Origin of the sequence: Cellulosimicrobium cellulans, assembly GCF_016921195.1 — a bacterium.
In the GTDB taxonomy this organism is placed as follows: domain Bacteria; phylum Actinomycetota; class Actinomycetes; order Actinomycetales; family Cellulomonadaceae; genus Cellulosimicrobium; species Cellulosimicrobium cellulans_F.
On sequence record NZ_JAFGYF010000001.1, the window covers coordinates 572,265 to 628,615 of the forward strand.

Annotated in this window: 50 protein-coding genes (1 of these 50 only partly in view); 24 read left to right on the forward strand and 26 right to left on the reverse strand. The window is 74.1% G+C overall.

Annotated features, from left to right (window positions below):
• The 4 genes from JN535_RS02460 to JN535_RS02475 all read left to right on the forward strand — a co-directional run.
• Window positions 1-2,286, forward strand: partial view of an MMPL family transporter gene (locus tag JN535_RS02460; RefSeq protein ID WP_205201684.1) — the 3' portion only. It extends 606 nt beyond the left edge of the window; 2,286 of the gene's 2,892 nt are visible here — the last part of the coding sequence; the start codon falls outside the window, past its left edge; it ends in the stop codon at window positions 2,284-2,286.
• Window positions 2,283-4,610 (forward strand): YhgE/Pip domain-containing protein, encoded by a 2,328-nt coding sequence (locus JN535_RS02465; RefSeq protein ID WP_205201686.1) that lies wholly within the window; start codon window positions 2,283-2,285, stop codon window positions 4,608-4,610. The genes JN535_RS02460 and JN535_RS02465 overlap by 4 nt, the downstream gene beginning before the upstream one ends.
• Before the next feature lie 106 nt (window positions 4,611-4,716).
• Window positions 4,717-5,802 (forward strand): hypothetical protein, encoded by a 1,086-nt coding sequence (locus JN535_RS02470; RefSeq protein WP_205201688.1) that lies wholly within the window; start codon window positions 4,717-4,719, stop codon window positions 5,800-5,802.
• 97 nt (window positions 5,803-5,899) lie between these two features.
• Complete coding sequence (locus JN535_RS02475; RefSeq protein WP_307868116.1) at window positions 5,900-6,160, forward strand: hypothetical protein; 261 nt, start codon at window positions 5,900-5,902, stop codon at window positions 6,158-6,160.
• 73 nt (window positions 6,161-6,233) lie between these two features.
• Here the strand turns inward: JN535_RS02475 and JN535_RS02480 are convergent, their stop codons facing one another.
• From JN535_RS02480 to JN535_RS02495, 4 genes are read right to left on the reverse strand one after another with little or no spacing between them, the layout of a single operon-like run.
• Complete coding sequence (locus tag JN535_RS02480) at window positions 6,234-6,545, reverse strand: hypothetical protein (protein WP_144681541.1); 312 nt, start codon at window positions 6,543-6,545, stop codon at window positions 6,234-6,236.
• 44 nt (window positions 6,546-6,589) lie between these two features.
• Window positions 6,590-8,908, reverse strand: a complete 2,319-nt coding sequence (locus JN535_RS02485; protein WP_205201692.1) for a heavy metal translocating P-type ATPase — start codon at window positions 8,906-8,908, stop codon at window positions 6,590-6,592.
• A gap of 47 nt (window positions 8,909-8,955) precedes the next feature.
• The gene (locus JN535_RS02490) at window positions 8,956-9,915 is read right to left on the reverse strand and encodes a heavy-metal-associated domain-containing protein (RefSeq protein WP_205201694.1); all 960 of its coding nucleotides are present in this window, start codon (window positions 9,913-9,915) and stop codon (window positions 8,956-8,958) included.
• Window positions 9,912-10,124: a heavy-metal-associated domain-containing protein gene (locus JN535_RS02495; RefSeq protein ID WP_307868235.1), complete on the reverse strand. Its 213-nt coding sequence runs from the start codon at window positions 10,122-10,124 to the stop codon at window positions 9,912-9,914. Before JN535_RS02495 ends, JN535_RS02490 begins: the two co-directional genes overlap by 4 nt.
• Window positions 10,125-10,218: 94 nt before the next feature.
• Between JN535_RS02495 and JN535_RS02500 the strand changes: the two genes are divergently transcribed.
• The 4 genes from JN535_RS02500 (at window position 10,219) to JN535_RS02510 (ending at window position 15,366) form a co-directional block, all read left to right on the forward strand.
• Entirely contained in the window at window positions 10,219-11,418 is a 1,200-nt protein-coding gene (locus JN535_RS02500; RefSeq protein ID WP_205201696.1) for an FAD-dependent oxidoreductase, read from the forward strand.
• A gap of 56 nt (window positions 11,419-11,474) precedes the next feature.
• Window positions 11,475-11,606 carry a hypothetical protein gene (locus JN535_RS21115; protein WP_275892126.1) on the forward strand — a complete coding sequence of 44 codons (132 nt, stop codon included), beginning with the start codon at window positions 11,475-11,477 and terminating at the stop codon, window positions 11,604-11,606.
• A 125-nt stretch (window positions 11,607-11,731) separates the two neighbouring features.
• Window positions 11,732-13,312, forward strand: coding sequence for a GmrSD restriction endonuclease domain-containing protein (locus JN535_RS02505; RefSeq protein ID WP_205201698.1), 1,581 nt, complete (start codon window positions 11,732-11,734; stop codon window positions 13,310-13,312).
• 26 nt (window positions 13,313-13,338) lie between these two features.
• Window positions 13,339-15,366, forward strand: a complete 2,028-nt coding sequence (locus JN535_RS02510; protein WP_205201700.1) for an NHL domain-containing thioredoxin family protein — start codon at window positions 13,339-13,341, stop codon at window positions 15,364-15,366.
• Between the two features lie 114 nt (window positions 15,367-15,480).
• Here JN535_RS02510 and JN535_RS02515 read toward each other — a convergent pair whose 3' ends face one another.
• From JN535_RS02515 to JN535_RS02530, 4 genes are all read right to left on the reverse strand, one after another.
• A complete protein-coding gene (locus JN535_RS02515) occupies window positions 15,481-15,945 on the reverse strand; it encodes a PTS sugar transporter subunit IIA (protein WP_205201702.1) in 465 nt (154 codons plus the stop codon).
• Window positions 15,945-16,175, reverse strand: coding sequence for a PTS transporter subunit EIIB (locus JN535_RS02520; RefSeq protein WP_053369276.1), 231 nt, complete (start codon window positions 16,173-16,175; stop codon window positions 15,945-15,947). The genes JN535_RS02515 and JN535_RS02520 overlap by 1 nt, the downstream gene beginning before the upstream one ends.
• A 148-nt stretch (window positions 16,176-16,323) precedes the next feature.
• Window positions 16,324-16,569 (reverse strand): PTS transporter subunit EIIB, encoded by a 246-nt coding sequence (locus JN535_RS02525; protein ID WP_024839826.1) that lies wholly within the window; start codon window positions 16,567-16,569, stop codon window positions 16,324-16,326.
• The gene (locus JN535_RS02530; protein WP_240200425.1) at window positions 16,566-17,405 is read right to left on the reverse strand and encodes a GntR family transcriptional regulator; all 840 of its coding nucleotides are present in this window, start codon (window positions 17,403-17,405) and stop codon (window positions 16,566-16,568) included. Before JN535_RS02530 ends, JN535_RS02525 begins: the two co-directional genes overlap by 4 nt.
• 366 nt (window positions 17,406-17,771) lie before the next feature.
• Here JN535_RS02530 and JN535_RS02535 point away from each other — a divergent pair, with 366 nt between their 5' ends.
• Both JN535_RS02535 and ptsP read left to right on the forward strand, forming a co-directional pair.
• A complete protein-coding gene (locus JN535_RS02535) occupies window positions 17,772-19,169 on the forward strand; it encodes a PTS transporter subunit EIIC (RefSeq protein WP_205201706.1) in 1,398 nt (465 codons plus the stop codon).
• Window positions 19,166-20,899, forward strand: coding sequence for a phosphoenolpyruvate--protein phosphotransferase (gene ptsP / locus JN535_RS02540; RefSeq protein ID WP_307868119.1), 1,734 nt, complete (start codon window positions 19,166-19,168; stop codon window positions 20,897-20,899). Before JN535_RS02535 ends, ptsP begins: the two co-directional genes overlap by 4 nt.
• 150 nt (window positions 20,900-21,049) lie before the next feature.
• Here the strand turns inward: ptsP and JN535_RS02545 are convergent, their stop codons facing one another.
• The gene (locus JN535_RS02545; RefSeq protein ID WP_205201709.1) at window positions 21,050-21,319 is read right to left on the reverse strand and encodes an HPr family phosphocarrier protein; all 270 of its coding nucleotides are present in this window, start codon (window positions 21,317-21,319) and stop codon (window positions 21,050-21,052) included.
• A 271-nt stretch (window positions 21,320-21,590) separates the two neighbouring features.
• Between JN535_RS02545 and JN535_RS02550 the strand changes: the two genes are divergently transcribed.
• A complete protein-coding gene (locus tag JN535_RS02550; protein WP_205201711.1) occupies window positions 21,591-22,550 on the forward strand; it encodes a sugar phosphate isomerase/epimerase family protein in 960 nt (319 codons plus the stop codon).
• 28 nt (window positions 22,551-22,578) lie between these two features.
• Entirely contained in the window at window positions 22,579-23,898 is a 1,320-nt protein-coding gene (locus JN535_RS02555; RefSeq protein ID WP_205201713.1) for an MFS transporter, read from the forward strand.
• Between the two features lie 9 nt (window positions 23,899-23,907).
• On the opposite strand, the gene JN535_RS02560 is transcribed toward JN535_RS02555, so the two are convergent.
• Window positions 23,908-24,324: a winged helix-turn-helix transcriptional regulator gene (locus JN535_RS02560; RefSeq protein ID WP_205201715.1), complete on the reverse strand. Its 417-nt coding sequence runs from the start codon at window positions 24,322-24,324 to the stop codon at window positions 23,908-23,910.
• 84 nt (window positions 24,325-24,408) lie between these two features.
• Between JN535_RS02560 and JN535_RS02565 the strand changes: the two genes are divergently transcribed.
• The 4 genes from JN535_RS02565 to JN535_RS02580 are packed head-to-tail and all read left to right on the forward strand — an operon-like array spanning window position 24,409 to window position 27,952.
• Entirely contained in the window at window positions 24,409-25,452 is a 1,044-nt protein-coding gene (locus JN535_RS02565) for an NAD(P)-dependent oxidoreductase (protein ID WP_307868121.1), read from the forward strand.
• The gene (locus JN535_RS02570) at window positions 25,449-26,360 is read left to right on the forward strand and encodes an NAD(P)-dependent oxidoreductase (RefSeq protein WP_205201719.1); all 912 of its coding nucleotides are present in this window, start codon (window positions 25,449-25,451) and stop codon (window positions 26,358-26,360) included. Before JN535_RS02565 ends, JN535_RS02570 begins: the two co-directional genes overlap by 4 nt.
• Window positions 26,361-26,369: 9 nt before the next feature.
• Complete coding sequence (locus tag JN535_RS21415) at window positions 26,370-27,035, forward strand: pentapeptide repeat-containing protein (protein ID WP_205201721.1); 666 nt, start codon at window positions 26,370-26,372, stop codon at window positions 27,033-27,035.
• A 20-nt stretch (window positions 27,036-27,055) separates the two neighbouring features.
• Window positions 27,056-27,952: a carbohydrate kinase family protein gene (locus JN535_RS02580; protein ID WP_307868123.1), complete on the forward strand. Its 897-nt coding sequence runs from the start codon at window positions 27,056-27,058 to the stop codon at window positions 27,950-27,952.
• Between the two features lie 34 nt (window positions 27,953-27,986).
• On the opposite strand, the gene JN535_RS02585 is transcribed toward JN535_RS02580, so the two are convergent.
• Entirely contained in the window at window positions 27,987-29,054 is a 1,068-nt protein-coding gene (locus JN535_RS02585) for an ABC transporter permease (protein ID WP_205201723.1), read from the reverse strand.
• Between the two features lie 94 nt (window positions 29,055-29,148).
• Between JN535_RS02585 and JN535_RS02590 the strand changes: the two genes are divergently transcribed.
• A complete protein-coding gene (locus JN535_RS02590) occupies window positions 29,149-29,742 on the forward strand; it encodes a TetR/AcrR family transcriptional regulator (protein ID WP_205201725.1) in 594 nt (197 codons plus the stop codon).
• A 202-nt stretch (window positions 29,743-29,944) separates the two neighbouring features.
• Here the strand turns inward: JN535_RS02590 and JN535_RS02595 are convergent, their stop codons facing one another.
• The gene (locus JN535_RS02595) at window positions 29,945-30,724 is read right to left on the reverse strand and encodes a response regulator transcription factor (RefSeq protein WP_307868124.1); all 780 of its coding nucleotides are present in this window, start codon (window positions 30,722-30,724) and stop codon (window positions 29,945-29,947) included.
• Entirely contained in the window at window positions 30,721-32,088 is a 1,368-nt protein-coding gene (locus JN535_RS21420) for a sensor histidine kinase (protein ID WP_205201729.1), read from the reverse strand. Before JN535_RS21420 ends, JN535_RS02595 begins: the two co-directional genes overlap by 4 nt.
• Window positions 32,089-32,238: 150 nt before the next feature.
• Here JN535_RS21420 and JN535_RS02605 point away from each other — a divergent pair, with 150 nt between their 5' ends.
• The gene (locus JN535_RS02605) at window positions 32,239-33,117 is read left to right on the forward strand and encodes a GAP family protein (RefSeq protein ID WP_240200426.1); all 879 of its coding nucleotides are present in this window, start codon (window positions 32,239-32,241) and stop codon (window positions 33,115-33,117) included.
• A gap of 91 nt (window positions 33,118-33,208) precedes the next feature.
• On the opposite strand, the gene JN535_RS02610 is transcribed toward JN535_RS02605, so the two are convergent.
• From JN535_RS02610 to JN535_RS02640, 7 genes are all read right to left on the reverse strand, one after another.
• Window positions 33,209-34,678: a flotillin family protein gene (locus JN535_RS02610; protein WP_205201734.1), complete on the reverse strand. Its 1,470-nt coding sequence runs from the start codon at window positions 34,676-34,678 to the stop codon at window positions 33,209-33,211.
• A gap of 167 nt (window positions 34,679-34,845) precedes the next feature.
• Window positions 34,846-35,316 carry an NfeD family protein gene (locus tag JN535_RS02615; protein WP_205201735.1) on the reverse strand — a complete coding sequence of 157 codons (471 nt, stop codon included), beginning with the start codon at window positions 35,314-35,316 and terminating at the stop codon, window positions 34,846-34,848.
• A gap of 175 nt (window positions 35,317-35,491) precedes the next feature.
• Window positions 35,492-36,544 (reverse strand): phosphotransferase family protein, encoded by a 1,053-nt coding sequence (locus JN535_RS02620; protein WP_307868126.1) that lies wholly within the window; start codon window positions 36,542-36,544, stop codon window positions 35,492-35,494.
• A gap of 39 nt (window positions 36,545-36,583) precedes the next feature.
• Window positions 36,584-38,200, reverse strand: a complete 1,617-nt coding sequence (locus JN535_RS02625) for a RecQ family ATP-dependent DNA helicase (RefSeq protein WP_205201736.1) — start codon at window positions 38,198-38,200, stop codon at window positions 36,584-36,586.
• The gene (locus JN535_RS02630) at window positions 38,197-39,993 is read right to left on the reverse strand and encodes a pyruvate dehydrogenase (RefSeq protein ID WP_205201737.1); all 1,797 of its coding nucleotides are present in this window, start codon (window positions 39,991-39,993) and stop codon (window positions 38,197-38,199) included. The genes JN535_RS02625 and JN535_RS02630 overlap by 4 nt, the downstream gene beginning before the upstream one ends.
• Window positions 39,994-40,279: 286 nt before the next feature.
• Window positions 40,280-41,254 (reverse strand): NAD(P)/FAD-dependent oxidoreductase, encoded by a 975-nt coding sequence (locus JN535_RS02635; RefSeq protein ID WP_307868127.1) that lies wholly within the window; start codon window positions 41,252-41,254, stop codon window positions 40,280-40,282.
• A gap of 25 nt (window positions 41,255-41,279) precedes the next feature.
• A complete protein-coding gene (locus JN535_RS02640; RefSeq protein WP_205202999.1) occupies window positions 41,280-42,155 on the reverse strand; it encodes a class I SAM-dependent methyltransferase in 876 nt (291 codons plus the stop codon).
• A gap of 48 nt (window positions 42,156-42,203) precedes the next feature.
• On the opposite strand from JN535_RS02640, the gene JN535_RS02645 reads away from it, so the two are divergent.
• Window positions 42,204-42,779 carry a helix-turn-helix domain-containing protein gene (locus JN535_RS02645; RefSeq protein ID WP_205201738.1) on the forward strand — a complete coding sequence of 192 codons (576 nt, stop codon included), beginning with the start codon at window positions 42,204-42,206 and terminating at the stop codon, window positions 42,777-42,779.
• A gap of 74 nt (window positions 42,780-42,853) precedes the next feature.
• On the opposite strand, the gene JN535_RS02650 is transcribed toward JN535_RS02645, so the two are convergent.
• A complete protein-coding gene (locus JN535_RS02650) occupies window positions 42,854-44,185 on the reverse strand; it encodes an MFS transporter (RefSeq protein ID WP_374100407.1) in 1,332 nt (443 codons plus the stop codon).
• A gap of 140 nt (window positions 44,186-44,325) precedes the next feature.
• Between JN535_RS02650 and JN535_RS02655 the strand changes: the two genes are divergently transcribed.
• On the forward strand, window positions 44,326-44,631 hold the full coding sequence (locus tag JN535_RS02655; RefSeq protein WP_205201740.1) for a GNAT family N-acetyltransferase: 306 nt from the start codon (window positions 44,326-44,328) through the stop codon (window positions 44,629-44,631).
• A 114-nt stretch (window positions 44,632-44,745) separates the two neighbouring features.
• On the opposite strand, the gene JN535_RS02660 is transcribed toward JN535_RS02655, so the two are convergent.
• Window positions 44,746-45,474 carry a hypothetical protein gene (locus tag JN535_RS02660; protein WP_205201742.1) on the reverse strand — a complete coding sequence of 243 codons (729 nt, stop codon included), beginning with the start codon at window positions 45,472-45,474 and terminating at the stop codon, window positions 44,746-44,748.
• 238 nt (window positions 45,475-45,712) lie between these two features.
• Here JN535_RS02660 and JN535_RS02665 point away from each other — a divergent pair, with 238 nt between their 5' ends.
• Both JN535_RS02665 and JN535_RS02670 read left to right on the forward strand, forming a co-directional pair.
• Window positions 45,713-47,599 (forward strand): FAD-binding protein, encoded by a 1,887-nt coding sequence (locus tag JN535_RS02665; RefSeq protein WP_205201744.1) that lies wholly within the window; start codon window positions 45,713-45,715, stop codon window positions 47,597-47,599.
• A complete protein-coding gene (locus tag JN535_RS02670; RefSeq protein ID WP_205201746.1) occupies window positions 47,596-48,495 on the forward strand; it encodes a succinate dehydrogenase/fumarate reductase iron-sulfur subunit in 900 nt (299 codons plus the stop codon). The genes JN535_RS02665 and JN535_RS02670 overlap by 4 nt, the downstream gene beginning before the upstream one ends.
• 102 nt (window positions 48,496-48,597) lie before the next feature.
• Here JN535_RS02670 and pgm read toward each other — a convergent pair whose 3' ends face one another.
• The gene (gene pgm / locus JN535_RS02675) at window positions 48,598-50,292 is read right to left on the reverse strand and encodes a phosphoglucomutase (alpha-D-glucose-1,6-bisphosphate-dependent) (RefSeq protein ID WP_205201754.1); all 1,695 of its coding nucleotides are present in this window, start codon (window positions 50,290-50,292) and stop codon (window positions 48,598-48,600) included.
• A gap of 123 nt (window positions 50,293-50,415) precedes the next feature.
• Window positions 50,416-51,348, reverse strand: a complete 933-nt coding sequence (locus tag JN535_RS21425; RefSeq protein WP_205201756.1) for a TetR/AcrR family transcriptional regulator — start codon at window positions 51,346-51,348, stop codon at window positions 50,416-50,418.
• 132 nt (window positions 51,349-51,480) lie between these two features.
• Here JN535_RS21425 and JN535_RS02685 point away from each other — a divergent pair, with 132 nt between their 5' ends.
• Together JN535_RS02685 and JN535_RS02690 are read left to right on the forward strand one after the other, a co-directional pair.
• Complete coding sequence (locus JN535_RS02685) at window positions 51,481-52,503, forward strand: ABC transporter ATP-binding protein (RefSeq protein ID WP_307868128.1); 1,023 nt, start codon at window positions 51,481-51,483, stop codon at window positions 52,501-52,503.
• Window positions 52,500-53,360, forward strand: coding sequence for an ABC transporter permease (locus JN535_RS02690; protein WP_205201769.1), 861 nt, complete (start codon window positions 52,500-52,502; stop codon window positions 53,358-53,360). The genes JN535_RS02685 and JN535_RS02690 overlap by 4 nt, the downstream gene beginning before the upstream one ends.
• A gap of 92 nt (window positions 53,361-53,452) precedes the next feature.
• On the opposite strand, the gene nrdG is transcribed toward JN535_RS02690, so the two are convergent.
• Window positions 53,453-54,049, reverse strand: coding sequence for an anaerobic ribonucleoside-triphosphate reductase activating protein (gene nrdG, locus JN535_RS02695; protein WP_307868129.1), 597 nt, complete (start codon window positions 54,047-54,049; stop codon window positions 53,453-53,455).
• Window positions 54,046-56,244 carry an anaerobic ribonucleoside-triphosphate reductase gene (gene nrdD / locus JN535_RS02700; RefSeq protein WP_205201771.1) on the reverse strand — a complete coding sequence of 733 codons (2,199 nt, stop codon included), beginning with the start codon at window positions 56,242-56,244 and terminating at the stop codon, window positions 54,046-54,048. Before nrdD ends, nrdG begins: the two co-directional genes overlap by 4 nt.
• Window positions 56,245-56,351: the final 107 nt, after the last annotated feature.

The following is a 56,351-nucleotide window of genomic DNA, read 5'->3' on the forward strand; positions in this document are numbered from 1 at the left end:
GCGGCCGGGCTGCCGCTCCTCAACGCCGTGATCGGCGTCGGCGTGAGCATGGGCCTGCTGTTCGCCGCGACCGCCGTCGCGCAGATCAACTCCACGACGCCGATGCTCGCCGTCATGCTCGGCCTCGCGGTCGGCATCGACTACGCGCTGTTCATCGTGTCCCGGCACCGCGACGAGCTCGCGAGCGGGCTGAGCGTCGAGGAGGCCGCCGCTCGCTCCGTCGCGACGGCCGGCTCCGCCGTCATCTTCGCCGGCCTCACGGTGATGATCGCGCTCGTCGGCCTCGGCGTCGCCGGCATCCCGTTCCTCACCGTCATGGGCGTCGCCGCCGCCGTCGGCGTGGGGCTCGCCGTCCTCGTCTCGATCACGCTGCTGCCCGCCATGCTGGGGTTCGCGGGCGAGCGGCTCCGCCCGAGGTCTCCGCGTCGCCGTGAGCGTGGGCGTCGGCGTGCGGGGTCGGGGACGGCGGCGGGGGGACGCCCGAGCACCTCGGGGGCAGCCGACACGGAGCCGACCACGACCGCCCAGGCGACCGTCGAGCACCGCAACCGGTTCTTCGCGGGATGGGTGCGGGCCGTCACGCGGATCCCGCTGCTGACGATCGGGCTGGTCGTGGCGGCGATCGTGCTGCTCACGCTGCCGGCGCGGGACCTGCAGCTCGCGCTGCCGGACGCGGGGACGCTGCCGGAGGACAACCAGGCGCGCGTCACGTACGACCTGGTGTCGGAGCACTTCGGGCCCGGCTTCAACGGGCCGCTCATCGTCACCGGGACGATCGTCACGTCGACGGACCCGGTCGGGCTCATGGACGACCTCGGCGACGAGATCGCGGACCTGCCGGGCGTCGCCGACGTCCCGCTCACGACGCCCAACCTCACCGCGGACACGGGCATCGTGCAGGTCGTCCCCACGGGCGCGCCGGACTCGGAGGAGACCAAGGACCTCGTCACCGAGATCCGCGCGCAGCACGACCACTTCCTCGACGAGTACGGCGTGGACCTCGCGGTCACGGGGTTCACGGCGGTCGGGATCGACGTGTCGGCGAAGCTGGGGGCTGCGTTGCTCCCGTTCGCGTTCGTCGTCGTGGGCCTGTCGCTCGTGCTGCTGACGATGGTGTTCCGGTCGGTCGCGGTGCCGATCAAGGCGACGCTCGGCTACCTGTTCTCGGTCGGCGCGGCGTTCGGGGTCGTGACGCTCGTGTTCGAGCACGGGGTCCTCGCGGACGCGCTCCACGTCACGCGGCTCGGCCCGGTCATCTCGTTCATGCCGATCGTGCTCATGGGCGTGCTGTTCGGGCTCGCGATGGACTACGAGGTGTTCCTCGTGGCGCGCATCCGCGAGGACTACGTCCACTCGGGCAAGGCCCGGAGGTCGATCTTCACCGGGTTCCAGGCGTCGGCGAAGGTCGTCACGGCGGCCGCGGTCATCATGTTCGCCGTGTTCGTGGCGTTCGTGCCCGAGGGCGACATGAGCCTCAAGCCCATCGCGCTCGGGCTCGCGGTCGGCGTCCTCGTCGACGCGTTCGTCGTGCGCATGACCCTGGTGCCCGCCGTGCTCGCGATGCTCGGCGACAAGGCGTGGTGGATGCCACGCTGGCTCGACCGGGTGCTCCCGTCGTTCGACGTCGAGGGGGAGGGGCTGTCCAAGGAGCTCGCGCTCGCGGACTGGCCGGAACCCGGCAGCACGGACGCCGTCGTCGCGCACGACCTCGTGATCGCCGGGGCGCACGGGCCCCTCGCCGAGCCGGTCACGGTCCGCGTGCCCGAGGGTGGGTCGCTCGTCGTGCACGGGACGTCGCCCGCGGCGGTGTCGGGAGTGGTGCTGGCGCTCGCGGGGCGGCTCAAGCCGGCCACCGGTGCGCTCAAGGTGACGGGCCTCGTCCTGCCCGAGCGCGCGTCGAGCGTGCGCCGCCGGGTGGCCCTCGTGGACCTCGCGGCCGACGTCGCGGCCCTGCCCGGCGACGCGCCCGCGCCCGCCGCGCACCGCGTGCCCGCGGCGGCGAGCGTCGCGGCGCTGCTGCGCGAGGACCCGCGGCTGCTCGCCGTGGTCGGGACGGACGCCGTCACGTCGCCCGCCGAGCGCGCCGCCCTGTCCGAGGTGCTCGCCCGGGCGGCCGAGCGCGGCACGGCGATCGTGCTCGGCGCCGTCGGGCTCGCGCCGACCGACCTCGCCCCACCGGGGACGCAGGTGCTCGACCTGCACGGCCCCGACCCCGCCCCCGCGGTGCCCGCCCCCACCGACCCGGCGCCCGCCGTCGGCCCGCGCACCGAGGAGGTGCCCGCATGAGCGTCTTCCCGCCCGACACGGCGCAGACCGAGCCGTCCACCCCGGACGCGCCGCGGCCCGCCGCCTCCCGGACCCGCCGCGTCGACGCCCGGCGCGCGTGGACCGTGGCCGCCGCCGTCGCGCTGCCGCTCGCGGTGCTCGGCCTGCTGCTGTGGGCGTTGTGGAACCCGCAGGAGCGGCTCGACACGGTGAAGGCGGCGATCGTCAACCTCGACGAGCCTGTCGAGGTCGACGGCCAGACCGTCCCGCTGGGACGCCAGCTCACGGCCGGGCTGGTGAGCGGCGGCGCGGCCTCGACGGACACCGGACCGGTCGCCGTCCAGCCCGACGCCGGCACGACGAACTACGACTGGGTCATCACCGACGCCGACGACGCCGCGTCCGGGCTCGCCGACGGCACGTACGCCGCCGTCGTGACGATCCCGGAGGACTTCTCCGCGGCGGCCACGTCGTTCAGCGGCGACGCGTCCGACGCGACCCAGGCCACGCTGACCGTCGAGACGACGCCGGGCGGGCGGGTCGTGGACGAGGCGCTCGCGCGCATCGTCACCACGACCGCGAGCTCCGTGCTCGGCACGACGCTCACCGAGAACTACGTCGACGGTGTGCTCGTCGGCTTCACGACCCTGAACGAGCAGCTCGGCGAGGCCGCGGACGGTGCCGACCAGCTCGCGGACGGGGCGTCCGCGGCGAGCGACGGCGCGACGCAGCTCGCGTCCGGCGCGGGCGAGCTCGCGACCGGCGCCGGGGCGCTCGCGTCCGGCGTGGGCGAGCTCGGCTCGGGCGCGGACCAGCTCGCGTCCGGCGCGGGCGACCTCGCGACCGGGGCGCAGGGCGTCGCCACCGGGTCGCGGCAGGTCGCGGACGGCATCGCGCAGTCCGCGTCCGGTGCGGGCTCGCTCGCGACCGGCGCCCAGGGCCTGGCCGACGGCGTCGCGGGAGTCTCGGGCGGCGCGTCCGACCTCGCGAGCGGGCTCGGCACGCTCGACGCCTCGATCTCGGCCGTCCCCCTCCCCGGCGGTGGGTCCACGTCGCTCCCCGCGCTCGGGACCAGCCTCGCGTCGGGGTCGCGCGACGTCGCCGGCGGGCTCGCGCAGGTCGTCGCCGGGATCGAGCAGCAGAAGGTCCAGGCGGGGTGCGAGGCGGCCCCGACGTCGCCCGCGTGCCAGGCGCTCGACCAGCAGCTCGCCGCGCTGCGGCCGCTCGCGGTCGGTGCGGCGGAGGTCGCGGCGGGGAACGCCGCGCTGGCCGGGGCGCCGTCGGGCGCGAACGGGCCCACCGGGCTCTACGCGCTCGCCGCCGGCGTCGACCAGGCCGCGCAGGGCGCGGACCGGCTCGCGAGCGGCGCGGCGCAGGCCGCCACCGGCGCGACGGGCGTGGCCGGCGGAGCGCGCGACCTCTCGGCCGGTCTCGGGCAGCTCGCGACCGGCGCGGACCGGGTGGCCGACGGCGCCGCGCAGCTCGCGGGCGGCGCGGGCGAGCTGTCGACGGGTGCGGACGGGCTCGCGACGGGTGTCGGGGCGCTCGGGACCGGAGCCGACCAGCTCGCGACCGGGACCCAGGACCTGGCGACGGGCGCGGGCGACCTCGCGGGCGGCGTCGGGCAGCTCGCTGACGGGACGACCGAGCTGGCCCAGGGCCTCGGCGACGCGACGGAGCAGGTCCCCTCCTACACGGACGCCGAGCGCGAGAACCTCTCCGCGGTCGTCGCGGACCCGGTGGCCGCTCCCGGCGTCGAGGACCTCGGCACCGGGTCGACCGGCCCGCTGTTCGCCGTCCTCGCCCTGTGGCTCGGCGCGCTCGCGATCTTCGTCGCGTTCCCGCCCGTGCCCGCGAAGCTGCTCGGGTCGACGCGCACCGCGGGGCGCCTCGTGCTGGCCGCGCTCGCGCTGCCGGCGGGGATCGCCGCCGCGACCGGTCTCGTGGTCGGCGGCGTCCTCGCCGCGGTCGAGGGGGCGAGCGTCGGCGGCTGGATCGGTCTGCTCGCGACCGGTGCGCTCGCGTCGGTGGTCTTCGTCGCGCTCAACCAGGCGCTCGCCGCGCTCGTCGGGAACGTCGGGCGGGCGATCAGCCTGCTCGTCGCGGTGCTGCTCGTCGCGACCGGCATCGTCGCGACCGTCCCGGCCACGCTCACGGGTCTGCGCGACGTCCTGCCGGTGGGCTCGGCGCTCCGCCTGCTCACGTCGATCGTCGACCCCGGTGCGGCCGGGGGAGCGGGGGACGCCGTCGCGCTCGTGCTGTGGGGCCTCGCGTCGGTGGCGGTGACGACGCTCGTCGTCGCCCGGCGCCGGTCGGTCCGCGTGGAGCAGCTGCTCCGCGCCTGACGGGTCGTCGGCGTGGCGCGGTGCGGGTGTGGGCGGCTGCCGTCAGACTCGCTCGGCAGGACGCGGACGGCGGGAGCCGTCCGTCGGGCGAGGGGACGGTGCACCGATGGACCAGCAGAAGGCACGAGAGATCAAGTCGCAGCTCGCGGACTACGCGCGCGAGCTCGCCGAGCGGTCGGGTCTGTCGGGCCGGTCGGACACGGCGATCGAGGCGCGCGACGTGCCCGACGCGGCGGAGGTCGTGCGCGCGCCCACCCTCGCGATCGGCCTCGCCCCGCACGACGACGGCGGGTACGCGATCGCGGTCCGGTACCGGCTGGGCGTGCCCACCGCGCGCAGCATCGCGCGCAAGGTCGCCTCGGAGGCGGGGGACACGGTCGACGTGCGACGCACGGGCCGGATCCGGCCCCTCGCCGCGGCGCCGGGCTCGGGGCGTGCGGGCGACGGACCGGGCCTGCGTCCGCCCGTCGTCACCGCCTACGCGACCGGGGAGACGGGCCGGGTCCGGCCGTTGCGGCCGGGGGTGTCGATCGCCCACGTGGACGTCACCGCCGGGACGCTCGGCGCGTTCGTGCGCGTCGCCGAGCCGCCGGTGGCGGGAGCGGACGCCGCGTCGGTGTACGCGCTGTCGAACTGGCACGTGCTCGCGGGGTCGCCGTCCGCGCGGGTCGGGGACGTCGTCGTGCAGCCTGGTCCCGCCGACGGCGGCGGTGCGCCCGACGACCGCGTCGGGACCCTCGCCGCGCTCGTCCCCCTGGAGGCGGGCGTCACCCAGACCGTCGACGCCGCCGTCGCGCTCCTCGACGACCCCGCCGTGGATCCGGAGTATCCCGTCGGCCGGATCACGAAGACCGCGGTCGCGCTCGGCGGCGAGGCGGTCGGCAAGTCCGGCCGGACCACCGGCGTCACGACCGGCCGCGTCACGGCCATCGAGCTCGACGACGTCGTGGTGGGCTACGGCGACGGCCTCGGCGCGCTGCGGTTCGACGACCAGATCGAGGTCGAGTCGACGGGCGACGGTCCGTTCTCGCGCGGCGGCGACTCGGGGTCGCTCGTGTACCGGGAGGACGGCGTCGCGCTCGGCCTCCTGTTCGCGGGGTCGGAGACGGGCGGCGCGAACGGCACGGGGCTCACGTACTGCAACCCGATCGTGACCGTGCTGGAGCGGCTCGGCGCGACGCTGCTCGGCTGAACCGGCGCGACGCCGCTCGGCGACCCGGCGGGGCGGGGCGGTCGGCACTGCCCTCCGGCCGCCGTCGGGCGCACAATGGGTGCGGGAGGTGGTTGCCGTGGCGACCCTCGAAAGAGCCCGGGAGGCCAAGGCGGCGCTGCGCGACGAGCTCGCAGGCCTCGACGGCGTGACCGGCGTCGGCATCGCACGCGCCGACCTGAACGGCGTCGCGGTGCGGGGCGCCGGGTCGTCGGGCGTCGGCGACGACTGGCTGCTGCGCGTCAACGTGACGTCCGACGACGTCGCGGTCCCCGAGACGGTGGACGGTGTCGACGTGGAGGTGCGCGTCGTCGGCGACGTGACGGCGTCGCGCGCCTGAGCGCCGCACGACGCGTGCCCGGCACCGCACCGGGAGGGTGCGGCACCGGGCAGCGGAGCCGGTCAGGAGCCGGTCAGGCGGCGCGGGCGTACCGGGCCGGGTCGGCGTCGAACAGCGGGCCGCACGACGAGCAGCACAGCCAGTAGCGCACGCCCTCGTGGTCGCGCACGAGCCCGGCCGCCTCGGCGTGGGCCTTCGCGACCATGCTCCCGCGCATCACGGGGCACTCGGCGAGGTCGTCGTCCGCCGCCTCACCCGTCGCAGGCGCGACCCCCGCGGCGGTCGCGGGCGCGTGGTGGTGCGCCGTGTCGTGCGCACCGTGGTGCCCGCCGTCGTGCGGGTGGTCGTCGTGGCCGGGGTGCGTGTCGTCGTGGTGCTGGCACATGCGGGGTCCTCCTGGAGGGTCGTCAGTCGGGGTCGGGGTCGGGGTCAGACGCCGGCGAGCCGGGCCGTCGGCGCGGTCGGGGCGGGCGTGCCGGGGTGCGCGCCGGTCGCGCGGCTGGAGAACGAGCGCAGCCGCAGGCTGTTGCCCACCACGAAGACGCTCGAGAACGCCATCGCGGCACCGGCGAGCATGGGGTTGAGCAGGCCGAGCGCGGCGAGCGGGATCGCGGCGACGTTGTAGGCGAATGCCCAGAAGAGGTTCACCTTGATCGTCCCGAGCGTCCGGCGCGCGAGCCGGATCGCGTCGGCCGCGGAGCGCAGGTCGCCCCGCACGAGCGTGATGTCCGCGGCCTCGATCGCGACGTCGGTGCCCGTCCCCATGGCGAGGCCCAGGTCGGCCTGGGCGAGGGCCGCGGCGTCGTTCACGCCGTCGCCGACCATCGCGACGACCTTGCCCTCGCCCTGGAGCCGGCTGACGACGTCGACCTTGTCGCGCGGCATGACCTCGGCGATCACCTCGTCGATGCCGACCTCGGCCGCGATCCGTCGGGCGACGGTCGCGTTGTCCCCGGTCAGGAGCACCGGGGTGAGGCCGAGCGCGCGGAGCTGGCGGATCGCCTCGGCGCTCGTGGGCTTGACCGCGTCGGCCACCACGAGGACGCCGCGGGCGCGCCCGTCCCACCCGACGCCGACGGCGGTGCCGCCCTGCTCCTCGGCGCGGGCCTTGGCGTCGGCGAGCCCGCGCGGGAGGTGCTGCGCCCACTCGGCGAGGAGCGACTCGCGGCCGACGAGCACGGCGTGCCCGTCCACGACGCCCTGCACGCCCTTGCCCTCGACGTTGGTGAACTCCGCGGGCACGGGGAGCGGGCCCACCTCCTGAGCCGCACCGCGGGTGATCGCCCGGGCGACGGGGTGCTCCGAGGCGTCCTCGAGCGCGCCCGCGAGGCGCAGGAGCTCCCCGCGGTCCGTGCCCGTCCCGGTGACGACGTCGGCGAGCGTCATGACGCCTGTCGTCACGGTGCCCGTCTTGTCGAGCACGACGGTGTCCACGGCCCGCGTGGACTCGAGCACCTCCGGTCCCTTGATGAGGACGCCCATCTGCGCGCCTCGGCCCGTCCCGACGAGCAGCGCCGTCGGGGTGGCGAGGCCCAGGGCGCACGGGCACGCGATGATGAGGACCGCGACGGCCGCCGTGAACGCCGCCGAGGCCGGGGCGCCCGCCCCGAGCCACGCGCCCAGCGCGCCGACGGCGATCGCGATGGCGATGGGGACGAAGATCGCGGAGACCCGGTCGGCGAGGCGCTGGACCTGCGCCTTGCCGGACTGCGCGTCCTCGACGAGGCGCGCCATCTGCGCGAGCTGGGTGTCGCCGCCGACGCGCGTGGCACGCACGACGAGCCGCCCGCCGGCGTTGACGGTCGCCCCGGTGACGGCGTCGCCCTCGCCCACCTCGACGGGCATGGACTCGCCCGTGAGCATCGAGGCGTCGACGGCGGAGGTGCCGGCCACGACGGTGCCGTCGGTCGCGATCTTCTCGCCCGGCCGCACGACGAACTCGTCGCCCACGGCGAGCTCGGCGATCGGGATGCGGGTCTCCGCGCCGTCGCGCAGCACGGCGACGTCCTTCGCGCCGAGCTCGAGCAGGGCGCGCAGCGCGGCGCCCGCCTGCCGCTTGGACCGCTTCTCGAAGTAGCGGCCGGCGAGGATGAACGTCGTGACGCCGGCGGCGACCTCGAGGTAGATGTTCGCCGCGCCGTCGGTCCGGGCGACGGAGAGCGTGAACGGGTGCGTCATGCCGGGCTCGCCGGCCGTGCCGAGGAACAGCGCGTAGAGGGACCAGAGGAACGCGGCGCTGGTCCCGACGGAGATCAGGGTGTCCATCGTCGCCGCGCCGTGGCGCAGGTTCGTCCACGCGGCGCGGTGGAACGGCCAGGCCGCCCACACGACGACGGGCGCGGCGAGCGCGAGGCTGGCCCACTGCCAGTACGTGAACTGGAGCGCGGGGACCATGGCCATCGCGATGACCGGGATCGACAGCACGACCGCGCCGATCAGCCGGTGCCGCAGCGCGGTGAGCTCGGGGTCGTCCGCGTCCGTACCCGCGTCCTCCCCGGAGGCGGGGACCTCGGCGCGCGGGACCTGCGCCGTGTAGCCGGTCTTCTCGACCTCCGCGATGAGCGTGGCCGCGTCGACGCCGTCCGGGACGGTGACCTTCGCCTTCTCGGTCGCGTAGTTCACGGTCGCGGTGACGCCCTCGAGCCGGTTGAGCTTCTTCTCGATCCGCATGGCGCACGAGGCGCAGGTCATCCCGCCGATCTCGAGCTCGACGAACGTCCCCGGCGGCGGGGCGGCGGATGCCGTCATGAGGTTCTCCTTCCGGCCGGGCGACGTGCTGCCCGGTGCAGGGGTCATCAGTGGTCGTGCGGAGTGGTGTCGTGGTCGGCCGAGGGGGCGTCGCCCGTACGGTCGACGGCCGGGGCGGCCTCGACCGTGAAGGCGGCGGTGCGCACCTGGCCCTCGACCTGGAAGTCGAGGTAGAGGAGGTACCGGCCCGCGGTGGGCGCCTCGACGCCGAACGTCACGGTCGGGCCCGAGACCTCGCCCGGCGCGGCCTCGGCGCCCTCGGGGTGGGCGTGCAGGTAGGCGAGGTCGCCGTCACGGAGCGCGACGAGGTGACCGAACGCGCCGAGGTACGGCTCGAGCGTCGTGACCGGCTCGCCGTCCCGCGTGACCTCGAGCGTCAGCCGCGAGACCGCGCCGGCCTCGAGGCTCCCGCCGAGCGCGACGTCGTACCCGTCGACGGACGCGGTGGTCGTGGGGGCGTCCGCCCGGACGGGCACGACCTCGCCCGCGACCTCGACGGTGCGGCTCAGGGTGAGCGGGTCGCCGCCGGTGGGGACGGCGTCGGCGTACACGCGGTAGGTGCCCGCGGCGTCCCACGTCCAGGGCACCGACCAGCGGCCGGCGTCGTCCAGCTCGGGGTGGGCGTGGCGGTAGTGCGCCCCGTCGGAACGCACGACGACGAGGTGAAGGCGCTGCTCGTGCGTGACGGCGAAGTCGGTCACCGGTGCGCCCGTGGGGTCGGCCAGGGTGAAGGTGAGCTCGCCGGGCGCGCCCGGCGTCTGCGGGGCCTCGATCTCGCCCAGCGTGTAGCCGTCCTGCTCCAGGGACAGTCCGCCGACCATGTCCGCTCCTCTCCTGGTCTCCTGCGGGGGGTCGTCGCTCGTGGCGGCGTGCTGCTCCGGCGCGTGCGCGGCGGGCGGTTCCGACAGGGCGCCGTCGGGGACGACGGCGCCCGCGACCGCGGCCGAGGCCACGAACACGACCCCGAGCCCGGCGACGTAGAGCCCGATCCGGGCGGGGGCTCTCATCGCACCCGCTCCGCCGTGTAGCCGGCCTCGTCGACGGCGGCGAGGACCGCGGTGTCGTCGACGGGCTGGTCGGCCGTGACGACGAGCCGACCGGTGGTCGCGCTGACGTCGATCGCGGTGATGCCGGGCACCTGTCCGACCTCCTCGCGCACCGACATCTCGCAGTGTCCGCAGGTCATGCCGGTCACCTGGTACTCGATCTCGACGATGCTCACGACGTTCCTCCTCGATGCTGATACCCCCACGGGGTATGCCTAGGATGGCGAATATACCCAGCGGGGGTATCGAGGTCAAGGAGGAGAGATGGGCGACGTGGACAGGCCGGACGTGGTGGTGGTCGGTGGCGGAGCAGCCGGGCACGCTGCCGTGACGACGCTGCGCGGCGAGGGGTTCGACGGTCGTGTCGTCCTCGTGCACGGCGAGGAGGGCGATCCCTACCTGCGGACCCTCGTCGACAAGGCGATCCTCCAGGGCCTGCTCACCGCGGAGCAGGCCGCCCTGCCCGTGCCGGCCGACGTCGAGCTCGTGCGGTCGCGCGCGACCGGGCTGGACCCCGCGCGGCGTACCGTCGTCCTCGCGGACGGGCGCGTGCTCACCGCCGCCGCCGTGCTCCTCGCGACCGGCGCGGTGCCTCGCCCTGGTCCGGCCGTGGATCGCGCTCCCGCGCTCGCGGGCATCGACCGCGCGGAGTCCCGCGTGGTGCCCCTGCACACCGCGCGGGACGCCGAGCGGCTGCGCGCCCTGCTCGGCCCCGATCCCGCGCGGCGCACGGTCACCGTGCTCGGCGCCGGGTTCGTCGGTTCCGAGACCGCCGCCTGGCTCGCCGAGGCCGGCTCGACCGTCCACCTCGTCGCCCGTTCCCGGCTCCCGCTCGCCGGGCCGCTCGGGACCGCGGTCGCGCGCGCCGTCGCCCTGCGCCACGAGGAGCGCCTCGACGCGCACCTCGGCCGCCGGGTCGAGGCGGTGACCGAGCATCCGGGCGCCGTCGCCGTGCGCCTCGCCGAGGGGACGACGCTGGAGTCCGACCTCGTCGTCGTCGCGCACGGCACCGTCCCCGCCGCGCCCGGCGCGGGCGTGCCCGTCGTCGCCGCGAGAGGCGGCGTCGACGTCGACGACCGGCTCGCCGTCCCGGCCGCGCCCGGCCTGTTCGCCGCCGGAGCGGTCGCCGTCCACCGGGACCGGCGCGGCCAGAGATTCCGGACCGACCACTGGGACGCCGCCGCCGCGCAGGGCGCCCACGCGGCGCACGCCGTCCTGCGCCACCTCGTCGGCGGCCGGGACCCCGGTCCGTACGTACCGGACGCCGGGTTCTCGCTCGTGCTGCACGGCGCCCAGGTCGCCGGGTTCGGCGTGGCCGTGCCCGGCGCGATCCCGCAGCATCGCGCCCTCGACGGTGGCGGGCTGCTCAGCGAGTTCCGCGTCGGTGGCGACCTCGTCGCGGTGGTCGGCCTCGGTGCGACGCGCGAGCTCCACGCGCTGCGTCCCCACCTGCGCCGCCCCTGAGGCGGTGACGGACCGTGGGCGTCGGTACCGGGGGGCCGGGGCGGGAGAATGGTCGCGTGACCACCGAGCGACTTCCCCGTGTCCGTGCGTCCGAGCTCGGGCGCGGCCGGCTCAACACGGGCGGCAAGAGCCTGACCCTCGCGGACCTACGCGGGAAGATCGTCCTGGCCGACTTCTGGAGGTTCTAGACCTTATCGCCAAACTGGTCGGTATCCCACCTGCTTGTAATCAGGCCACGAGGGGGTAGCCAACTCCGACGCGCGATGGGAGAATGCTCCTCCCAGCGTAATCGGCGACCGAGAGGGCTTTCCTAGTGAGCGATCCAGTCAGCATTGAGCGCCTGATCTCCCGTGTCCGTCTTGGAGAACTGCGCATCCCGGGATTTCAGCGCGAGTTTGTGTGGGAGCCGCAGCAAGCGGCGTTGCTGATGGACAGCATCTTCAAAGGTTTCCCTTTCGGGTCTATCCTCTTGTGGCGAACTGGAAACAAGCTAAATACGGAAAAGCGGCTGGGTGGATTTGAATTGCCACTACCCGCCAAGGATTACCCAATTGACTACGTCCTTGATGGACAGCAGCGAGTGACCTCGATATTCGCGACGTTTCAGAATGAGATCGCGGGTGAGGGCGAGGACCCCGAAGTCTGGCTTCCCATCTACTACGATTTCGAAGCAAAGACCGATGCTCAGGAATCGCGATTCGTAGCACTTCAGCTGAACGAGGTGGACGATGCTCGCCACTTCCCGCTTAAGACCTTCTTCAATCCCGTTGCGTTTTCGCGCATGTCGCAGGCGCTTCCAGAGGGTAAGTTCGAAGAAATTGTAGTAGTCCAACAGCGCTTCGTTTCGACGCTGATCCCGACGCAGACGTTCGAGACCGAGGATCGGGCGAGTGTCGCAATCGTATTTGAGCGGGTTAATCGCCTGGGCATCGAGCTTGACATGTTCCAGCTTCTCACGGCGTGGACGTGGAGCGACGATTTCGACTTGCAGGAGCAGTTCGCGCAGCTTTCGGAGAGTTTTGCCGAGTTCGGGTTTGGTGAAGTCGGCTCGGACAACGATCTCATGCTGCGGTGTTGCGCCGCTATCCTCGTAGCTGACCCCTCTCCTACGGCACTCATTGACGTGAACGGTGCGGAGGTGCGCTCACAGTTCGAAACTGTGTCGCGCGCTCTCGAACTGGCCATCGACTTCCTGCGACGCAACCTCCAGGTGCGGCACCTAAAGTTCCTGCCATACCAGGCGTTGCTCATTCCTCTCGCAGCGTACTTTTCGATCGACCAGCACAAGGCTGTCACTGACGCGCATCGGCAGGTGTTGCTGCGGTGGTTCTGGCGGACATCTTTCTCCCACCGGTACAGCGGCAATCCGCTGCGCAATGTGAGAACTGACGTAACGCAAGCAATGGCGCTACGTCGTGGAGAGGCCTCAGCTCTCGATGCGATTCGCTCCGACGTTGACGAGAGTTTCTTCCTGGACCACTCCTTCCGATCGACAAACGTGGCGTCAAAGTGCTTGATCCTCTTACTGGCGCAGCGGCGGCCGAGGTCGTTTATCAGCGGTGAGCATGTCGAGTTGGACACGGTCCTCGCTGAGCCGAACCGTAAGGAATATCACCACTGCTTCCCGAAGGCGTATCTCAAGGCAAATGCGATTGAGTTGGATGACGCTCGGATCAACGCGCTGGCAAACATTGCGTTTATCAGTCGTGTTGACAATCGAACCATCCTCCACAAGGCGCCGTCCGTGTACAGGGCAGAGGATATGCCTGCTGACAGTTCAGACATTGCCGAAGCTGCGCTGATTCCCGAGTCGCTCTTTGAAGATGATTGGGAGAAGTACTTGACCGAGCGTGCTGCGCTCCTTGCCGGCGAAGCGCAAGGGCTTGTCGCCTGACCCTCGATGTGAGGGATACTCGACCCGTGTCGAAACTGCGTTCTGCTCCTCGTGTCCGTGCGTCCGAACTCTTGGGACGAGGGTGGCTGAATACCGGCGGGAGGAGCCTCACACTTGGTGATTTGCGGGGAAGTGTGCTGGTTTTGGACTTCTGGACCTTCTGCTGCGTGAACTGCCTGCACGTCCTCGACGAGCTGCGCGAGCTCGAGGAGCGGCACCGCGACGTGCTGGTCGTCGTCGGCGTGCACTCGCCGAAGTTCGAGCACGAGGCGGACCCGGCGGCGCTCGCGGCCGCGGTCGAGCGGTACGAGGTGCACCACCCCGTGCTCGACGACCCCGAGCTCGTCACCTGGTCCGCGTACGCCGCGCGCGCCTGGCCGACGCTCGTGGTCGTCGACCCCGAGGGCTACGTCGTCGCGCAGATGGCGGGGGAGGGGCACGCGTCCGCGATCGCCGCCCTCGTCGACGAGCTCGTCGCGGAGCACGACGCGAAGGGCACGCTGCACCGCGGCGACGGCCCGTACGTGCCGCCCGCGCCGTCGTCGGGCACGCTGCGCTTCCCCGCGAAGGCGATCGAGCTGTCCGGCGGCAACCTCCTCGTCGCGGACGCCGGGCACCACTCGCTCGCCGAGCTCCTGCCCGACGGCGAGACGCTCGTCCGGCGCATCGGGTCCGGCGAGCGCGGTCTCGCCGACGGCGGGCCCGACGACGCGCGGTTCGCCGAGCCCAACGGGCTGTGCCTCGTCCCGGTCGAGCTGCGGTCATGGCTCGAGTACGACGTCGTCGTCGCGGACACGGCGAACCACGTCCTGCGCGGCGTACGCCTCGCCGACGGTCACGTGACGACCGTCGCGGGCACGGGCGAGCAGTTCATGGTCGGCGGGGTCGAGAACGTCGTGCTGCGGGAGGGGCGGGGCGCCGACGTCACCGGCCACGGTCCTGCCGCGCCGGGCGGACAGTACCCGCCGCTCGACGTGCGCCTCTCCTCACCGTGGGACGTGACCTGGTCGCAGGACCTCGCGGCGTTCGTCGTGGCGATGGCCGGGAACCACACGCTGTGGGCGTTCGACGGCGAGCAGGGCTCGATGACGCACCTCGCCGGGACCATGAACGAGGGCCTGGAGGACGGCCCCGGTGAGTCGGCGTGGTTCGCGCAGCCGTCCGGACTGGCCGTCGGCGCGGACCGGGCGATCTGGGTCGCCGACGCGGAGACGTCGGCGCTGCGCCGCGTGACCCCGGTGCCCGGCAGGGGCGTCGAGGTCCGGACCGCCGTCGGACAAGGGCTGTTCGACTTCGGCCACCGCGACGGCCCGGCCGAGCAGGCGCTCATGCAGCATCCGCTCGGGGTCGCGACGCTGCCCGACGGGAGCGTCGTCGTCGCAGACACCTACGACGGCGCGCTGCGCCGGTTCGCGCCCGCGACCGGCGACGCCGGGAGCGTCGGGGACGACACCTCCGGAACCCGCCTCGCCGGTGAGGTCACGACGCTCGCGACGGGCCTCGCCGAGCCGAGCGGCGTCGTCGTGCAGGTGGGCGAGGGGCCGGACGGCGAGCCGCAGGTGCACCTGCTCGTCGTGGAGTCCGCGGCGCACCGCCTGACGCGCGTCGCGCTCCCGGCGTCGCTCGCGGGCGAGGTGCTCGACGGCGGCGCGCACCGCACGCAGCGCCCCGTCACCGACATCGGGGCCGGGCCGCTGTGGCTCGACGTCCCGTTCGTCCCGGCGCCGGGCCAGAAGCTCGACGACCGGTTCGGCCCGTCGACCGAGCTGCGCGTGAGCGCGACGCCGACCGAGCTCCTGCTGTCCGGGGAGGGCGTCGGCGTCGAGCTCGGTCGCGACCTCGTCATCAATCCCGAGGTCCGCGAGGGCGTGCTGCACGTGACGGCCCGGGCGGCGTCGTGCGACGTGGTCCCGCTCGGCCCCGACGGCGAGCCCGACCCGGACGTGTTCCCCGCGTGCCACCTCGCCCAGCAGGACTGGGGCGTCCCGGTCCGGGTCGTCGACCGAGGCGAGCCGGGCGACGTCCCGTCGCTCACGCTCCCGCTGCGCGGCTGACCGACGACCGAAGCCCGCCGACCCCGGGCTTATCGTGCCGGATCCAGCCGAACCCGGGGATGTCGCCGGGTTCGGCGCGCGAGGTGCCGATAACCCCGGGTTCGGCGCCGGGCGTCAGCCCCAGGTGAGGAGCTCCTCGCCGCGGGCGGCCCACGCGCCGACCTCGGCGAGCGAGGTCACGTCGTCGGGGACCGCCTCGAGCGCGACGACCGGGCACACCGCCGACCGACCGCCGTCGCGCACCGCCTTCGGGTCCCACGAGACGAGCACGGTGCCGCGCTGGACGTGGTCGCCCTGCGCGACGTGCGTGGTGAAGCCCGCGCCGCCGAGCTGCACGGTGTTGATGCCGAGGTGCACCAGGACGGCGCGGCCGTCGTCGTGCTGGACGACGAACGCGTGCGGGTGCAGCTTGACGACCGTGCCCGTGATGGGCGCGACGGCCTCGCCGCCCTGCGCGTCGTCGGGCTCGACGGCGAGCCCCGGCCCGACGAGCCCCGCCGAGAAGACGGGGTCGTCGACGTCGGCGACGTCGACGACCGTGCCCGTGACGGGCACGAGCACCGTGAGCGGCGCGGCCATCAGCGCAGGTCCTCGATGTCGGAGGCGATGTTGTCGGCCTCGGGGCCGACGATGACCTGGATCGCGGCGCCGGACCGCACGACGGCGATCGCCCCGGCGGCGGTCAGGGTCGCGTCGTCGACGAGCGCGGGGTCCTCGACCTCGACGCGCAGGCGCGTGATGCACGCCTCCAGGTCGACGACGTTCGCGTCGCCGCCGAGGCCTCGGAGGATCTGCTCTGCCTTGCTCACGGGTGCTCCTCGTGGTCGTGCTCCGGCCGGGGCCGGGTCAGGTGTCCCGGCCGGCTGCCGTGCCGGTCGGGGTGCGCGGGGCGCGCGGGTCGGGACGCCGTCGACGGCGGTGGTGCGACGGCGGTGGTGCTGCGGTCGTGGCGGGTCCTCACATGAGGTCGGCGAGGTCGGACGCGATCGTGTCGACCTGCGGGCCGACGACGACCTGGACGACCCGGCCGTTGACCATGACGCCGAACGCCCCGGCGCGCCGCAGGAGCGCGGCGTCGACGAGCGCGGGGTCCTTGACGAGCGATCTCAACCGGGTCGTGCACGGGTCGATCTCGTCGATGTTCGCCACCCCGCCGAGCCCGGCGAGGATCGTCGCGGCGCGCTCTGCGTCGGACTGTGTCATCGGTCGTTCCCTTCGGTCGCCCGGGCCGGCACTGGCACGGGGTCGAGGTCGTCGGTGGTCGTCGTCTCGGGGTTGCTCGTCATGGGGGTCGCGCCGGTGCGCGGCACGAGCGTCGGCCTCGCCTCGCGCAGCGGGACGAACACGCTGTACCGGTCGCCGCGGTAGCTCGACCGCGAGTACATGAGCGGTGCGTCGCCCGCGAACGTGCGGCGGACGGTGCGCATGACGGCCCGCGACGCGCGCAGCCCGAGGAGCTTCTGCTCCTGGACCGTGGCGTCCGACGCGGTGATCGTGTCCTCGCCCCACGTCGGGGCCAGGCCGCGCTCGCGCAGGGCGCCGTAGAGGCTCTCGGGGACGCCGTCGTCGAGGAGGTCGGGCGCGAGGTCGACGGGGATCCATGCCTCCTCGACGCTCATGGGCGACCCGTCGGCGGAGCGCAGGCGCACCACGTGGTGCATGGGGTCGCCCGTCGCGCGCCCGAGCGACTCGGCGACCGAGGCCGGCGCGGGCACCGTGCCGGCCTCGAGCACGTCGGTGCCCGGCTCCATCCCGCGGCGCCTCGCCTCCTCGCCGAACGTCGTGAGGCGCATCTCGAAGTCCGCGCGCGGCGGGGCGACGAACGTCCCGCGGCCCTGCGCGCGCTCGAGCACGCCCTCGGTCACGAGCGCGTCGATCGCCTGGCGCACGGTCATGCGCGAGACGCCGAACTTCTCCGTGAGGCTGCGCTCCGACGGCACCGCGTCGCCGACGGAGAGCTCGCTCGCCACGAGGTCGGCGAGGTAGGCGCGCACCGTGAGGTACTTGTGCTCGCTCGCCTTCGATCGTGACCTGCTCATCGTCGTGCCGCGTCTCTTTCCTGTCATCGGTCCCGCGTCTGCGTCGGTGCCTGGCCCGGACGGGCCGTCCTGCGTCGGTGCCTCGATCTCCACGGGTGCATTGTCCGTCGTCCGACCTGCGGCGACGCGAGTCGTGGACCTGCCCGTGTGTCCCGGGTCACCTCCGGGGGTTGACACATCATGAGGTCTAGACCACTCTTCCTGCAAGTGGTCCAGACAACCTGGACCGGGTGTTCGGGGACGACGGCCCCAGGTCTTCTCGTCGTGCCCCGGGACCGGCAACGACGCCCGTACGACGTCGCGCCACAGCCGCCGCTCGACGCACCTCGGCCTGCGCCCCAGGCCCACCCAGGAGGAGAACGACACATGACCACCGTCGCCGAACCGACGAGGACGAAGAAGGGCGTGCCCGGCTTCGCGCAGCTCCAGCGCGTCGGGCGCTCGCTCATGCTGCCCATCGCGTCCCTGCCCGCCGCCGCGCTCCTGCTGCGCCTGGGCCAGCCCGACATGCTCGGCGCCGACGGCGTGGCCGGCACCTTCGCGTGGATGCAGCCCGTCGCCGACGTGCTCGGGGCGGCCGGCAACGCGCTGTTCGCCAACCTGCCGATCATCTTCGCCCTCGGCGTCGCGGTCGGGTACGCGAAGAAGTCCGACGGGACGACGGGCCTCGCGGCCCTCATCGGCTACCTCGTCTTCAAGGGCGTCAGCGACTCCCTCTCGCCCTACGTGCTCGGCAAGGCCGCCGAGGGCGAGACGCAGGAGCTCATCAACTACGGCGTGCTCGGGGGCATCGTCATCGGCCTCACGGCGGCGCTGCTCTACCAGAAGTACTACCGGATCAAGCTGCCTCCGTACCTCGCGTTCTTCGGCGGGCGACGCTTCGTCCCGATCGTCACCGCGGGTGTGTCGGTCCTCATCGCCGTGGTCGGCGCCCTGATCTACCCCGCCTTCGACTGGCTGATCAACGACACGATCGGTGGGTTCGTCACGGGTTCGACGATCCTCGGCGCGTTCATCTTCGGCACGCTCAACCGTCTGCTCGTCCCGATCGGCCTGCACCACCTGCTCAACTCGCTGCCGTGGTTCCAGTTCGGCGAGTACACCGCGCCCGACGGCACGGTCGCCCAGGGCGACATCTTCCGGTTCCTGGCGGGTGATCCCACGGCCGGCACGTTCCTCACCGGCTTCTTCCCCATCATGATGTTCGCGCTCCCGGCCGCTGCGCTCGCGATCGTCCACACCGCCAAGCCGGCTCAGCGCAAGGTCGTCGCGGGCATCATGGGCTCCGCCGCGCTCGTCTCGTTCGTCACGGGCGTGACCGAGCCGCTCGAGTTCGCGTTCGTCTTCGTCGCCTACCCGCTGTACGTCATCCACGCGGTGCTCACGGGGACGTCGCTCGCCCTGGTCAACGCTCTCGGTATCCGCGACGGCTTCGGGTTCTCGGCCGGCGCGATCGACTACCTGCTGAACTTCCGGATCGCCGAGATGCCGCTCCTGCTCATCCCGATCGGGCTCGGCTACGCGGTGATCTACTACTTCCTCTTCCGCTTCGTCATCACGCGCTGGAACCTGCGGACCCCGGGCCGCGAGGACGACACCGACGGTGCTGTCGAGGCGACGGGGGCCGCGGGGGCGACCGGCACCCCGACGGTGGACGCTCCGGTGCTCGACGCCCCGACGGCCGCGCGAGGCGACCGAGCCACCGACGGCACCGAGGGCGACGTCCCGAGCCGGACCGGCTCGGGCAGCGGAGGCACGGCGTGACCGTCGCCGACGACGCGACGCGCGCACCTGCACGGGTCTTCGACCCGGGGCTGACCGGTGTGCCGGTCAGCCCCGGCCGGGGCGCGGGAACGGTCGTGCGGATGCCCGACCCGGTCCCCGAGCCGGACCCGACCCCGCTCGCCGCGGACGGCACGGACGCCGACGTGGACCTCGCGGTGACGCAGGTCCTCGCGGCCGTCACGACCGTCCAGGAGGACCTCACGGCGCGCGCCGCGCGGGCCGAGGGCACCGCGGCGGAGGTGCTCGGCGTGACCGCCGCGATGGCGGCGGACCCCGCGCTGGCGCGCGACGCCGTCGGGCGCGTGCGTGAGCAGCGGTCCACCCCGGCGCGCGCCGTGTGGGACGCGGCGGGCGTCGTCGTCGGGCAGCTCGAGGCGCTGGGCGGGCTCATGGCGGAGCGGGCGCGCGACGTGCGCGACGTGCGCGACCGGATCGTCGCGACGCTGCTCGGCCTGCCTGCTCCGGGCGTGCCCGACCCCGGGTTCGCGTTCGTGCTCGTCGCGGACGACCTCGCGCCCGCGGACACCGCCCAGCTCGACCCGGAGCGCGTGCTCGCCGTCGTGACGCGGGGCGGCGGGCCGACGTCGCACACCGCGATCCTCGCGCGCGCTCTCGGCATCCCGGCCGTCGTGGCGGTCGAGGACGCGCTGACCCTGCACGACGGCGACATGGTGCTCGTGGACGGCGGGCTCGGCACGGTCGAGCGCGACCCGTCCGCCCAGGACGTGGCCGCCGTCGTCGCGGCCCGGGGGGCACGCGGTGAGCGTCGCCGCTTCGACGGCGAGGGGCGGACGGCGGACGGTCGTCGCGTCGAGCTCCTCGCCAACGTCGCGAACGGGGAGGACGCGCGGGCCGCCGCGGAGGCGGGGGCGGAAGGCGTGGGGCTCTTCCGCACCGAGGTGTGCTTCCTGGGCCGCACGGTCGAGCCGACGATCGACGAGCAGGTCGCGGCCTACCGGGAGGTGCTCGCGGCCTTCGGCGGCCGCAAGGTCGTCGTCCGGACGCTCGACGCGGGAGCGGACAAGCCGCTCCCGTTCGTCACGCCCGAGGCCGAGCCCAACCCGGCGCTCGGCGTGCGCGGCCTGCGCACCGCGCGCCGGCACCCCGAGGTGCTCGACCGGCAGCTCACGGCCATCGCGCGTGCCGCGGAGGCGGAGTCGGCGGACGTGTGGGTCATGGCGCCGATGATCGCGACGCCGGACGAGGCGGAGTCGTTCGTCGCGCTGTGCGCGGAGCACGGCCTGGGCACCGCGGGCGTGATGATCGAGGTCCCCGCCGCGGCGCTCGGGGCGCGCTGGGTGCTGGCGAAGGCGTCGTTCGCGAGCATCGGTACGAACGACCTCACGCAGTACACGATGGCGGCGGACCGCGAGGTCTCCGACCTCGCGCGGCTCTCGACGGCGTGGCAGCCGACCGTCCTCGCGCTCGTCGGCGCGACCGGCTCGGGGGCGGCGCTCAACGGGCGACCGCTCGGTGTGTGCGGCGAGGCCGCGGCCGACCCGGTGCTCGCGCCGGTCCTCGTGGGCCTCGGCGTGACGTCGCTGTCCATGACGCCCCGTGCCCTCGCCGACGTGGCGACGGTGCTGGGGGCGACGACGTCGGACCAGTGCGAGGAGCTCGCGTTCCTCGCGCTCCAGCAGCCCACGCCCGACGCGGCGCGCGCGGCCGTCCGGTCGCGCCTCCCGATCCTGACCGAGCTGGGCCTCTAGCGGCCACGCCCCACCCCGCTGCCGAACCCGGGGTTGTGGTCACCCCGGCCGCCGAACCCGGCGACATCCCTGGGTTCGGCGGCTGGGGTGACCACGACCCCGGGTTCGGCGGCTGGTGGTGGGCGCAGGTGGCGGGCCGGGCCGACGGGCTCAGGCGACCTCGGTCTGCTCCAGGAAGGTCGCGAGCGCGTCGATCGACGCGCTCGCGTCGTCGCCGTCGGCGTCGGTCGAGAGGACGACCTCGTCCCCGGCCGCGACGCCGAGCGTCATGACGCTGAGGATGCTCGCCGCCTCCACGGGGTCGCCGCCCGGCTTGGCGATCCGCACGGGCGCGGGCTGGGCGGCGGCCGCCTTGACGAACAGGGCGGCGGGGCGGGCGTGAAGGCCTTCGGTGATCGCGACGACGACGGCACGGTCCATGGTGGTTCCTCCGGCAGACAAGTGGTCTGGACCAGTGCATCCTAGGGGAAAGCCCCGCACAAGGCGAGGGCCCCAGGGCCCCCGTCCCACAGGACCGCCTTGCCCGGCGCGCGCGACGCGGGTCCCGGTGTCTCCCGTCGAGCCCGCGACCACGTGGATGTCGATGACGCCCGCCGTCGCCGCCATGGCGAGGCCAGGGCGGTCCACCGCTTCTCCCCAGCCGAGCGCTCGCTGGGTGTGGGGCACAGCCGACGGGTCTAGGGTGACCGGCATGTCCGACGCGACGACGCCGCGCGCGCCCTCCCCGGCACCGGAAGAGGCGCAGCGCATCCACGTCACGCTCTCGACGGCCAGCGTCTACCCGCGCAAGGCCCCGTACGCCTTTGAGGCGGCGGCCGACCTCGGGTACGACGGCGTCGAGGTGATGGTGTGGTCCGACGAGACGACCCAGGACGCCGCGACGCTCCGGCGGCTCGCCGCCGACCACGACGTCCCCATCCGGAGCATCCACGCGCCCACGCTCCTGGTCAGCCAGCGCGTGTGGGGGCGCTCGCCCGGTCCCAAGCTGCGGCGCAGCGTCGAGCTGGCGCAGGAGGTCGGGGCGAGCACCGTCGTGGTGCACCCGCCGTTCCGGTGGCAGTACCGCTACGCGCGCGAGTTCGAGGACCTCGTCGGCGAGCTCGACGAGACCGAGGGCGTGACCATCGCGGTCGAGAACATGTACCCGTGGCGCAGCCGCAAGCGCGAGATGCAGGCGTACCTCCCGGGCTGGGACCCGTCCGAGCACGGCTACGAGCACGTGACGCTCGACCTGTCGCACGCCGCCGTCGCGCAGCAGGACGCGCTCGCGCTGCTCGACGTGTTCGACGGCCGCCTCGCGCACGTGCACCTCGCCGACGGGTCGTCGTCGATCACGGACGAGCACCTCGTCCCGGGGCGCGGCGACCAGCCGTGCGACAAGGTGCTCGCCGAGCTCGTGCGGCGCGGGTGGTCGGGCGACGTCGTCGTCGAGATCTCGACGCGCCGCGCCCGGACCGCTGCCGAGCGCCGCGAGGACCTCGCGGCCTCGCTGTTCTTCGCGCGCACCTACCTCACACCCGGACCGCACCCGGGCTACGAGCCGCCGCCCGGGCCCCCGCACCGCCACGCCGACGCCTGGGGCGAGGAGGACGCGCGCGAGGGGGCGGAGACGACGGCGGACGGCTCCCCGGAGGACGCGGGAACGGCCTGAGGCGATCGCTGACGTAGGCTCGGCGATCGTGGCTCGCGTCAACGGTCTCCTCGCCGACACGACGCCGCTGCGTACCTCCCCGCCGTTCCGCCGGCTGTGGTGGGGGCTGGGCATCTCGAACCTCGGCTCGCAGCTCACCGTCGTCGCGGTCGGCCTCCAGGTCTACGCGCTCACCGGCTCGTCGCTCGCGGTCGGCGTGCTCGGGCTCTGTGCCCTCGTGCCCCTCGTCGTGCTCGGGCTCTACGGCGGCGCCCTCGTCGACGCGTACGACCGCCGCAAGGTCGCGCTCGCGGCGTCGACCGCCCTGTGGGTCATCACGGCGCTCATCGCGGTCCAGGCGTGGCTGCACCTGAACTCGGTGGGCGTGCTCTACGCGCTCGTCGCCGCGCAGTCCGCGGCGTTCGCCATCAACAACCCGGCGCGCTCGGCGATCATCCCGCGCCTCGTCGAGCCCCGGCTCCTGCCCGCGGCCAACGCGCTCCAGACGATCGCCTGGAACGTCGCGCTCACCGTGGGCCCGCTGGGCGGCGCCTTCCTCGTCGCGCTGTGGGGCTACCAGGTCGCGTACACGATCGACGCCGTGCTCTTCACCGCCGCGCTGTGGGCCGTGTGGCGGCTGCCCGACATCCCGCCGCTCACCGGCGACGACACCCCGCAGGCCGCGCCCGCGGGGCGGCGCCGCCGGGTCGTGGGCTGGCGGTCCGTCGTCGACGGCCTGCGCTACCTCGCGACGCAGCCCAACGTCCGCACGACCTTCCTCGTCGACCTCGCCGCGATGGTGCTCGCGTCGCCGCGCGTGCTGCTGCCCGCCGCGGGCGTCCTGTTCCTCGGCGGCGGGGAGGCGACCACGGGCGTGCTCACCGCGGCGTTCGCGGTCGGCGCCGTGCTCGCGGGCGTGTTCTCCGGCGGGCTGTCCCGCGTGCGCTGGCAGGGCCGCGTCATCGTCTGGGCGGTCACCGCGTACGGGCTGTCGATCGTGCTGTTCGGCCTCGTGCTCGTCGGGGTCGGCCCGACGGCCCCGACGACGGTTCTCGTGGGCGGTGTCGTCGCGGCGAGCGTGGCGCTGGCCCTCGCGGGCGCGTCGGACGCGGTGAGCGCGGTGTTCCGCCAGACCATCCTCCAGACCGCGACGCCCGACGACATGCGCGGCCGCCTCCAGGGCGTGTTCATCGTCGTCGTCGCGGGTGGGCCGCGCCTCGGCGAGCTCGTGCTCGGGGCGCAGGCGACGTGGGTCGGCGAGGCGTGGGCCGCCGTCGCCGGGGGCGTGGCGTGCGTCGTCGTGCTGTGGCTCGTCGTGCGGTCGCAGCGCAGGTTCTGGCGCTACGACGCCCTGCACCCCGAGCCCTGAGCCGCCGGGTCAGCCGGCGCGCGGGGCGCCGATGCGCTCGATGCGGTCGCGCCCCCAGTCGCCCAGGGACGCGAGCGCCGTGTTGAGCGAGCGGCCGTGCGCGGTGAGGGAGTACTCGACGCGCGGCGGCACCTCGGGGAACACCTCGCGCACGAGGAGGTCGTCCGCCTCCATCTCGCGGAGCTGCTGCGCGAGCACCTTGTCGCTCACCCCGGGCAGGCCGCGCTTGAGCTCGGCGTACCTGCGCACGCCGTGGGCCGCGAGCTCCCAGAGGATCAGGGACTTCCACTTCCCGCTCACGACGTCCATCGCCGCGTCGAGGCCGCAGACGTAGGGCCCGCGCCGCGCGGGTCCGGTGGCGGCGCCGGTGGACGTGCCCGTGGGCGTCCCCGTGCCCGGGGAGGTGCGGACCGCCGTCGTCGTCATCGTTCGCTCCTTCGTCGCACTCGTTCCGTCGCGGGAGGCGCCCTGACCTGCACGCTCACCCAGTGGTGAGAACCCCACCTCGAAGTGCGTTCTTCCCGGGCGACCGTACGCCGGGGAGGGTGGACCGCGAGGGCACGCCGCGCCGTCGGCCGCCCGAGGACCCACCCACCGACCCGGAGGAACGATGCCCGACCGCCACCACCCGCAGCACCCGCAGCGCGCCCCGTCACCGTCCTCGGCCTGGGCGCGATGGGCAGCGCCCTCGCCGCCGCGACCGTCGCCGCCGGCCACCCGACGACCGTGTGGAACCGCACGCCGGGCCGTGCGGACGCGCTCGTCGGGGCCGGCGCCCGCGAGGCGGCATCGGTGCGCGACGCCGTCACCGCCTCGCCGCTCGTCGTCGCGGTCCTGCTCGACCACGCGTCGGTGCACCAGACCCTGGACCCGGTCGCGGACGCGCTCGGGGGCCGGACGCTCGTCAACCTCGTGACGACGACGCCCGAGGAGTCCCGCGAGCTCGCCGCCTGGGCCGGCTCCCACGGGGCGACCTACCTGGACGGCGGCATCATGGCCGTCCCCGGGATGATCGGCGGGCCGGGGGCCGAGGTCCTGTACAGCGGGTCGCGCGCCGCGTTCGACGGCGCCCGTCCCGTGCTCGACACGTGGGGCGAGAGCACGTGGTTCGGCGAGGACCCGGGCCTCGCGCCGCTCTACGACCTCGCGCTGCTTGCGGGGATGTACGCGATGTTCGCGGGCTTCTTCCACGGCGTCGCCATGGTCGGCACCGCGGGCGTGAGCGCGAGCGACTTCGCGCGCCGCGCCGCGCCGTGGCTCGTCGCGATGACGTCGGAGCTCGCGGGCTACGCGGACGTGATCGACCGCCGCGACTACGCCGGTCCCGGCCAGCAGAGCCTCGACTTCTCCGACCTCACCCACCTGGTGCGGGCGAGCGAGGAGGCCGGGCTCTCGGCCGACGTCGTCGCGGCCGTGCAGGCGCTCATCGACCGCCAGGTCGACGCCGGCCACGGTGCCGACGGGTTCGCGCGCGTCGTCGAGAGCATCCGCGACCCTGCCCGCACCACTGCCCGCATCCACGACCGCAGCGTCACCGCAGGAGGAGCACGATGAGCGCGCACGCCGCCGTCACGCTGATCGGCCTGGGTCCGATGGGCCAGGCCATGGTCCGCACGCTGCTCGGCGCGGGCCACCCCGTCACCGTGTGGAACCGCACGCCGTCGCGGGCCGACGCGCTCGTGGCCGAGGGCGCCGTCCTCGCCGCGACCCCGGCCGAGGCGGTCGCGGCGAGCGAGGTCGTCCTGCTGAGCCTGACGGACTACGCGGCGATGTACGACGTCCTCGGCGGGGCGACCGACGTCCTGCGCGGCCGGACGGCCGTGAACCTCAGCTCGGACACGCCGGACGCGACGCGCGCCGCCGCGCGCTGGGCGGACGAGCACGGCGCGACGCTCGTGACCGGCGGCGTCATGGTGCCCGCGCCCCTGGTCGGGACCCCGGACGCGTACGTGTACTACTCCGGTCCGGAGGCGGCCTTCCGCGCGCACGAGAGCACGCTCGCGCTGCTCGGCACGCCGCGCTACCTCGGCGAGGACCCGGGCCGCGCGCAGGTCCTCTACCAGGCGCAGCTCGACGTCTTCCTCACCGCGCTGTCGGGCCTCGCGCACGCGACCGCGCTCGCGCAGGCGGCCGGGGTCGCGCCCACGCAGTTCGTCCCCGAGGCGCTGCGCACGCTCGTCGAGACGCCCGCGATGATCGGGGGCGACGGTGCTCCGGGGACGGAGTTCGAGACCGGCGTCCACCCGGGCCACCTCAGCACCGCGACGATGATGGGCGCGACCGCGGCGCACGTCCTCGGAGCGAGCGAGGAGCTCGGGGTCGACGACGTGCTGCCGCGCGCGGTCCTGTCGCACTACGAGCGCGCGCTCGCCGCCGGGCACGGGCGGGACAACTGGTCGGCGATCTTCGAGGTGATCAAGGCGCGCACGCCCGTGGCGCGGGGCGTCGGTGGCGGGTCCTAGGCTCGGGGCGTGCGCCCGAAGAAGCCGACGACCGAGCCGCCCGTGATCGACCCGGTCGTCCTGGACGACCTGCAGCGCGGCGACGCGTACGACCTCGAGGCCGAGGCCGACCTCGAAGGGTTCGAGCTCGTCGACCTCCGCCTCGACCGGCTCGACCTGCACGGCGCGAGCGTGTTCTCGACGCGGCTCGACCAGGTTCGCGCCGACGAGGCGGACCTCGGGGCGGTGACGCTCACGGAGGTGGTGCTCGACCGTCTCGACGTGCCCGTGCTGCGCGGGACACGCGGCCGGTGGCGCGAGGTCGAGGTGCACGGCGCGCGGCTCGGGTCCGCCGAGCTGTACGAGTCGTCGTGGGCGGGGGTCCGGTTCGTCGGCTGCAAGCTCGGCTTCGTCAACCTGCGGGGCACGACCCTGCGCGACGTGATGTTCACCGACTGCACGATCGACGAGCTGGACCTCGTCGCCGCGGACGCGTTGCGCGTGGCGTTCGAGGGCACGCGCGTGCGCCGGCTCGACGTGCAGGGGTCCACGCTCGCGCACGTCGACCTCCGGGGCGCGGAGATCGACGAGCTGAGCGGCATCGAGTCCCTGCGGGGCGCGACGATCGACTCGACCCAGCTCGCGCGCCTCGCAGCGACGTTCGCGCACAGCCTCGGCATCACGGTCACGGACTGACCGGGGATAGGGTGCGCGACGTGACCGACGCGACGCTCCCGTCCACCGCCCTGCCCGACCCCGTCGGGACCGAGATCCTGGTCGCCGGGCCGGCGTCGTGGAACCTCCTCGTGCAGCTCGACGAGCTGCCCGCGCCCACACCGCACACCGTGTTCGCCCGGTCGCACCGCCACACGGTCGGGGGGACCTCGGCGGGCAAGGCGCTCAACCTCGCGCGGCTCGGTCGGTCGGTGCTGCTGCGCACCGTGCTCGGGGAGGACGACGACGCCGCGCGCGTCCGGTCCGTGCTCGACGGTGCGGGCGTGCGGGTGCTCGCGGAGCCCTCGCCCGACGGGCGCACCGAGAGCCACCTCAACCTCATGGACGACGACGGCGGGCGCGTCTCGGTCTATCTGCGCGCCCCCGGCGAGGTCGCGGCCCGGGGCGCGTCGTGGGACGTCGCGGTCGCGGCGCTCGACGCGGCACGCGCCGTCGTGGTCGACCTCGCGCTCCCGGCGCTCCCCGTGCTCGACCTCGCGGTGTCGCGCGGTCGCGACGTCTGGGTCGACCTGCACGACTACGACGGCGAGTCCGCGTTCCACCGGCCCTGGGTCGACGCCGGGACGCACGTGTTCCTCAGCGGGGACCGCCTCGAGGACTGGCGCGGCTTCATGTCCGCGCGGGTCGACGCGGGCGCACGGCTCGTGGTGTGCACGCACGGGTCGCGCGGTGCCGTCGCGCTCACGCCCGAGGGCGGCTTCGTCGAGGTGCCCGCACAGCACGTGCCGCACGTCGTCGACACGAACGGTGCGGGCGACGGCTTCTTCGCGGGCTTCCTCGACGCGCACCTGCGGGGCGCGGGCGTCGAGGAGGCGATGGAGGCGGGCGCGCGCCACGCCGCGCTCGTCGTGCAGAGCCCGGACCTCGTCCCGGCCTGACGGACCGGGCCCGGCGTCGGTGCCGCGTGCTCGGTCAGCGCGCGGCGCCCACGCGCTCGGGCGGGGGTGCGACGTCGTCCGCCTCGCGGAGGGCGGTGGGGGTCGCCGCGCCGCGGTCGCGGAAGTGGCCGACGAGCGAGAGCAGGAGCCCGAGCGCGGCCCATCCCGTGAGCACGAGCCAGGGGAAGGTCGTGCCTGCGCCGGGGAAGTACGACAGGTCGCGCAGGAGGGTCGCGGACGCACCCGGCGGGAACCACTGCCCGACGGCGCCCCACGGGCTGAGCAGGAACTCGACCGGCATCGCGGCCGCGGAGAGCGGGTTCGCGACGAGCAGGAACAGGACGGGGCCCACGGCGATGCCGGGGCGCCCGAGCACCGCGACGGCGCCGACGATCGTGCCCCCGATGCCGAGCAGCGTGAGCGCGACGGCGAGCGAGTCGGCGAGGTACGCGCCGTGCAGCCCGCCGAGGCCGTGCAGGACCGCCGCGATCGCGAGCCCGCCCACGACCGCGTAGACGCCCAGCGCGGCGACACGACGCCACACGCCGACGACCGCGAGCGAGATGGCGATGCCACCGACCATCCCCCCGAGCACGAGGGGGAACGACGCCGCGGCGAGCGTGGTGCCGCGCGCGTCGTCCGCCGAGAGCGGGACGACGTCGGTCACCGCCACGGTCGGGACCGCGTCGGCGGGCACGCCCTGCGCGGTCGCGGCGGCGTCGACCTGCGCCTGGAGCGCGGGCTGGAGGCCCGCGAGGAGCTGCGCGACGGCGGGGCTCGCCGCCGAGGCGGTGAGGACCTCGGGCTGCTGCCCGAGGACGAGCGCACCGTACGCGTCGCGGGACTCGACGAGGTCGACGGCCGCGTCACGGTCGGCGACGGCGACGAGCTCGATCGCGCCCGGTGCGTTCTGGTCCAGCCCGGCCTGCGCCTGGGCGACGACGGCGGGGTCGCCCGCGGCCGCGACGGGGAGGTCCTTCGGCTCGGCGGTGACGGAGGGCCAGAGGAACGCGAGGACGACGACCGCGACGAGGGCGACGAGCCCGACGGCAGTCGTCACGACGCGCGGCCAGTGCGTGTGCGGGGCGGCGGCGGAACTCATGGGGAGACCTCTCGTAAAACGAATGTTCGTTCTCTAAAGGGTCGACCTGTCGGCGCCCTCTGTCAAGAACGATCGTTCGGTTTAAAGTGGGCGCATGCCACGGGTGAGCGACGAGTACCGGGCGCAGCGGCGCGACGACATCGCCGCCGCAGCCCTGCGCGTGTTCCGCCGCAAGGGCTTCACAGCCACCTCGATGGCGGAGATCATCGCCGAGTCCGGGCTCTCCGCCGGGGCGATCTACGGCTACTACGACTCCAAGATGGCGATCGTGCACGACGTCGCGGGCCGGATCGTCGGCGGGCGCATCGCCGACGTCGAACGACTCGCCGAGCGCGACCCGCTCCCTCCGCCGTCCGACCTGGTCGCCGTCCTCATGCACGGGGTGGTGCGCGAGCTCGGCAGCACCGCGATCCTGCTCCAGGTCTGGGGCGAGGCCGTGACCGACCCTCGCATCCTCGAGTTCGCCTCGGCCGTCCTCGCCCGTCTGCGCTCGGTCTTCGCGACCTACGTCGCGGCGTGGCACGAGCGCACGCACGGGCTCGACCCCGCGCGCGCGGCGGCGGTCGGCGCCGAGCAGGCGCCGCTGTTCGTCGCCGCGTGCCAGGGCTTCATCGTCCAGAGCGCGCTCATGGACGACTTCGACGCCGATACCTACCTCGACCGCACGACCCGCCACCTCCCGCGCTGACGGCACGACCGCCGGGCCAGGGCCGGGACCGCGCCCGTGGGTGCGCGAGGTAGAACCGTGGTCAGCCGAGGTAGAACCGTGGTCCGCCGAGGTAGAACCGTGGTTGTGCGACCACGGTTCTACGTCGCGCGACCGGGGTTCTACCCCGCGGGACCGGAGTTCTACCTCGCGCGACCAGGGTTCTACCCCTTGGGGTGGGCGGTCAGGCGAGGCCGGTGTCGCGGGCCACGATGGCCGCCTGCATGCGGGTCGCGACGCCGAGCTTGGCGAGGACGCGCGAGACGTGCGTCTTGGCCGTGGCCTCGGTGATGTAGAGGTCCGCCGCGATGCCCTGGTTGGAGAGGCCGCGGCCGAGCGCCGCGAGCACGTCCACCTCGCGGGGCGTGAGGTCGGCGAGCCGTGGATCCTGGGCCGGCCCGCTCGCGTCGGTGCTCGGCCCGGCGGCGGGTGTCGGGAGGCCACCGCCGGTGTCCGAGGGCGGTCCCCCGGCCGGAGCTGCGGGCCCGCCCGGGCGGGCGGTCGGGTCTGGACGCGGGGCGCCGTCGGCCGCCGGGCCGCGCGCGAACGCGGCGAGGAGGCGGCGCGTGACCTCGGGCGCGAGCACGCCGTCGCCGTCGGCGACCCGACGGACCGCGTCGAGCAGCGCGGCGGGCTCCGCGGACTTGAGGAGGAAGCCCGCGGCGCCCGCGCGGAGCGCGCCGTCGACGTACTCGTCGAGGTCGAACGTCGTGAGCACGAGGACGTCGGCGAGCCCTTCGCCCGTGATGACGCGGGTGGCCTCGATGCCGTCGACGCCGGGCATGCGCAGGTCCATGAGCACGACGTCGGGCCGCAGCGCCCGGGCGTTGGTGATCGCCGCGGTGCCGTCGGACGCTTCGCCGACGACCTCGACGTCGTCGGCGGCGTCGAGCAGGAGGCGCAGGCCCGCGCGGATCGCCGCGTGGTCGTCGGCCAGCAGCACCCGGACCGGTCGTGACGTCACGCGTTCTCCCTCTCGATCGGACGCTCGGCGACCGGGACTGTCGCGCGCACGGCCCATCCGCCGGCCGTCGTCGGCCCCGCCTCGAACGTCCCGCCGAGGCCGTCCGCCCGCTCGCGCATGGTCAGCAGCCCGGTGCCCGCGCTCAGGGGGGCCTCGACCGCCGCCGAGCCCGGCGCGCCGTCGTCGCGCACCTCGAGCACGACGGCCGACCCGTCGCGGACGAGCCGCACCGTCACGGGCGACCCCGGCGCATGCTTGAGCGCGTTCGTCACGGCCTCCTGCACGATCCGGAACAGCGCCTGGTCCGCCGCGGCGGGCAGGTCCGACGCGGCGACGCCGTCGGGGTCGTCGAGCGTGACCGTGGTGGTGGCGCGCGCGGCGTCGAGCAGGGCGTCGAGGCCCGCGAGCCGGCCCGGCGCGGCCACGGCGTCGGGGACGTCGTCGCGCCGACCCTCCGTGCGGAGCAGCAGGATCATCGACCGCATCTCGTCGAGGGACGCGACGGCGCTCGCGCGCACCTGCTCGAGCGCGGCCCGGTCCTTCGCCGCGTCGGGCAGGAGGGCGAGCGCGGCCCCGGAGTGGATCGCGATGGTGGACAGGTGCGAGGCGATGACGTCGTGCAGGTCGCGCGCCATCGCGGCGCGCTCGGCCTGCACCGCCTCGTGCCGGTCGAGCTCCGCGATGCGCTCGAGGTCGCTCGCCCGCTGCCGCTCCAGGTCGGCCGTGCGCGCCGCGGCCTCCGCCTCGCGCGCCGCGAGGTCGGCGCGCTCGTCCGCGAGCTCGGCGAGCTCGCTCTTGGTGCGCACGTTGGTCGCCCACCACATCGGCACGAGGAGCACGGCTCCGAGCTGGAGACCCATGTACACGAACTGCCGCACGTCGCGCGCGGCCTCGCCCGCCGCCACGGAGCCCAGGACCGCGACGGTCACGGCCACCCCCCAGAGCCACGCGCGCGCCCGCGGCCCCGACCACAGTGCGGCGGCGTAGAGCAGGTCCCACAGGACGAGCGTGATCGCGAGGCTGCCGCCCCACCGGACGTCGACGGCGGTGACGGCGACGCCGCCGAGGAGCGCCAGGATCGGGTGGGCGCGCTTGACGAGGATGAGGAGGCAGCCGGCCCCGAGCAGGGCGACGCGCCACCACGGCTCCGCCGGCTCGACGACGAACGGCGCGCGCACGATCCCGACGAGGCCCACCTCGAGGAGGACCCACCCGAGGACGAACGTGGTGACGGCGGAGAAGGCGTCGTTGCGGCGGTCCTCGATGCGCCAGACCTGGGGTACCGACCGGACCGCCACCTGCCAGGTGCCGGAGCGCCCGGGCTTGCCGGGGCGCGCCTCGTCCGTCCCGCCGTCCGTGCTCACGCACCTATCCCAGCACAGTGCGCGGATCGACGGATCGGCCGAACGGTGTACGACGGCGGCGCCGCCGCCCCCGGGGTGGCGCCGCCGATGGCCCCGGGTCGGCCGTTCGCCCGACGACGGGACGGTGCCCCGGGGGCGAGGCTCGACGGCATGGACATCCCTCTCGACCTCGACGCCGTCGGCGGGCCCGGCCTCGGCCTCGCCGCGATGGCGGGCGTGCTCGTCGTACTGGCCCTCATCGACTCCACGAGCTTCGGCACGCTGCTGATCCCCGTCTGGCTGCTCCTCGCCCCGGGCCGCCTGCGGGCCGGGCGCGTGCTCGTCTACCTCGGCACGGTCGCCGCGTTCTACCTGGCCGTCGGGATCGTCGTCCTGCTGGGCGCAGGGGCCTTCCTCGACCGGTTCGGCGACGCCCTCGACACCCGCGCCGCGGCGATCGTGCAGCTCCTGCTCGGCATCGGCCTCTTCGCGCTGAGCTTCCGGTTCGACAGCAAGCGCGCGGCCCGGCGGGACGCGCGCGCGGCCGCCGTCGCACCGGCGTCGGTCGGTGCCCCGACCGACGTACCGGGCGGGCCGACCTCGCCGGCAGCAGGGACGACGTCGGCCCCCCGCCCGGGGCGGCTCACCCGCTGGCGCGAGCGCGCGCTGGGGATCGAGGCGGACGCGGACGGTGCCGGTGCGGTGCGGACCCGCCCGTCCGTGCTGCCGCTCATGGGGCTCGCGCTCGGAGCCGTCGCGCTCGAGGTCGGGACGATGCTGCCGTACCTCGCCGCGATCGGTCTGCTCACGACGTCGGACGTCGGCTGGCCCGCGACCGGCGGCATCCTGGCGGCCTACTGCGTCGTGATGATCGCGCCCGCGCTCCTGCTGCTGCTCGGGCGCGTCGTCGCTGCACGCGCGGTCGACCCGCTGCTGCGCCGGCTCGACGCGTGGCTGACGAGGAACGCGACCGACATGACCGGCTGGGTGCTGGGCATCCTCGGCGTCCTGCTCGCGCTCGACGCGTTCGGCCGACTCGGCTGGACCTGATCAGACCGGCCCGCGCCCGGTCCGTCGACCATGTGGTCGTGGCCCGTCCGGACGTCCGGACGGGCCACAACCACATGCTCGGCAGGGTGGGTCAGTGCGAGGTGCCGTTCGACGACGACTCGCCCGACGGCGTGAGCTGCGTGCCCGCGAGGTTGGCGATGAGCTGGTTGATGTCGACGCCGGTGAGCTGCTTGATGACGCCCTGGCCCTCGCCGAGGACCGACGCGACGTTCTTCGTCACCGCGGACGCGCCGTCGGTCGAGACGACGGTCATGCCCTGGATGTTGCCGATCGGCTCGGCCGCGGCGCGCACGATCTCGGGCAGGCGCTCGATGAGCTCCTGCACCAGGGCCGCCTCGCCGTACTTCTGGAGCGCGTCGGCCTTGGCGTCGGTCGCCGCCGCCTCGGCGCGACCCTCGGCCTCGATCGCGGCGGCGCGCGCCTCACCCTCGGCCTTGATACCGGCGGCGAGGGCGACCTGGCGGTCACGCTCGGCCTCACCGGCGCGGCGCACGGCCTGCGCGGACGCCTCGGCGTCCTGGATCGCGGCCGTCTTGTTCGCCTCGGCGATGACGGTGCGCTTGTACGCGTCGGCCTCGGTCGCGGCGTTCGCGGCGTCACGACGCGCGTTCGCCTCCTGGACCTCGGCGTAGGCCTTGGCCTCGGCGGGCTTGCGGATCTCGATGTCGAGGCGCTCCTGCGTCACGCGCGCCTGCTCGGCGAGCGCCTCGCGCTCCTGCTGCGCGACGAGGCGGTCCTGCTCGGCGCGCGCGAGCTGGCCCGCGGCCTCGGCCTCGGCGTTGGCGCGGTCGGTGTCGGCCTTGATCGCGGCGCGCTTGAGGTCGAGCGCCTTCTGGCGCTCGGCGATCTGCTCGGCCGCCTCGATGACGGCGAACTCGGACGCGCGCTGCGCCTCGGCCTCGGAGACCTCGGCGACCTGGCGGGCGCGGGCCGACTCGGCGCGGCCGAGGTTGGCGAGGTAGTCCGAGCCCGGCGTCGAGATGTCGGAGATGTTGAGCAGGTCGACCTGGAGGCCCTGCTCCGAGAGGTCGGCCTTGGTGGACTCGACGACGCGGTCGGACAGGCCCTTGCGGTCGGAGATGATCTGCTCGATCGTCATGTCGCCGACGATGGAGCGCAGCGAGCCCTCGAGGGACTCCTTGATGATCTCCGTCAGCGTGCCCTGCTGGGAGAGGAAGCGCTGGGCCGCGCGACGCACGCCCTCCTCGTCACCGCGGACCTTGAAGTTGATCGACGCCTTGATGGCGATCTTGATGCGGTTCTTGTCCACACCCTCGACCGTGATGCCGATCTGGCGCTGCTCGAGCGAGATGGAGAAGCCCTGCTGGAGGATCGGCCACACGAACGTGCGGCCGCCGACGACGACCTTCTGCCCGCTCCCTGCGGCCTCCTTGCGGCCCGCGCCGCGGCCGACGATGACCAGGGCCTCGTTCGGCGGGACGCGGCGGATGCGCTTGCTGATGAAGATGACCACCGCGAAGAACGCGATGACCAGGGCGACGATCGCCAGGGTCGTGATGAGGTTCGTGTCGTCGAACATGGTCCGCGCCGGGGCGCGTCTCCTTCCGTGGGTGCGGGCAGGTCAGGGCGTGCGGCAGTGCTCGGTGGACGGGCCGGGCGGTGCCCGGCCGGGCCGCCGGTGATGCGTGCGGGTGCGCGGCACCCACGGGTCGACGCTCGGGGCGTCGCGGTCGGTCCTTCAGAACCTCAGTCGTTGGGGTAGTGGCGCTGGACGCGCACGCGGCTCCCGGACTGCTCGAGCACGACGACGCGCGCGCCCTCCGGGATGGGCTCGTCGGACCACGCGAGGCGGCGCTCGAGCTCGTGCGCCGCGTCGAGCGAGACCTCGCCGCGCGCGGGGTCGATCGCGGTCGTCGCGGTGCCCTGCACGCCGACGAGCGACGTCGGGACGCCGTCCTCCGACTCGCGCAGGTGCTTGACCAGGGCCTGGACGAGCACCATGACGACCAGCGCCACGACGAGCGACCCTACGTACGCGAGCCAGGTCGGCAGGTCGTTGGACGCCACGATCACGCCGACGGCGCCGAAGACCACACCACCCACGCCGAGCGACGTCCCCGACACGGCGCCGTCACCCAGGTCGACGATCTCGCCGACGAGCAGCGAGAGGAGCAGGAGGGCGAGTCCGGCGATGCCGATGACGATGAACGCGATCATGCGAGGTCCCTTGCTGCAGCGGGCGGCCGTGCGGTGTGTCGTGCGGACGTGTCGTCCCGACGTGGCGTGTGGAGTTGTCGTGAACGTACGCACACCCTATCGTGACCCGACCGTGCCGAGAGGCCGCCCTGGGCGTCCGAGCATGGGGAGCACTCCCCAGGTGCGACGGCCCCGGTCAGGAGCCGAGCTCGTCGAGCATCCGCAGGAGGTTCGCGCGCGCGGTGCCGACGTACCCCTCGACCCAGTCGCCCTCATAGGCGCGCGGGACCACCTCGACGGTGAGGACGCACGCGAGGTACGCGCGGTACAGGCGCAGTCGCGTCCACGCGTCGGGGTCGCCCGAGCCCGGCGTGCCGTCGCCCAGGCCCAGCTCCCCGCCCGCGGCGGCGTACCCCGCGATCAGGTCGGGGTCGACCGGCCCGGCACCGAGCTGGTCCGCCCCGGCCAGCTCGAACAGCGGGTCTCCCCACAGCGACCGCTCCGCGTCGAGCACGCCGACGATCGCGAGGCCGTCCGTGCCCGCGTCGTCGGTCGCCTGGTCGTGGCCGCCGAGCAGCACGTTCCCGGGCCACAGGTCCGCGTGCACGAGCCGGGGGACCGGCACGTGGGCGAGCAGGTCGCGGTGGCGCGCGACGGCGTCGCGCGCCCGGGCCTCGGGGAGCTCCACGCCCCAGCGGCGGGCGTCGTCGAGCACGGCCTCGACCATGCGGGCGAACGCGTCGGGCCACCGTGTCGCGGCCAGGTCCGACGCCGGGGCCGGGTACCCGAACCGGTCGCCCGTGATCCGGTGCAGCCGGGCCATGAACGACCCGAGCCCGCGGCGCACCACCGCGGTGGCCGCGTCGTCGAGCTCGCGACCGCTCCACAGGGAGCCGTCGAGGAACGTGACGACGAGCGCGTCGCCGTCCACGTGCTCGCGCGTGAGGTCGGCGTGCAGCACGCGCGGGACGGGCAGCCCGGCGGCGTGCGCCGCCCGGTAGGCGGCGTCCTCCGTGGTGAGGATGCCGTGCTCGTAGCGCAGCAGGCGCGAGGTGTCCGCCCCGGTGACCTTGACGACGACACGCGCGGGGACGCCGTCGGGCAGCGGGCTCCCGGGCGGCGCGGCCAGGTCCACGGCGAAGACGCTGGCGAACATCCCGCCGCTCAGCGGCTCGACGCCGACGGCCTTGCCGAGCGGCGCCACGACGGCCGCGACCTGGTCCTGCGTGACCGACGCCTTGGTGAGCACGCGGCGATGCTACCGGCCCGCCCGGGCGCGGCCCCGGGGTCAGGACGGGGTGAGGAGGTCCTGCTCCGCCACGGCGTCGAGGCTCAGCGTCCGGTACCCGTGGGTCTCGAAGAGGACCGTCACGCGGTCGTCCCCCTCGTACCCCATGACGGTCCCCGCGCCGAACTCCGGGTGCTGCACGGTGGTGCCGGTCGACCAGGGGGCCGCGTCGTCGTCGGCCGACCGTTCGGCCGCCGTGCCGGCCCAGCACGTGTCGCAACGGCCGCACGGATCGGGCAGGTCCTCCCCGAGGTAGGCGAGCAGGAACTGGCGGCGGCACTGCGCCGTCTCGGCGTACGCGCGCATCATCTCCAGGCGCGAGTCGTCGACCCGGCGCCGGGCCTCGGCGAGGTCTCGCGCGGTGTCGGCCACCGCGGCCGGACGCGCGTCGTCCCCGGCGAGAGCGCGCGCGTCCTCGACGAGCGCGCGCAGGCGCGCGAGGCGCCGGGGCAGGCGGGCCCGACCGTCGGCCGCACGGGTGCTCGACGTCCCGGGGCCGAGGGCACGAGCGACCTCGCGCAGGTCGTCGCGGTCGGGCACGCTCACGGCGAAGAAGCGCTGGAGCCCCAGGTCCTCGGGGCGGTAGAAGAGCACCGCGACGGCGGGCTCGCCGTCGCGCCCGGCGCGTCCCACCTCCTGGTAGTAGGAGTCCGGCGAGCCGGGGACGTCGGCGTGCACGACGAACCGCACGTCCGGCTTGTCGATGCCCATGCCGAACGCGGACGTCGCGACGACGACGTCCACCTCGTCCTCGGTGAAGCGCCTCTGGGCCTCGTCACGCTCGGCCCGCCGCAGCCCGCCGTGGTAGGCCGCGGTGCGCAGGCCCGCCTCCGCGAGCGCGTCGGCGACCTCGGTCGTGCGACGCCGCGTGCCCACGTAGACGATCCCCACGCCGTGCTCGGCCTCCGCGCGGACGCGCTCGACGACCGCGCGGTCCTTGTCCGCCGCCTCGACGGTGCGCACGACCTCGAGCGCGATCCCCGGGCGGGCGAACCCGCGGACGATCACCGCGGCGTCGCGCAGGTGCAGGCGCTCCGCCACGTCCTCGCGCACGGGCGGGGACGCCGTCGCGGTGAGGGCGAGCACGGGCGGCCGCGGGTCGAGCGTGTCGAGGCGCTCGCCGACGCGCAGGTACTCGGGCCGGAAGTCGTGCCCCCAGGTCGAGACGCAGTGCGCCTCGTCGACGGCGACGAGGCTGGGCCGGGCGGCGCGCACCGCGTCGAGGACCTCCTCGTTGGCGAGCTGCTCGGGCGACAGGAAGAGGAACTCCAGCTCGCCCGCCGCGGCGGCCTCGAGCGCGGCACGCCGCTCGGCGGCGGGCACCGCGGAGCTCACGGCCGCGGCCCGCGCGTCGTCGTCGCCGAGCTCGAGCAGGGAACGCACCTGGTCCTGCTGGAGCGCGATGAGCGGCGAGACGACGAGCGTCGGCCCGGGCAGCTCGAGTCCCGGGACCTGGTAGACCGCCGACTTGCCGGCACCGGTCGGCAGGACGAGCAGGACGTCGCGCCCGTCGAGGAGCGCGGCGATCGCCTCGCGCTGCCCGGGGCGCAGGTCGCGGTAGCCGAAGACCTCCCGGGCGGTGTCGCGGACGTCCGCGAGCGTGGGCTCGTCGGTCACGGGCGGGGCACGTTGCGCAGGTTGGCGCGGGCCATCGAGACGACCTCGCCCATGCCGCCGCCGAGGACCTCCTTGCTCATCGCGACCGCGAACCCGCGGACCTGGCCCGCGGTGATGTTCGGCGGGATCGAGAGCGCGCGGGGGTCGGTGACGACGTCGACGAGCGCCGGCCCGGGCCGGTGCAGCGCCTCCTGGAGCGCGCGGCGCAGGTCCTTGGGCTTCTCCACGCGCACCGCCGGGATGCCGACGGCGTTCGCGACCGCGGCGTAGTCGACCTGCGGTGACTCGGTGCCGAACATCGGCAGCCCGTCGACGAGCATCTCGAGGCGCACCATGCCGAGGCTCGCGTTGTCGAAGAGGACGACCTTGACCGGCAGGTCGTAGTGCTTGAGCGTGACGAGCTCGCCGAGCAGCATCGAGAGCCCGCCGTCGCCGGACATCGCGACGACCTGGCGGCCGGGTTGCGAGGCGGCGACGCCGATGGCGTGGGGGAGCGCGTTGGCCATCGAGCCGTGGAGGAACGACCCGATGACGCGGCGCTTCCCGTTGGGCGTGATGTAGCGCGCCGCCCACACGTTGCACATGCCCGTATCGACGGTGAACACCGCGTCGTCGGAAGCGACCTGGTCGAGCGTGTCGGCGACGAACTCGGGGTGGATCGGCGTCGTGCGCTCGACCTTCTTCGTGTACGCCCCGACGACGCCGGTCATCGCCTTCTCGTGCTTGGTGACCATCGCGTCGAGGAACTTGCGCGACCGCGCCTTCTTCACGAGCGGCAGGAGCGCGCGCACGGTCTCGCCGACGTCGCCCACGACCGCGAGGTCCAGGCGCGTGCGGCGGCCGAGGTGGGTCGGGTCGACGTCGACCTGCGCCGTGCGGACGGACTCCGGGAGGAACTGGTCGTAGGGGAAGTCGGTGCCGAGCAGGATCAACAGGTCGCAGTCGTGCATGGCGTCGAACGCGGCACCGTAGCCGAGCAGGCCGGACATGCCGACGTCGAACGGGTTGTCGTACTGGATGAACTCCTTGCCGCGCAGCGAGTGGCCCACGGGCGCGGCGATCTTGTCGGCGAGCGCGATCACGTCGTCGTGCGCGCCGCGCACGCCCGCGCCGGCGAAGATCGTCACCTTCTTCGCCGCGTCGATCGCCGCGGCGAGCTCCTGGACCGCCGCGGCGTCGGGGACGACGCGCGGGGGAGCGGGCCGGCACGCGACGTCGGGCACGGCGGCGGGCGCGTCGAGGTCGGCGACGTCGCCCGGGAGCGTCAGGACGGAGACGCCGCGCGCGCCGTACGCGTGGTGGATCGCGGAGTTGATGACGCGCGGCGCCTGCTCGGCGCTCGAGATCATCTCCGAGTAGACGGAGCACTCCGTGAACAGGCGGTCGGGGTGCGTCTCCTGGAAGAACCCGGTGCCGATCTGCTTGCTCGGGATGTGGCTCGCGATGGCGAGCACGGGCACGCGTGACCGGTTGGCGTCGTAGAGGCCGTTGATGAGGTGGAGGTTGCCCGGCCCGCACGACCCCGCGCACACCGCGAGGCTGCCCGTGACCTCGGCCTCGGCGGCCGCGGCGAACGCGGCCGCCTCCTCGTGGCGCACGTGGATCCACTCGATCCCTTTGCCCGCGTTCTCGCCCGCGTTGGACCGGTGCACGGCGTCGACCACGGGGTTGAGGCTGTCGCCGACGATGCCGTAGATCCGCCGCACCCCCGCCTCGATGAGCTGCGCGACGAGCAGGTCCGCGACCGTGCGGTTGCGCTTGTCCTGCGGGGAGCGACCGATTCCGAACGGCATGACGTACCTCCAGCGGGTGGGCTCGGGTTCGTCTCCATCGTGCGCCGGGCCCGCGCGCGCCGCAGCATGAGGCGGCGTCTCGTGCATCACGGTCGCCGCGCCCCGCCCCGCCCCGCCCACCCCGCCCGCCTTGCCCGCCCGCCCGCCCCGCCCCACCCGGTGCCGAACCCGGGCTTGTCGCACCCCAGGGCGCCGAACCCGGGGATGTCGCCGGGTTCGGCGTACTCCTGGGCGACAAACCCGGGTTCGGCGACGGCCCGGGACGTGGACGGCGGTCGGATCGGCGTCAGGGCCGGGCCGCTGCGGACGGGGTGCGGCGGCGCGCGACGGCGGCAGCGGCGTCGGCCAGTGCGAGCTCGCCGTGGATCCCGGCGCCGGCCATGACCCCGGCCGCGGCGGACGCGCCCACCTGCGCCATGAGGTCGCTCGAGTTCCCGGCCGCCCAGACTCCCGGGACGGCTGTCGCGCCGCGCGGGTCGGCGGGCACGAACCGCCCGAAGGGGTGCTCCTCGAGCGTGCCGCCGAGCTGCTCGAACAGCTCGCCACGCGCGACGAACCGCGGCCCGACGACGACCGCGTCCACCGGGAACGACGTCCCGTCCGCGAGCACGACGGACCGTACGGCCCGCCCCTCGACGTCGAGGCGCGCGACCTCGCCCTCCACCACGCGCACGCCGAGCGCCGAGAGCTGCTCCCACGTGGCGTCGTCGAGCTCGGGCGCGGTGTGCTGGAAGAGCGTGACGTGCGGCGTGAGCTGGCGGAACAGCAGCACCTGGTGCGCCGCGGCGGGCCCGGTCGCGAGCACCGCGATCCGCTGCCCGCGCACCTCCCAGCCGTGGCAGAACGGGCAGTGCAGCACGCTCGACCCCCAGCCCTCGCGGACCCCGGGGACGTCGGGGAGCTCGTCGACCAGGCCCGTCGCGAGCAGGACGCGGCGCGCACGGACCGTCCCGCCGTCGTCGAGCGTGAGTGCGAAGCCCGTCTCGACGTCGCCGGCCCCGCGGGTCACGCGCGCGTCACGGACCTCGGCGCCGTAGCCCTCGGCCTCGGCGCGACCCGCGGCGAGCAGCTCACGCGGCGGGATCCCCTCGCGCCCCAGCAGGTTGTGCGCGCCCTCCGCGGGCGCGTTGCGCGGCTCGCCGGCGTCGAGCACGACGACGGAGCGCAGGGACCGCGCGAGTGTCACCGCGGCGCTCAGCCCGGCGGGGCCTCCGCCGACGATCGCGACGTCGTGGACGGTGTTCTCGGACATGGTGGTCATGGCTCTCCTCAGCAGGGGAAGGGGGTCAGCGGGGGCGGCGGGCGGCCCAGACGATGCGGCCGCCGCGCGCGCCGACGGTGTGCGCGGGTGCCGGGTCGGCGGGGCTCGTCGCCGCGACGACCGCGTCGAGCGCGGCGAGGTCGTCGGGGTCGAGGTGGTCGGCGAGGTGCTCGCGCTGGCGGGTCGTGGTCGCGTGCGCCCAGCGCGTCACGTCCGGCCCGGGCGGCACGACGGCGGTCGGCTCGCGCCGCTCGACGAGGTCCAGGCCCGCGTCGGTCAGGTACGGCGACCAGTCGGGGTAGCGGTTCCATCCCGCCTGGCCCAGGGCACGCTCGAGGTGGGCGGCGAGCTCGGGGTGCGCGACGCCGTCGGGCGGGACCGGAGTGGTGGCGGTCATCTCGACGACGACGAGCAGGCCACCGGGCACGAGCGCGTCGTGAGCGTCGCGCAGGACCCGCGCCGGGTCGACGACGTGGTGCAGCGACGCGGAGGCCCACACGACGTCGGCGGCACCGACGCCCGGCCAGCCGGCGTCGAGGTCGGCCTCGACCGTGCGCACCCGGCTCGCGAGGCCGGTCCCGGCGAGCCCGGAGCGCAGTCGCTCGAGCATCTTCGCGTCGGCGTCGACCGCGACGACCTCCGCGTCCGGGAACGCGCGCGCGAGTGCCCGCGTCCCCGTGCCGGTGCCCGCGCCGAGGTCGACGACGGTGCGCGTCGGGCGGGGCGCGTGCGCGACGGCGACCGACACCGCCTCGTCGAGCAGCGTCCCGAACACCGACGCGTCGAGCTCGAGCAGCTCGGCCAGCCCGTCCGCGTCATGGCCGTGCTCATGGCCGTGCACCTGCGTGGGGCCGTGCCCGTGGTCGGAGCCGTGGTGGTGGTCGTGCCCGGGGAAGTCCATACGTTCCACCGTAGGACCCTTCTGCGTCTGCGACATAGGATCTTGCTCATGACGCAAGAAGTTGACCTCGACGCCGTCGTCCGGCAGCGCATCCGCGGGCTGCGCCTCGCGCGCGGCTGGACCCTGGACGCCCTGGCGGCGCGGTGCTTCCTCAGCCCGTCGACGCTCAGCCGTCTCGAGACCGGGCACCGCCGCATCGCGCTCGACCAGCTCGTGCCGATCGCGCGGGCGCTCGGCACGACGCTCGACCAGCTCGTCGAGCCGGTCGACGACGAGGACGTCGTCATCCGGCCCGAGCCCCAGCGCCGGCCGGGGGAGACCACGTGGCTGCTCTCGCGAGACCGTCCCGGGACGATGGTGGCGAAGATGCGCCTGACGCCCGAGAGGGCTGTCGGCCCCGAGCACCAGCGCGTCCACCCGGGGCACGAGTGGTTCACGGTCCTGTCGGGGACGGCCGTCGTCTACCTCGCGGACCGCCGGATCCTCGTGCACGAGGGGCAGGCGGCGGAGTTCTCGACGATGGTGCCGCACTCGTTCGGTGCGCACGACGGACCGGTCGAGATCCTCACGATCTTCGACCAGGAGGGCGAGCGCGCCCACCTCTCGGGCGCAGACCCGTCCTGACCGCCATGCCGCCGGAGCAGGGGTTGCTCCTCAGCCACGGCCCCGCCTGCGGAGAGACCCCGGGCTGGGCGGCGTCAGTGCGCCGGCGCGACGTCCTCGCGGTCCGCGCTGCGGCGCAGCGACCGCAGGGCCACGAGCACGAGCACGACGGCGAGCGCCGCCGCCGCGACGACCACCTCGAACCCGGCGTGCGCGCCGCCGGCGTCGATGCGCGACCCGGCGACGGACGACCCGATGGACACGCCCACGCCGAGCGCCGTGCCGACCCACGCGAGCCCCTCGGTGAGCTGGTTCGGCGCGACGAGGTTCTGCACCAGGTTGTTGCCGTTGATGAGCGTGGGCGCGATGGCGAACCCGGTCACGAACATCACCGCGGCGAGGACGGGGATCGACGTGACGAAGAAGAACAGCGACACGCCTGCGGCGAGCGCGACGATCCCGATGACGAACCGTCGCCACAGCGGCGACACCCAGTGGCGGGCGCCGTAGACGAGGCCGGAGATGAGCGAGCCCATGGCGAACACGGCGAGGATGACGCCGGCCGCGCCCTTCTGGCCCTCCTCCTCGGCGAACGCGATGGTCGAGACGTCGGTCGCGCCGAACACGATGCCCATCGCCACGAAGATCACGGCGAGCACGATCATGCCCGTCGAGCGCATCGCGGAGCGCTGCTTCACCCCCGCCTCGGGCACGACGACGGGCGGCTCGGTCGCGCGCTGCGACAGGAACCACAGCCCGCCCACGACCGCCGCGACCAGGGGCACGAGCAGCCCCGCGGAGGGCGACACGCTCGTGGCGAGCACCGTCGCGAGCACCGGGCCGACGACGAACACGAGCTCGTCGAGCGCGGACTCGAGCGAGTAGGCGGTGTGCAGGCGCCGCGCGTCGGGCACGGTGTGCGTCCAGCGCGCGCGGACCATCGAGCCGTACGACCCCTGCGTCGCGCCGGAGACCGCGGCGAACACGTAGAGCGTCCACTCGGGTGCGCGCAGCACCGCGCACAGGATGAGGCCGCCGAGCCCGAACGTCGTCGCGGCGAGCATCGGCAGCATGACGACGCGCTGCCCGGTCCGGTCGACGAGGCGCGCGATCTGCGGGGACACGATCGCCTGCGCGACGACGAGCGCCGCCGCGACGCGACCGGCGAGCGCGTACTCGCCGTAGATGCCCTGGATCATGAGGATCGTGCCGATCCCGACCATGGACATGGGCAGGCGCGCGACGAGCGCCGCCGCGGAGAACCGCCACGCGCCGGGGAGCGACAGGACGGCGCGGTAGGGGTTGCGCGAGGCGGGGGCGGCGTCCTCGGGCGGCGTTCCCGACGTCGTCTCCTCGGTCGTCAGGTCGTCCCGCCGGTGCTCGGGGTTCTCGGGGTCGTCAGCGCGCGACGGGGAATCCTGGACCACCGTCCCAGTGTCGCACCCGGATGCCGTCCGCCCGGTAGCGAATTCGCGGCTCGCCGCGGGACGTGACGACCGTCTCGCCCCGCGGCCCGGCCCGCGCCCGCCGGTTGTCCGACGGCGGTGCGGCGGCGACGATGGGCGCCATGACCGACAGCCCCGCACCCCGCGCTACGACCGTCACCGTCACCGACGCGGGTGACCGCTTCGAGGCCCGGACCGACGACGGCGTCGTCGCCGGCTTCGCCGCCTACGTCCGCGAGCCCGGGAAGGTGATCTTCACGCACACCGAGGTCGACCCGGCGTTCGAGGGTCGGGGCGTCGGCTCCGCGCTCGCCGCGGGCGCGCTCGACCAGGTCCGCGCGTCGGGAGAGCGCGTCGTGCCGCTGTGCCCGTTCATCCGCGCGTACATCGAGCGCCACCCGGACTACGAGGACCTCACGCGGCGGTGAGGTGGAGCCCGGCGGTGGGTGACACCTGCCGGTGGGACGACCCTCGGGTGAGACGGCAGAGCGCCCTGGTCCGCAGGACCAGGGCGCTCGCGTGCGGCAGGGAGCCGCGAGGGATCAGGAGATGGTGCCCGTGCCCTCACCCTCCATGCGCTCGTCGTGCAGGAGCTCGCCCTCGGCGTCGACCGGGACGATCGTGCCGTCGAACGTGATGGGCGAGCCCGGCTGGTAGCGAAAGTTCGTCGCGTAGGAGTACGACTGGCCGGTGCCGAACGTGTAGACCGTCGGCTCGCGGTACGCCTGGTCGTGCATCGCGTCGGCGTTCACGCCCTGCGCCTCGTACAGCGAGTCGTCGACGATCGTGTCCATGCCCTGCATGTAGGGCCAGTCGTCGTAGCGCTCGTCGATGCTCACGAGGCTCGAGCCGAGGTCGATCGGCGCGCCCTCGTTCGTGATGACGTAATTGACGAAGACGATGTCGTCGCCCTCGGCGATGATCGGCTGGTTGCTCTCCGGGTCGACGAACAGGCCGTCCTTCGTCGCCTGCGTGACGCCCACCTGGTAGACGTCGATGCGCACGTCGCCGACGTTGAAGGTCGAGATCTGCTCGCCCGGGTTCGTGACGGGGTTCGCCCAGTCGGGCAGCTCGCCGCTCGAGCCGGTCTCCTCGGCCGCGGCGTCGTCGACCTCCTCCGCGTCCTCGACCGGAGCCGACTCCTCGGCGGTCGTCTCCTCCGGCGCCGGCGTCTCGGGCGTGTCGCCACCGACGTTGATGGTGCACGCGGTGAGGCCGAGCGCGAGCGCGGCGGCGACGGTGAGGCGGGCTGCGGAACGGACAGGACGCATGAGGAGCTCCGGGAGTCTCGGGGAGAGGTGCCGCACGGACCTTACCCACAGACGTGCGCGCGCCTCGATGGGGAGCGGTGCCCATGAGACGTCGTGGGCGTCCGGGACCTTCGCCTGTTGCGCCGCCGCGGGAGCGCGAGGACCCTTCCCCTATGCCTCGGCAGCGCCACTCCCCGACCCCTCCCGCCCGCGCGGACCTGCGCGTTCGTCCCGCGACGGCCGCGCCGTGGGGGCCCGCGTGACCGCGCTGCGCGTCGAGCGCGCCGACGTCGTCGTCGTGGGCGGCGGTGGCGCAGGTCTCAGTGCGGCGCTCGCGGTCGCGGAGGCCGCGGCGCGGGACGAGGGCCGCGCACCCGTCGTCGCGCTCGTCTCGAAGGTCTACCCCATGCGCTCGCACACCGTCGCCGCGGAGGGCGGGGCCGCGGGCGTCGTGGGCGACGACGACTCGCTGGAGCAGCACGTCGCCGACACCCTTGCCGGTGGCGCCGGGCTGTGCGAGGAGGACGCCGTCCGGTTCGTCGTCGAGCGCGCCGCGGGCGAGCTGTACCGCCTCGAGCGCTGGGGCCTGCCGTGGTCGCGCACGGACGACGGCGACGTGGCCGTGCGGCGGTTCGGCGGCATGAGCCGCGCGCGCACGTGGTTCGCCGCGGACAAGACCGGCTTCCACCTGCTCCACACCCTGTTCCAGACGTCGCTGCGGTACTCGGGCGCCGACGGACCCCTCCGCCGGTACGACGAGCACCACGTGCTCGACCTGGTGGTCGACGACGCGGGCGGGCCGGACGCGCGAGTGCGCGGCGTCGTCGTGCACGACCAGCACCGCGGCGAGCCGCTGCTCCTGGAGGCGCCCGCCGTGGTCCTCGCGACCGGCGGCTCGGCGCGCGCGTGGGGGACCAGCACCAACGCGGGCATCTGCACGGGCGACGGCGCGGCGATGGCGCTGCGCGCCGGCGTGCCGCTGCGCGACATGGAGTTCCTCCAGTTCCACCCGACCGGCCTGCCGGGCAGCGGCATCCTGCTCACGGAGGCCGCCCGCGGCGAGGGCGGCGTGCTGCTCGACGCCGACGGCCGGCGCTACCTCGCCGACTACGGGCTCGGGCCTGAGACGCCCGTCGGGGCGCCGGTGCCGCGCACCATGGAGCTCGGGCCGCGCGACCGGCTGTCGCAGGCGTTCTGGCACGCCGACCGCGACGGCCGCACGATCCCCACCCCCGACGGCGGCGTCGTGCTGCTCGACCTGCGCCACCTCGGGCGCGCGCGGTTGTCCGAGCGGCTGCCGCTCGTGACGGGCCTCGCGAAGCAGTTCGCGGGCGTCGACCCGGCCGCCGAGCCCGTGCCCGTCCGCCCGACGGCGCACTACACGATGGGCGGCATCCGCACGGACGCGCGTGGTGCGACCGGCATCGCCGGGCTGTTCGCCGCGGGGGAGTGCGCGTCCACCGGCCTGCACGGCGCCAACCGGCTCGGGTCCAACTCGCTCGTCGAGACGCTCGTGGTCGGGCGCGCGGCGGGCGAGGCGGCGCTCGTGTGGGCGCGGGCGGTCGGGCACCCGGGGGCCGACGGCGGCGCGGCGGGTGCCGGGGCCGGCGTCGGTCCGGCGTCGGCGGACGGGGTGGTGGTCGACCGCGCCGCCGAGATCGCCGACGGCTACCTCGCGATGCGGGGCCGCGGGACCGAGCCGCCCGCCGCGATCCGGGCCGAGCTCGGCCGGGTCCTCGACGTCGACGCCGGGATCTACCGCGACGCCGACGGCCTGCGGCGGGCGCTCGCGGCCGTCGAGGACCTGCGCGCCCGGTACGCCGACGTGCGCGTCGCCGACACGAGCGCCGTGCTCAACACCGACTGGGCGACGACCGTCGAGCTCGGCGCGACCCTGCTCGTCGCGCACGCGACCGTCGCTGCCGCGCTCGCTCGGGAGGAGTCGCGCGGAGCGCACCAGCGCCTCGACTTTCCGGAGCGCGAGTCGGTGGCACACCACTCGGAGGTCCGGCTGGATACGGGCGGCCTGATCGAGGTGGCGCACGTCCCGGTGGGCGCCGGGCCCGCCGCCGAGCACGAGGTTGCTGTCGGAAAGGGCTCGATAACGACAGAGTCGTTCTCGACGGGAAGGAGTGAGGACGTATGAGCGACCTCGGGTCGAGCGAGGTCGGACGGACCGTGCGGCTGGAGGTCGCGCGGACGTCGCCCGACGACGCGGACACCGGGCGGCGGGACGTGTTCGACGTGCCCTACGACGACCGCACCTCCGTGCTCGACGCGCTCCAGTGGGTCAAGGACCACGCCGACCCCACGCTGACGTTCCGGTGGTCGTGCAAGATGGCGGTCTGCGGGAGCTGCGGCGTCAGGGTCAACGGCCGCCCGGTGCTCGGGTGCGAGACGTTCGTGCGCGGCTACCGCACGTCGGGCCTGGTCGTCGAGCCGCTCGCGCACGCCGACGTGCTGCGCGACCTCGTCGTCGACACCGACACGTTCCTCGGCAAGCTCGCCACCGTGCAGCCCTGGCTCGTGCCCGACGGCGCCACGCGCCTCCCGCTCGTCGACCCGCCCTCGGCCGGGGTCGGGGCTGAAGCCGGCGCCGGGGCGGGGGCCGGCGCCGGGGGCGAGGTGGGCGAGGACGTCGACGGCCCGCCGGCGCCGGACGGCGGCGACGTGCTGCGGGCGGTCGGGCCGACGTTGGGCTACCGGCAGACGCCCGGCGAGCTCGCCGCGTTCAAGGGCTTCGCCGAGTGCATCGACTGCATGCTCTGCTACGCGGCGTGCCCACAGCTCGACGTCGCGCCCGACTTCCTCGGCCCGGCCGTCGTCGCGACGGCACGCCGCTGGGACGAGGACTCGCGCGACGCGGGCGAGCTCGACCGCGCCGACGTCCTCGACACCGAGTTCGGCGCCTGGCCGTGCATCCAGGTCGGCGCGTGCACGCAGGTCTGCCCCAAGGGTGTGGACCCGGCCCGCGCGCTCCGCGACGCCCAGCGCGTCGCGACGGACACGTGGGAAGCGCGCGAACGCCGTCGCGCGAGGTAGAACTTCGGTACGCCGAGGTAGAACCCTGGTTCGCCGAGACAGAACCCTGGTCATGACCACGGTTCTACCTCGCGCTACCAGGGTTCTACCCCGGCGGGACGATCAGCTGCCGAGAGCGGCGGAGACGACGTCCTTCGCCTCGGCCTGGACCTGGGTCAGGTGCTCGGCGGAGACGAACGACTCGGCGTAGATCTTGTAGACGTTCTCCGTGCCCGACGGCCGGGCCGCGAACCACGCGTTCTCGGTCGTGACCTTGAGCCCGCCGATCGGGGCGTCGTTACCGGGCGCGTCGGTGAGCTTCGCGGTGATCGGCTCGCCCGCGAGCTCGGTCGCGGTGACCTGCTCGGGAGAGAGCTTGCCGAGCGTCGCCTTCTCCTCGAGCGTCGCGGGCGCGTCGACCCGGGCGTACCAGGACTCGCCGTACTTCTCGACGAGGTCGCGGTGGTGCTCGGACGGGGTGCGGCCCGTCGTCGCGATGATCTCCGACGCGAGCAGCGCGAGGAGCAGGCCGTCCTTGTCCGTGGACCAGACGCGGCCGTCCTTGCGCAGGAACGACGCCCCCGCGGACTCCTCGCCGCCGAACCCGACCGAACCGTCGAGCAGACCGGGCACGAACCACTTGAACCCGACGGGGACCTCGACGAGCCGGCGACCGAGCCCGCCCGCGACCCGGTCGATGAGCGCGGACGACACGAGCGTCTTGCCGATCGCGGCGTCGTCGCGCCAGCCCTCGCGCGCGCCGCCGTAGAGGTACTGGATCGCGACGGCGAGGTAGTGGTTGGGGTTCATGAGCCCGGCGTCGGGCGTGACGATCCCGTGGCGGTCGGAGTCGGCGTCGTTGCCGGTCGCGACGTCGAACGGCGCGCCGCCCTCGGCGTCGCCGGACTCCCCGGTCATGCCCGAGACGAGGGACGCCATCGCGTACGGCGACGAGCAGTCCATGCGGATCTTGCCGTCCCAGTCGAGCGTCATGAACGCCCACCGCGGGTCGACCCGCGGGTTGACGACCGTGAGGTCGAGCCCGTACCGCTCGCCGATCTCGCCCCAGTACTCGACCGACGCGCCGCCCAGCGGGTCGGCGCCGATCCGCACGCCGGAGTCGCGGATGGCGTCGAGGTCGAGGACGTTCGCCAGGTCGTCGACGTACGTGGTGAGGAAGTCGTGCTTGTGCACGTGCTCGGACGTGAGCGCCTGGGTCAGCGGCACGCGCGGCACGCTGCCGACGCCGGTGCGCAGGATCTCGTTCGCGCGGTCCGCGATCCAGCCGGTCGCCTCGGACCCGGCGGGGCCGCCGTGCGGCGGGTTGTACTTGAAGCCGCCGTCGCGCGGGGGGTTGTGCGACGGCGTGACGACGATCCCGTCCGCGAGGCCCGGGCCGGTGGTGCGGACGCCGTCGACCGTCGTCGCCTCGTTGTGCAGGAGGATCGACTGCGAGACGGCGGGCGTCGGGGTGAACGAGTCGCGCGCGTCGACGTACGTCTGGACGCCCGCCGCGACGAGCACCTCGAGCGCGGTCTGCCACGCGGGCAGCGACAGCGCGTGCGTGTCGCGCCCGATGAACAGCGGGCCGTCCGTGCCCTGCGAGCGCCGGTACTCGACGATCGCCGCGGTGATGGCGATGATGTGCGCCTCGTTGAACGCGTGGTCCAGGCTCGACCCCCGGTGGCCCGACGTGCCGAACACGACCTTCTGGGCCGGGTCGTCGACGTCGGGCGTGAGGTCGTAGTAGGCGCCGACCACGGCGTCGACGTCGATGAGGTCGCTGGGCTGGGCGGGCATGCCGGCGCGGGGATCCATGGGTCGATCCTGCCAGGGGTGGCGGTTGCGCGTCAGCCGTTACCACGCCCGACCAGCGTTCTACCTCGATCGACCAGGGTTCTATTTCGACCGACCAGGGTTCTACCTCGCGCGATCGGGGCTCTACCTCGGCTCGGCGGCGTTCGCGCGGTCGATCGCCATCTCGACGGCGTCGAGCAGGCGGTCGAGGCTCGCGTCGAACGGGCCCTGGGGGGCGTCGAAACCGCCCGCGACGTAGACGCGCGTCATGACGGGGTAGCGCTCGACGTCGAACCAGTCCTCCCAGAAGCTGCCGAGCGTCGTCCAGTACTCGTCGTTGCCCACGCCGGTCGCGTCGCGCTCGGTCCGCTCGGCGATCGTGGCGCGCGCGAGGCCCTGGACGTAGTTGTCGACGAGGCCGAGGGTGTCGACGACCTGGAGCTCGGAGAGGCCCGTGTCGACGATCGTCCGCAGCCCGGCCTCCTGGGCGTCGAGCACGTGGGGCGCGAGCGGGGCGCGCCACATGTTGGTCTGCAGGATCCACGGGTGGCGCAGGTAGAGGTTCCACAGCTCGTGCGCGTACTGCGCGAGCGCGGGCCGCCACGGCGCGCCGGCCTCGGGCAGGTCGAGCTCGGCGTACGCGCGGTCGATCATGAGGTCGACGAGCTCGGTGCGGCCGGGCACGTACGTGTAGAGCGACATCGCGCCGACGCCGAGCTCCGTCGCGACGCGCCGCATGGAGAGCGCGTCGAGGCCGCCCTCCTGCGCGACGGCGATCCCGGCGTTGACGACGTCGTCGAGCGTGAGCCGCGGCTTGCGCCCCCGCGTCGCGGGCGCGGGCGGGTCCCAGAGGAGGGCGAGGCGCCGGGTGATCTCCGGCGTGCGGACGACCTCCGTGAACTGGGCCCGCGCGTGCTCGGCGGCCTGCACGGCGGAGGCGACCCCGGCGTCCGCGGCCGCGACGACGCCGCGCGGGCGCTGCTCCGACTCCTCCTGCTCCGGGGTCGCGGGCGAGGGCTGCGGGGAGCCCGACGGCGCGCGGTCGCCGTCGCGCTCGTCGGTGCGGTCGGTCGTCACGTGCGTATCCTCCCCGACTTCGGTCGTGCCCCGCCCGGACGACCCCGGCGGGACAAAGGCTTGCCTCTTCCCGTACACCGTATGCTAACGTGGGTCGTCAATTTCGGTACGGCGTACGAAAGGGTGGCTCCGGTGATCCGAGCCCGTGGCCTGACCAAGACCTTCTACCGCAAGAAAGAGACCGTCGAGGCCGTCAAGGGCATCGACGTCGACGTCCGTGGGGGCGAGCTCGTCGCGTTCCTCGGCCCCAACGGGGCCGGCAAGTCCACGACGTTGAGGATGCTCACGAGCCTCCTCGAACCGACCGCCGGGACCGCGGAGGTCGCCGGCTACGACGTCGCGCGGCACCCCGCGCACGTGCGCTCGCGCATCGGCTTCATCGGGCAGGGCAACGGGGGCGGGTACTCCTACCGCGTGCTCGACGAGCTGCACAACCAGGGCCGTTTCTACGGCCTGCCGCCCGGCGAGTACACGCAGCGGGCCGCCGACCTGCTCGCCGCGCTCGACCTCGGCGGGCTCGAGAAGCGCGCCGTGCAGTCGCTCTCCGGCGGCCAGCGGCGCCGGCTCGACGTCGCGCTCGGGCTCATGAACCACCCGCCGCTGCTCTTCCTCGACGAGCCGACGACGGGACTCGACCCCCACGCGCGCGCCAACCTCTGGGAGCACATCGCCGCGATGCGCGAGCGGTACGGCATGACGATCGTGCTCACCACGCACTACCTCGATGAGGCCGACAGCATGGCCGAGCGCGTCGTCGTCATCGACCACGGCGAGATCATCGCCGACGCCACGCCGGACGCGCTCAAGCGCGACCACGCCGACGACGTCATCACGCTCGCGGTGGTCCCCGCGGCCGGCGGTGGCAACCTGTCGGGCGGAGCCTCGGGCGAGGGGTCGGGCGCGGTGCCCGACGTCGTCGGCCGCGTCCGCGCGTCCCTCGCCGAGGACGTGGGCCAGGTCGAGACCGCGAGCGGCGCCGACGGCGTCGTGACCGTCCGCATCTCGACGACCCACGGCGCCGACCGGCTGCCCGAGGCCATCGAGGCGCTGCGCGTCGGCGGCCTGGTGGTGCGCTCGGCCGAGCTCAAGCAGGCGAGCCTCGACGACGTGTTCCTCAACCTCACCGGGCGCAGCCTGCGAGAGGAGGCAGCATGAGCACGCGCACCGACCTCCCGTCGCCGGCGAGCCGGACGACGCCCGGCGGCGACGCCCTCCTGCGGACCGGGGCCGCAAAGTTCCTCGCCGACACCTGGGCCGTCTTCACGCGCGAGATCCTGCTCGTGCTGCGCGACCCGTTCACGCTGATCTTCTCGTTGCTGCAGCCGCTGATCTTCCTCGGGCTGTTCGGCCCGCTCCTCACCGGAGCCGTCGGCGGGTTCGGGGGCGGGGCGCCCGGTGGCGGCGGGTCCACCGCGGAGACGCTGCAGTGGTTCGTGCCCGGCGTGATCGTCATGATCTCGCTGTTCGGCACGTCCATGAGCGGGTCCAACCTGCTCTACGAGATGATGACCGGCTCCTACGAGCGCGTCCTCGCGACACCGCTCGACCGCTCGGCGATCCTCGTGGGCCGCTCGCTCAAGGAGTTCGCGCCGCTCGTCGTGCAGGGCCTGCTCATCGCGCTCGTCTGCGTCCCGTTCGGGTTCACGCTCTACCCGCTGCACCTGCTCGTCGGCCTGCTGCTTCTCGGTCTGTTCGGCATCGGCGTCGGCGCGCTGTCCATCGCGCTCGCGCTCGCCGCGAAGAACCGCGAGTGGCTGTTCTGGGGCGTGCAGCAGTCGCTGCTGTTCCCCCTTCTCATCCTGTCCGGCATGATGCTGCCGCTCGAGGCCGGGCCGGCGTGGATGCGCACGGCGGCGCTGTTCAACCCGCTCACCTACATCGTGGACGCCGAGCGCGCGCTGCTCGCCGGGTCGTTCGCGGACACCGACGTGCTGTGGGGCTTCGTCGCCGCCGCGGTGACGTGCGTCGTCGGCCTGTGGGTCGGCATCCGCCGCACCCGCAAGACCGTCTGACCAGAACCCGAGGTAGGGGCCCCGGTAGCTCGAGGTAGAGGCCCGGTCCGTGACCCCGCGTCCATCTCGGCCTACCACGCCTCTACCTCGAGCTACCGGGCCTCTACCTCGGTGGACCGGAGCTCTATCGCGGCAGGTGGATGCCAGGGGACCGCGCGGCTCGACGCGAGGGAGGCCCGCGCGTCGAGCACGCGCTGGTTGGTGCTGCCGCGGAACGCGAGCGTGAGGTCGCGGCGCGCGAGCTCGAACCGGCCGTCGACCAGCACGTCGACCTCGGCGAGCAGCGCGCGCTGGTCCGCGGTCCCCGCGCGCAGCTCCTCCAGGGTGTAGCCCGTCCAGCACCACACGTCCCGGCGGTCGCCGAGCTCGGCGCGCAGCCGACGCACGAGGCGCAGGCACACGCCCGTGTTGAGGAACGGCTCGCCGCCGAGCAGGGACAGGCCCTGCACGGCGGGGTGCGCGAGGTCGGCGAGGACGCGGTCCTCCAGGGTGTCGTCGTACGGGCGCCCGTAGCGGAAGCTCCACGCGGCCTCGTTGAAGCAGCCCTCGCACGCGAACAGGCACCCGCTCACGTACAGCGAGCAGCGCACGCCCTCGCCGTCCACCATGACGAACGGCTTGTAGTCCGCGACGTACCCCCGGCTGACGCGGTCCGAGCGCCAGCCGGGGCCGGGGGTGCGCGTGGTCACGCCGACGCCGGGTCCGCCAGGTGCTTGACCCGCGCGGAGATCTCCGCGTGGCGGCCGTGCACCATGGGGCGCTGCTGCGGGTTGCCGAGGTATCCGCACGTGCGCTTCACGACGTCGCACGTGCGCGGGTCGGCGTTGCCGCACGAGGGGCACGCGAAGCCGCGCGCGGTCGGGTCGAAGTCGCCCGTGAACCCGCACGCGTAGCAGCGGTCGATGGGCGTGTTCGTGCCGAGGTAGCCCACGCGGTCGTACGCGTAGTCCCACACGGCCTCCAGCGCCTTCGGGTTCTGCTGGAGCACCGGGTACTCGCAGTAGTGGATGAAACCGCCCGACGTGTACCGCGCGTACTCGGCCTCGAAGTCGAGCTTCTCGAACGGCGTCGGGCTCTTGCGGACGTCGTAGTGGAAGCTGTTCGTGTAGTAGTCCTTGTCGGTGATGTCGGGCACCGCGCCGAACCGCTCCCGGTCGAGGCGGCAGAACCGGTCGGTCAGGCTCTCGCTCGGCGTCGCGTAGACGCTGATCCGGTAGCCGAGCCGCGCCGTCCACCCGGCGGCGTGCGCGTGCAGGGACCGCAGCACGTCGAGCGTGAGCTCCTTGGCCCGCGGGTCGTGCTCCCAGGCGCCGCCGTAGAACGCGGCGGCGACCTCGTACAGCCCGATGTACCCGAGCGACACCGTGGCGCGGCCGTCGCGGAAGAGCCGGTCGACGTCGTCGCCGGGAGCGAGGCGCTCCCCGAACGCCCCGTGGACGTAGAGGATCGGCGCGTTGCCCGGCGTCGCCTCCTTGCAGCGCTCGATGCGGAGGACGAGCGCGTCGTGCACGGTCTCCAGGCGCTCGTCGAGCAGGCGCCAGAACGCGTCGGGGTCGCCGTCCGCCTCGAGCGCGATGCGCGGGAGGTTGAGCGTCACGACGCCGAGGTTCATGCGCCCCTCCGAGACGTCCCGGCCGTGCTCGTCCTGCCAGCCCTGGAGGAACGACCGGCACCCCATGGGCACCTTGAACGACCCGGTGAGCTCGACGATCTTGTCGTACGACAGCACGTCCGGGTACATGCGCTTCGTCGCGCACTCGACCGCGAGCTGCTTGAGGTCGTGGTTGGGGTCGCCGGGGTCGAGGTTCACGCCGCGGCGCAGCGTGAAGATGAGCTTGGGGAAGATCGCGGTGCGGCCCTCGCTGCCGAGACCTCGGATGCGGATCTGGAGGATCGCGCGCTGGATCTCGCGCTCCAGCCAGCCCGTGCCGAGCCCGAACCCGACCGACGTGAACGGCGTCTGCCCGTTCGACGTGAACAGGGTGTTGATCTCGTACTCCAGCGACTGCATCGCGTCGTAGATGTCCTTGCGCGTCTTCTCCCGCGCGTACTCCTCGTGCGCGGACTCGTCGGCGATCCACCGGCGCGCGTCCGCGCGGTGCTTCTCCAGGTTGCGCTCGGCGTAGGGGGCGAGGAGCTCGTCGATGCGGTTGACCGAGCACCCGCCGTACTGGCTGGAGGACACGTTCGCGATGATCTGGCTGATCTGCGCCGTCGCGGTCTGGATCGAGCGGGGCGGCTCCACCTGCGCGTTCCCGATCCGGAAGCCGCTCGACAGCATCGACCGGAAGTCGATGAGGCAGCAGTTCGTCATGGGCGCGTACGGGTGGTAGTCGAGGTCGTGGTAGTGCAGGTCGCCCTTCTGGTGCGCGTTCGCGACGTGCGGCGGCAGCATCCGCAGCCCGATCGCCTTGCCCACGGTCCCGGCCGTGAGGTCGCGCTGGGTGTTGAAGACCTCGCTGTCCTTGTTCGCGTTCTCGTTGACGACCGTCGAGTCCTTGTCGAGCAGCCGCACGATCGAGTGGTTGAGGTCCGTCGCGCGGCTGCGTGCGAAGTCGCGCTGCACGCGGTAGTCGATGTAGGCGCGCGCGACGTCGTACTCGTGCGACTCGAGGAGCACGTGCTCGACGACGCCCTGGATCTCGTAGATCTTCACGGTCGCGTCGAACCGCGCCGCGATCTCCGCGTCGACCCGGTCGACGACCTCCGCCACTCGGCGGCGGTGCGTCGCCGTGAGGTCGCCGTGCACCTCCGCGAACGCCTTCGTCACGGCGGCGCGGATGCGGGCGTCGTCGAACGGCCGTCGGCGGCCGTCGCGCTTGAGGACCTCCAGCGTGGCGGTCGTGCGGTGCGGTGCTGCCTGGTCGAGCTCGATGGCGGTCATCGCTCGTCCCCTCTGCCCACCGGGTTCTCGCCGGCGCGCAGGGGTTGCGCGACGGACCGTACCCCAACATGTGGGGTGTGAATCACGGCTGCGCCACCATATCTAGT

Excerpts from the sequence above, each read along its gene's own strand:
- JN535_RS02635 (WP_307868127.1), bottom strand. The coding sequence starts at position 41,254 with ATGACCACCATGTCCGAGAACACCGTCCACGACGTCGCGATCGTCGGC.
- JN535_RS02630 (WP_205201737.1), bottom strand. The coding sequence starts at position 39,993 with ATGCCGTTCGGAATCGGTCGCTCCCCGCAGGACAAGCGCAACCGCACG.
- JN535_RS02640 (WP_205202999.1), bottom strand. The coding sequence starts at position 42,155 with ATGGACTTCCCCGGGCACGACCACCACCACGGCTCCGACCACGGGCAC.
- JN535_RS02485 (WP_205201692.1), bottom strand. The coding sequence starts at position 8,908 with ATGACGGCATCCGCCGCCCCGCCGCCGGGGACGTTCGTCGAGCTCGAG.
- nrdD (WP_205201771.1), bottom strand. The coding sequence starts at position 56,244 with ATGACCGCCATCGAGCTCGACCAGGCAGCACCGCACCGCACGACCGCC.
- JN535_RS02590 (WP_205201725.1), top strand. The coding sequence starts at position 29,149 with ATGCCACGGGTGAGCGACGAGTACCGGGCGCAGCGGCGCGACGACATC.
- JN535_RS02500 (WP_205201696.1), top strand. The coding sequence starts at position 10,219 with ATGGGCGACGTGGACAGGCCGGACGTGGTGGTGGTCGGTGGCGGAGCA.
- JN535_RS02660 (WP_205201742.1), bottom strand. The coding sequence starts at position 45,474 with ATGCGTCCTGTCCGTTCCGCAGCCCGCCTCACCGTCGCCGCCGCGCTC.
- JN535_RS02545 (WP_205201709.1), bottom strand. The coding sequence starts at position 21,319 with ATGGACCGTGCCGTCGTCGTCGCGATCACCGAAGGCCTTCACGCCCGC.
- JN535_RS02615 (WP_205201735.1), bottom strand. The coding sequence starts at position 35,316 with ATGATCGCGTTCATCGTCATCGGCATCGCCGGACTCGCCCTCCTGCTC.
- JN535_RS02530 (WP_240200425.1), bottom strand. The coding sequence starts at position 17,405 with ATGAGCAGGTCACGATCGAAGGCGAGCGAGCACAAGTACCTCACGGTG.
- JN535_RS02535 (WP_205201706.1), top strand. The coding sequence starts at position 17,772 with ATGACCACCGTCGCCGAACCGACGAGGACGAAGAAGGGCGTGCCCGGC.
- JN535_RS02525 (WP_024839826.1), bottom strand. The coding sequence starts at position 16,569 with ATGACACAGTCCGACGCAGAGCGCGCCGCGACGATCCTCGCCGGGCTC.
- JN535_RS02550 (WP_205201711.1), top strand. The coding sequence starts at position 21,591 with ATGTCCGACGCGACGACGCCGCGCGCGCCCTCCCCGGCACCGGAAGAG.
- JN535_RS02655 (WP_205201740.1), top strand. The coding sequence starts at position 44,326 with ATGACCGACAGCCCCGCACCCCGCGCTACGACCGTCACCGTCACCGAC.
- JN535_RS02560 (WP_205201715.1), bottom strand. The coding sequence starts at position 24,324 with ATGACGACGACGGCGGTCCGCACCTCCCCGGGCACGGGGACGCCCACG.
- JN535_RS02585 (WP_205201723.1), bottom strand. The coding sequence starts at position 29,054 with ATGAGTTCCGCCGCCGCCCCGCACACGCACTGGCCGCGCGTCGTGACG.
- JN535_RS02470 (WP_205201688.1), top strand. The coding sequence starts at position 4,717 with ATGGACCAGCAGAAGGCACGAGAGATCAAGTCGCAGCTCGCGGACTAC.
- JN535_RS02605 (WP_240200426.1), top strand. The coding sequence starts at position 32,239 with ATGGACATCCCTCTCGACCTCGACGCCGTCGGCGGGCCCGGCCTCGGC.
- JN535_RS02610 (WP_205201734.1), bottom strand. The coding sequence starts at position 34,678 with ATGTTCGACGACACGAACCTCATCACGACCCTGGCGATCGTCGCCCTG.
- JN535_RS02670 (WP_205201746.1), top strand. The coding sequence starts at position 47,596 with ATGAGCGACCTCGGGTCGAGCGAGGTCGGACGGACCGTGCGGCTGGAG.
- pgm (WP_205201754.1), bottom strand. The coding sequence starts at position 50,292 with ATGGATCCCCGCGCCGGCATGCCCGCCCAGCCCAGCGACCTCATCGAC.
- JN535_RS02490 (WP_205201694.1), bottom strand. The coding sequence starts at position 9,915 with ATGAGAGCCCCCGCCCGGATCGGGCTCTACGTCGCCGGGCTCGGGGTC.
- JN535_RS02465 (WP_205201686.1), top strand. The coding sequence starts at position 2,283 with ATGAGCGTCTTCCCGCCCGACACGGCGCAGACCGAGCCGTCCACCCCG.
- JN535_RS02645 (WP_205201738.1), top strand. The coding sequence starts at position 42,204 with ATGACGCAAGAAGTTGACCTCGACGCCGTCGTCCGGCAGCGCATCCGC.
- JN535_RS02570 (WP_205201719.1), top strand. The coding sequence starts at position 25,449 with ATGAGCGCGCACGCCGCCGTCACGCTGATCGGCCTGGGTCCGATGGGC.
- JN535_RS02515 (WP_205201702.1), bottom strand. The coding sequence starts at position 15,945 with ATGGCCGCGCCGCTCACGGTGCTCGTGCCCGTCACGGGCACGGTCGTC.
- JN535_RS02690 (WP_205201769.1), top strand. The coding sequence starts at position 52,500 with ATGAGCACGCGCACCGACCTCCCGTCGCCGGCGAGCCGGACGACGCCC.
- JN535_RS02480 (WP_144681541.1), bottom strand. The coding sequence starts at position 6,545 with ATGTGCCAGCACCACGACGACACGCACCCCGGCCACGACGACCACCCG.